At 57.4% G+C, this 54,784-nt stretch carries 67 protein-coding genes, 2 tRNA genes, 1 other RNA gene, 1 pseudogene and 2 riboswitches (2 of these 73 running past the window's edge); of the genes and pseudogenes, 62 read left to right on the top strand and 9 right to left on the bottom strand.

The features are described from left to right. The 4 genes from SELSP_RS07715 to SELSP_RS07700 all read right to left on the bottom strand — a co-directional run. On the bottom strand, positions 1 to 991 hold the 5' portion of the coding sequence (locus tag SELSP_RS07715; protein ID WP_006191639.1) for a threonine/serine exporter family protein. It extends 341 nt beyond the left edge of the window; only the first 991 of its 1,332 coding nucleotides appear in the window; it begins with the start codon at positions 989 to 991; the stop codon falls past the left edge of the window. A 213-nt stretch (positions 992 to 1,204) separates the two neighbouring features. After that, entirely contained in the window at positions 1,205 to 2,965 is a 1,761-nt protein-coding gene (locus tag SELSP_RS07710) for an NADH-dependent [FeFe] hydrogenase, group A6 (protein WP_006191642.1), read from the bottom strand. Continuing rightward, positions 2,965 to 4,215, bottom strand: a complete 1,251-nt coding sequence (locus SELSP_RS07705) for a complex I 51 kDa subunit family protein (protein WP_006191643.1) — start codon at positions 4,213 to 4,215, stop codon at positions 2,965 to 2,967. The genes SELSP_RS07710 and SELSP_RS07705 overlap by 1 nt, the downstream gene beginning before the upstream one ends. A 126-nt stretch (positions 4,216 to 4,341) precedes the next feature. Beyond that, positions 4,342 to 4,833 (bottom strand): NADH-quinone oxidoreductase subunit NuoE family protein, encoded by a 492-nt coding sequence (locus tag SELSP_RS07700; protein WP_006191644.1) that lies wholly within the window; start codon positions 4,831 to 4,833, stop codon positions 4,342 to 4,344. A 155-nt stretch (positions 4,834 to 4,988) separates the two neighbouring features. Between SELSP_RS07700 and SELSP_RS07695 the strand changes: the two genes are divergently transcribed. Then, complete coding sequence (locus SELSP_RS07695; RefSeq protein ID WP_006191647.1) at positions 4,989 to 6,143, top strand: metallophosphoesterase; 1,155 nt, start codon at positions 4,989 to 4,991, stop codon at positions 6,141 to 6,143. Positions 6,144 to 6,207: 64 nt separating this feature from the next. On the opposite strand, the gene SELSP_RS07690 is transcribed toward SELSP_RS07695, so the two are convergent. The 3 genes from SELSP_RS07690 to SELSP_RS07680 are packed head-to-tail and all read right to left on the bottom strand — an operon-like array spanning position 6,208 to position 9,597. Further along, complete coding sequence (locus tag SELSP_RS07690) at positions 6,208 to 7,011, bottom strand: TPM domain-containing protein (protein ID WP_006191648.1); 804 nt, start codon at positions 7,009 to 7,011, stop codon at positions 6,208 to 6,210. Positions 7,012 to 7,023: 12 nt separating this feature from the next. Beyond that, positions 7,024 to 8,136 (bottom strand): hypothetical protein, encoded by a 1,113-nt coding sequence (locus tag SELSP_RS07685; RefSeq protein ID WP_006191650.1) that lies wholly within the window; start codon positions 8,134 to 8,136, stop codon positions 7,024 to 7,026. A 33-nt stretch (positions 8,137 to 8,169) separates the two neighbouring features. Beyond that, positions 8,170 to 9,597 carry an SPFH domain-containing protein gene (locus SELSP_RS07680; RefSeq protein ID WP_006191651.1) on the bottom strand — a complete coding sequence of 476 codons (1,428 nt, stop codon included), beginning with the start codon at positions 9,595 to 9,597 and terminating at the stop codon, positions 8,170 to 8,172. A 244-nt stretch (positions 9,598 to 9,841) separates the two neighbouring features. Here SELSP_RS07680 and SELSP_RS07675 point away from each other — a divergent pair, with 244 nt between their 5' ends. Then, complete coding sequence (locus tag SELSP_RS07675; protein ID WP_006191652.1) at positions 9,842 to 10,126, top strand: glutaredoxin family protein; 285 nt, start codon at positions 9,842 to 9,844, stop codon at positions 10,124 to 10,126. A 121-nt stretch (positions 10,127 to 10,247) separates the two neighbouring features. Here the strand turns inward: SELSP_RS07675 and rpsT are convergent, their stop codons facing one another. After that, positions 10,248 to 10,511 (bottom strand): 30S ribosomal protein S20, encoded by a 264-nt coding sequence (rpsT, locus tag SELSP_RS07670; RefSeq protein WP_013740893.1) that lies wholly within the window; start codon positions 10,509 to 10,511, stop codon positions 10,248 to 10,250. Between the two features lie 148 nt (positions 10,512 to 10,659). On the opposite strand from rpsT, the gene SELSP_RS07665 reads away from it, so the two are divergent. The 7 genes from SELSP_RS07665 to SELSP_RS07635 all read left to right on the top strand — a co-directional run bounded on the left by SELSP_RS07665 (position 10,660) and on the right by SELSP_RS07635 (position 16,428). Beyond that, a complete protein-coding gene (locus SELSP_RS07665; RefSeq protein WP_006191655.1) occupies positions 10,660 to 11,115 on the top strand; it encodes an RpiB/LacA/LacB family sugar-phosphate isomerase in 456 nt (151 codons plus the stop codon). Positions 11,116 to 11,219: 104 nt separating this feature from the next. Next, positions 11,220 to 11,295, top strand: a tRNA-Asn gene (locus SELSP_RS07660). Positions 11,296 to 11,300: 5 nt separating this feature from the next. Next, positions 11,301 to 11,375: transfer RNA gene (locus SELSP_RS07655), tRNA-Glu, on the top strand. Between the two features lie 242 nt (positions 11,376 to 11,617). Further along, a complete protein-coding gene (locus SELSP_RS07650) occupies positions 11,618 to 12,217 on the top strand; it encodes a hypothetical protein (RefSeq protein WP_232362321.1) in 600 nt (199 codons plus the stop codon). Positions 12,218 to 12,414: 197 nt separating this feature from the next. Next, entirely contained in the window at positions 12,415 to 13,527 is a 1,113-nt protein-coding gene (locus SELSP_RS07645; protein WP_155813663.1) for a M48 family metallopeptidase, read from the top strand. 9 nt (positions 13,528 to 13,536) lie between these two features. Further along, a complete protein-coding gene (gene trpB, locus SELSP_RS07640) occupies positions 13,537 to 14,760 on the top strand; it encodes a tryptophan synthase subunit beta (RefSeq protein ID WP_006191665.1) in 1,224 nt (407 codons plus the stop codon). 294 nt (positions 14,761 to 15,054) lie between these two features. Beyond that, positions 15,055 to 16,428 (top strand): DUF389 domain-containing protein, encoded by a 1,374-nt coding sequence (locus tag SELSP_RS07635; protein ID WP_006191670.1) that lies wholly within the window; start codon positions 15,055 to 15,057, stop codon positions 16,426 to 16,428. Positions 16,429 to 16,580: 152 nt separating this feature from the next. Here the strand turns inward: SELSP_RS07635 and SELSP_RS07630 are convergent, their stop codons facing one another. Then, positions 16,581 to 17,117 (bottom strand): OstA-like protein, encoded by a 537-nt coding sequence (locus tag SELSP_RS07630; protein ID WP_009645158.1) that lies wholly within the window; start codon positions 17,115 to 17,117, stop codon positions 16,581 to 16,583. Between the two features lie 185 nt (positions 17,118 to 17,302). On the opposite strand from SELSP_RS07630, the gene SELSP_RS07625 reads away from it, so the two are divergent. The 53 genes and pseudogenes from SELSP_RS07625 to SELSP_RS07370 form a co-directional block, all read left to right on the top strand. Continuing rightward, the gene (locus SELSP_RS07625; protein WP_006191676.1) at positions 17,303 to 18,310 is read left to right on the top strand and encodes a deoxyguanosinetriphosphate triphosphohydrolase; all 1,008 of its coding nucleotides are present in this window, start codon (positions 17,303 to 17,305) and stop codon (positions 18,308 to 18,310) included. A 218-nt stretch (positions 18,311 to 18,528) separates the two neighbouring features. Beyond that, positions 18,529 to 20,313 carry a DNA primase gene (dnaG, locus tag SELSP_RS07620; RefSeq protein WP_006191681.1) on the top strand — a complete coding sequence of 595 codons (1,785 nt, stop codon included), beginning with the start codon at positions 18,529 to 18,531 and terminating at the stop codon, positions 20,311 to 20,313. A 78-nt stretch (positions 20,314 to 20,391) separates the two neighbouring features. Continuing rightward, positions 20,392 to 21,519: an RNA polymerase sigma factor RpoD gene (rpoD, locus tag SELSP_RS07615; RefSeq protein ID WP_006191682.1), complete on the top strand. Its 1,128-nt coding sequence runs from the start codon at positions 20,392 to 20,394 to the stop codon at positions 21,517 to 21,519. Between the two features lie 29 nt (positions 21,520 to 21,548). After that, positions 21,549 to 22,244, top strand: a complete 696-nt coding sequence (locus SELSP_RS07610) for a tRNA (adenine(22)-N(1))-methyltransferase (protein WP_006191683.1) — start codon at positions 21,549 to 21,551, stop codon at positions 22,242 to 22,244. Beyond that, positions 22,238 to 23,029, top strand: coding sequence for a Nif3-like dinuclear metal center hexameric protein (locus SELSP_RS07605; protein WP_006191686.1), 792 nt, complete (start codon positions 22,238 to 22,240; stop codon positions 23,027 to 23,029). Before SELSP_RS07610 ends, SELSP_RS07605 begins: the two co-directional genes overlap by 7 nt. 121 nt (positions 23,030 to 23,150) lie before the next feature. Beyond that, positions 23,151 to 23,509: RNase P RNA component class A (gene rnpB, locus SELSP_RS11755), an RNA gene on the top strand. Between the two features lie 27 nt (positions 23,510 to 23,536). Beyond that, positions 23,537 to 23,706: riboswitch (cyclic di-AMP (ydaO/yuaA leader) on the top strand. An 18-nt stretch (positions 23,707 to 23,724) separates the two neighbouring features. Further along, complete coding sequence (locus tag SELSP_RS07600) at positions 23,725 to 24,375, top strand: C40 family peptidase (RefSeq protein WP_006191688.1); 651 nt, start codon at positions 23,725 to 23,727, stop codon at positions 24,373 to 24,375. A 126-nt stretch (positions 24,376 to 24,501) separates the two neighbouring features. Continuing rightward, positions 24,502 to 24,646, top strand: a riboswitch (FMN riboswitch). Between the two features lie 186 nt (positions 24,647 to 24,832). Beyond that, a complete protein-coding gene (gene ribD, locus SELSP_RS07595) occupies positions 24,833 to 25,936 on the top strand; it encodes a bifunctional diaminohydroxyphosphoribosylaminopyrimidine deaminase/5-amino-6-(5-phosphoribosylamino)uracil reductase RibD (RefSeq protein WP_006191691.1) in 1,104 nt (367 codons plus the stop codon). A gap of 3 nt (positions 25,937 to 25,939) precedes the next feature. Further along, entirely contained in the window at positions 25,940 to 26,593 is a 654-nt protein-coding gene (locus SELSP_RS07590; RefSeq protein ID WP_006191692.1) for a riboflavin synthase, read from the top strand. Between the two features lie 50 nt (positions 26,594 to 26,643). After that, a complete protein-coding gene (locus tag SELSP_RS07585) occupies positions 26,644 to 27,858 on the top strand; it encodes a bifunctional 3,4-dihydroxy-2-butanone-4-phosphate synthase/GTP cyclohydrolase II (RefSeq protein WP_006191693.1) in 1,215 nt (404 codons plus the stop codon). Between the two features lie 36 nt (positions 27,859 to 27,894). After that, positions 27,895 to 28,509: a type 1 glutamine amidotransferase family protein gene (locus SELSP_RS07580; protein ID WP_006191695.1), complete on the top strand. Its 615-nt coding sequence runs from the start codon at positions 27,895 to 27,897 to the stop codon at positions 28,507 to 28,509. A 12-nt stretch (positions 28,510 to 28,521) separates the two neighbouring features. Then, the gene (gene ribH, locus SELSP_RS07575; RefSeq protein WP_006191696.1) at positions 28,522 to 28,989 is read left to right on the top strand and encodes a 6,7-dimethyl-8-ribityllumazine synthase; all 468 of its coding nucleotides are present in this window, start codon (positions 28,522 to 28,524) and stop codon (positions 28,987 to 28,989) included. A 12-nt stretch (positions 28,990 to 29,001) separates the two neighbouring features. Beyond that, positions 29,002 to 29,559, top strand: coding sequence for a phosphodiesterase (gene yfcE, locus SELSP_RS07570; protein WP_006191698.1), 558 nt, complete (start codon positions 29,002 to 29,004; stop codon positions 29,557 to 29,559). Positions 29,560 to 29,579: 20 nt separating this feature from the next. Further along, complete coding sequence (gene cas6, locus SELSP_RS07565) at positions 29,580 to 30,392, top strand: CRISPR-associated endoribonuclease Cas6 (RefSeq protein WP_232362322.1); 813 nt, start codon at positions 29,580 to 29,582, stop codon at positions 30,390 to 30,392. A gap of 137 nt (positions 30,393 to 30,529) precedes the next feature. Beyond that, the gene (locus tag SELSP_RS07560; RefSeq protein WP_013740886.1) at positions 30,530 to 31,387 is read left to right on the top strand and encodes an Rpn family recombination-promoting nuclease/putative transposase; all 858 of its coding nucleotides are present in this window, start codon (positions 30,530 to 30,532) and stop codon (positions 31,385 to 31,387) included. Positions 31,388 to 31,690: 303 nt separating this feature from the next. After that, positions 31,691 to 31,954, top strand: coding sequence for a L7Ae/L30e/S12e/Gadd45 family ribosomal protein (locus tag SELSP_RS07555; protein ID WP_006191705.1), 264 nt, complete (start codon positions 31,691 to 31,693; stop codon positions 31,952 to 31,954). Between the two features lie 94 nt (positions 31,955 to 32,048). Beyond that, a complete protein-coding gene (gene rpsL, locus SELSP_RS07550; RefSeq protein WP_006191709.1) occupies positions 32,049 to 32,426 on the top strand; it encodes a 30S ribosomal protein S12 in 378 nt (125 codons plus the stop codon). A gap of 42 nt (positions 32,427 to 32,468) precedes the next feature. Next, on the top strand, positions 32,469 to 32,939 hold the full coding sequence (gene rpsG, locus SELSP_RS07545) for a 30S ribosomal protein S7 (protein ID WP_006191712.1): 471 nt from the start codon (positions 32,469 to 32,471) through the stop codon (positions 32,937 to 32,939). 39 nt (positions 32,940 to 32,978) lie between these two features. Continuing rightward, entirely contained in the window at positions 32,979 to 35,057 is a 2,079-nt protein-coding gene (gene fusA, locus SELSP_RS07540; RefSeq protein ID WP_013740885.1) for an elongation factor G, read from the top strand. Positions 35,058 to 35,076: 19 nt separating this feature from the next. Then, a complete protein-coding gene (gene tuf / locus SELSP_RS07535) occupies positions 35,077 to 36,264 on the top strand; it encodes an elongation factor Tu (RefSeq protein ID WP_006191715.1) in 1,188 nt (395 codons plus the stop codon). A gap of 214 nt (positions 36,265 to 36,478) precedes the next feature. Next, on the top strand, positions 36,479 to 36,790 hold the full coding sequence (gene rpsJ / locus SELSP_RS07530) for a 30S ribosomal protein S10 (RefSeq protein WP_009645121.1): 312 nt from the start codon (positions 36,479 to 36,481) through the stop codon (positions 36,788 to 36,790). Between the two features lie 15 nt (positions 36,791 to 36,805). Continuing rightward, positions 36,806 to 37,465 (top strand): 50S ribosomal protein L3, encoded by a 660-nt coding sequence (gene rplC / locus SELSP_RS07525; RefSeq protein WP_006191718.1) that lies wholly within the window; start codon positions 36,806 to 36,808, stop codon positions 37,463 to 37,465. Positions 37,466 to 37,488: 23 nt separating this feature from the next. After that, positions 37,489 to 38,112: a 50S ribosomal protein L4 gene (gene rplD / locus SELSP_RS07520; RefSeq protein ID WP_006191719.1), complete on the top strand. Its 624-nt coding sequence runs from the start codon at positions 37,489 to 37,491 to the stop codon at positions 38,110 to 38,112. Continuing rightward, on the top strand, positions 38,112 to 38,393 hold the full coding sequence (gene rplW, locus SELSP_RS07515; RefSeq protein WP_006191720.1) for a 50S ribosomal protein L23: 282 nt from the start codon (positions 38,112 to 38,114) through the stop codon (positions 38,391 to 38,393). The genes rplD and rplW overlap by 1 nt, the downstream gene beginning before the upstream one ends. Positions 38,394 to 38,418: 25 nt before the next feature. After that, positions 38,419 to 39,243, top strand: a complete 825-nt coding sequence (gene rplB / locus SELSP_RS07510) for a 50S ribosomal protein L2 (protein WP_009645099.1) — start codon at positions 38,419 to 38,421, stop codon at positions 39,241 to 39,243. Positions 39,244 to 39,292: 49 nt separating this feature from the next. Continuing rightward, on the top strand, positions 39,293 to 39,574 hold the full coding sequence (gene rpsS / locus SELSP_RS07505; RefSeq protein ID WP_009645084.1) for a 30S ribosomal protein S19: 282 nt from the start codon (positions 39,293 to 39,295) through the stop codon (positions 39,572 to 39,574). 23 nt (positions 39,575 to 39,597) lie between these two features. Beyond that, the gene (rplV, locus tag SELSP_RS07500) at positions 39,598 to 39,930 is read left to right on the top strand and encodes a 50S ribosomal protein L22 (RefSeq protein WP_009645138.1); all 333 of its coding nucleotides are present in this window, start codon (positions 39,598 to 39,600) and stop codon (positions 39,928 to 39,930) included. Positions 39,931 to 39,946: 16 nt separating this feature from the next. Next, on the top strand, positions 39,947 to 40,618 hold the full coding sequence (gene rpsC / locus SELSP_RS07495; protein WP_006191728.1) for a 30S ribosomal protein S3: 672 nt from the start codon (positions 39,947 to 39,949) through the stop codon (positions 40,616 to 40,618). Next, a complete protein-coding gene (gene rplP / locus SELSP_RS07490; RefSeq protein WP_006191729.1) occupies positions 40,618 to 41,067 on the top strand; it encodes a 50S ribosomal protein L16 in 450 nt (149 codons plus the stop codon). The genes rpsC and rplP overlap by 1 nt, the downstream gene beginning before the upstream one ends. Beyond that, positions 41,057 to 41,269, top strand: a complete 213-nt coding sequence (gene rpmC, locus SELSP_RS07485) for a 50S ribosomal protein L29 (RefSeq protein ID WP_006191731.1) — start codon at positions 41,057 to 41,059, stop codon at positions 41,267 to 41,269. Before rplP ends, rpmC begins: the two co-directional genes overlap by 11 nt. 28 nt (positions 41,270 to 41,297) lie before the next feature. Then, positions 41,298 to 41,555 (top strand): 30S ribosomal protein S17, encoded by a 258-nt coding sequence (gene rpsQ / locus SELSP_RS07480; RefSeq protein ID WP_006191734.1) that lies wholly within the window; start codon positions 41,298 to 41,300, stop codon positions 41,553 to 41,555. Between the two features lie 33 nt (positions 41,556 to 41,588). Further along, positions 41,589 to 41,957: a 50S ribosomal protein L14 gene (rplN, locus tag SELSP_RS07475; protein WP_013740884.1), complete on the top strand. Its 369-nt coding sequence runs from the start codon at positions 41,589 to 41,591 to the stop codon at positions 41,955 to 41,957. A 14-nt stretch (positions 41,958 to 41,971) separates the two neighbouring features. Beyond that, positions 41,972 to 42,304 (top strand): 50S ribosomal protein L24, encoded by a 333-nt coding sequence (gene rplX / locus SELSP_RS07470; protein WP_013740883.1) that lies wholly within the window; start codon positions 41,972 to 41,974, stop codon positions 42,302 to 42,304. Between the two features lie 21 nt (positions 42,305 to 42,325). After that, on the top strand, positions 42,326 to 42,865 hold the full coding sequence (gene rplE, locus SELSP_RS07465) for a 50S ribosomal protein L5 (protein ID WP_006191739.1): 540 nt from the start codon (positions 42,326 to 42,328) through the stop codon (positions 42,863 to 42,865). A 17-nt stretch (positions 42,866 to 42,882) separates the two neighbouring features. Next, positions 42,883 to 43,068 (top strand): type Z 30S ribosomal protein S14, encoded by a 186-nt coding sequence (locus tag SELSP_RS07460; protein WP_009645105.1) that lies wholly within the window; start codon positions 42,883 to 42,885, stop codon positions 43,066 to 43,068. An 89-nt stretch (positions 43,069 to 43,157) separates the two neighbouring features. Then, the gene (gene rpsH, locus SELSP_RS07455; RefSeq protein WP_009645148.1) at positions 43,158 to 43,556 is read left to right on the top strand and encodes a 30S ribosomal protein S8; all 399 of its coding nucleotides are present in this window, start codon (positions 43,158 to 43,160) and stop codon (positions 43,554 to 43,556) included. 18 nt (positions 43,557 to 43,574) lie between these two features. Next, a complete protein-coding gene (gene rplF, locus SELSP_RS07450) occupies positions 43,575 to 44,126 on the top strand; it encodes a 50S ribosomal protein L6 (RefSeq protein ID WP_006191748.1) in 552 nt (183 codons plus the stop codon). Between the two features lie 28 nt (positions 44,127 to 44,154). Then, positions 44,155 to 44,514, top strand: coding sequence for a 50S ribosomal protein L18 (gene rplR / locus SELSP_RS07445; RefSeq protein WP_009645159.1), 360 nt, complete (start codon positions 44,155 to 44,157; stop codon positions 44,512 to 44,514). 19 nt (positions 44,515 to 44,533) lie between these two features. Then, the gene (gene rpsE / locus SELSP_RS07440) at positions 44,534 to 45,064 is read left to right on the top strand and encodes a 30S ribosomal protein S5 (RefSeq protein WP_006191759.1); all 531 of its coding nucleotides are present in this window, start codon (positions 44,534 to 44,536) and stop codon (positions 45,062 to 45,064) included. A gap of 12 nt (positions 45,065 to 45,076) precedes the next feature. After that, positions 45,077 to 45,256: a 50S ribosomal protein L30 gene (gene rpmD / locus SELSP_RS07435; protein ID WP_006191760.1), complete on the top strand. Its 180-nt coding sequence runs from the start codon at positions 45,077 to 45,079 to the stop codon at positions 45,254 to 45,256. A 25-nt stretch (positions 45,257 to 45,281) separates the two neighbouring features. Next, positions 45,282 to 45,722 carry a 50S ribosomal protein L15 gene (gene rplO / locus SELSP_RS07430; protein WP_006191762.1) on the top strand — a complete coding sequence of 147 codons (441 nt, stop codon included), beginning with the start codon at positions 45,282 to 45,284 and terminating at the stop codon, positions 45,720 to 45,722. Next, positions 45,723 to 46,979, top strand: coding sequence for a preprotein translocase subunit SecY (gene secY / locus SELSP_RS07425; RefSeq protein WP_006191763.1), 1,257 nt, complete (start codon positions 45,723 to 45,725; stop codon positions 46,977 to 46,979). It abuts the gene before it with no gap. A 13-nt stretch (positions 46,980 to 46,992) separates the two neighbouring features. Then, complete coding sequence (locus SELSP_RS07420; protein WP_006191765.1) at positions 46,993 to 47,637, top strand: adenylate kinase; 645 nt, start codon at positions 46,993 to 46,995, stop codon at positions 47,635 to 47,637. A gap of 173 nt (positions 47,638 to 47,810) precedes the next feature. Further along, positions 47,811 to 48,029 (top strand): translation initiation factor IF-1, encoded by a 219-nt coding sequence (gene infA, locus SELSP_RS07415; protein ID WP_009645081.1) that lies wholly within the window; start codon positions 47,811 to 47,813, stop codon positions 48,027 to 48,029. 44 nt (positions 48,030 to 48,073) lie between these two features. Beyond that, positions 48,074 to 48,187: a 50S ribosomal protein L36 gene (gene rpmJ / locus SELSP_RS07410; RefSeq protein WP_005842139.1), complete on the top strand. Its 114-nt coding sequence runs from the start codon at positions 48,074 to 48,076 to the stop codon at positions 48,185 to 48,187. Between the two features lie 14 nt (positions 48,188 to 48,201). Further along, positions 48,202 to 48,576 (top strand): 30S ribosomal protein S13, encoded by a 375-nt coding sequence (gene rpsM / locus SELSP_RS07405; RefSeq protein ID WP_006191768.1) that lies wholly within the window; start codon positions 48,202 to 48,204, stop codon positions 48,574 to 48,576. A 16-nt stretch (positions 48,577 to 48,592) separates the two neighbouring features. Beyond that, complete coding sequence (gene rpsK, locus SELSP_RS07400) at positions 48,593 to 48,985, top strand: 30S ribosomal protein S11 (protein WP_006191770.1); 393 nt, start codon at positions 48,593 to 48,595, stop codon at positions 48,983 to 48,985. 18 nt (positions 48,986 to 49,003) lie between these two features. Continuing rightward, positions 49,004 to 49,597: a 30S ribosomal protein S4 gene (gene rpsD / locus SELSP_RS07395; protein WP_006191771.1), complete on the top strand. Its 594-nt coding sequence runs from the start codon at positions 49,004 to 49,006 to the stop codon at positions 49,595 to 49,597. Positions 49,598 to 49,660: 63 nt separating this feature from the next. Further along, complete coding sequence (locus tag SELSP_RS07390) at positions 49,661 to 50,620, top strand: DNA-directed RNA polymerase subunit alpha (RefSeq protein WP_006191773.1); 960 nt, start codon at positions 49,661 to 49,663, stop codon at positions 50,618 to 50,620. A gap of 14 nt (positions 50,621 to 50,634) precedes the next feature. Beyond that, on the top strand, positions 50,635 to 50,973 hold the full coding sequence (rplQ, locus tag SELSP_RS07385) for a 50S ribosomal protein L17 (RefSeq protein ID WP_006191774.1): 339 nt from the start codon (positions 50,635 to 50,637) through the stop codon (positions 50,971 to 50,973). A 120-nt stretch (positions 50,974 to 51,093) separates the two neighbouring features. Next, complete coding sequence (locus tag SELSP_RS07380) at positions 51,094 to 51,840, top strand: class I SAM-dependent methyltransferase (protein ID WP_006191779.1); 747 nt, start codon at positions 51,094 to 51,096, stop codon at positions 51,838 to 51,840. Positions 51,841 to 51,889: 49 nt separating this feature from the next. Further along, positions 51,890 to 52,312 (top strand): annotated as a pseudogene (locus SELSP_RS07375) (hypothetical protein); the annotation flags it as partial. 293 nt (positions 52,313 to 52,605) lie between these two features. Beyond that, positions 52,606 to 54,784, top strand: the 5' portion of a protein-coding gene (locus tag SELSP_RS07370; protein ID WP_013740882.1) for an autotransporter outer membrane beta-barrel domain-containing protein. 11,141 nt of this gene lie beyond the right edge of the window; only the first 2,179 of its 13,320 coding nucleotides appear in the window; it begins with the start codon at positions 52,606 to 52,608; the stop codon falls past the right edge of the window.

Here is a 54,784-nt window from a genome sequence, read left to right as displayed (position 1 = left end):
TCGCCTGGCTGAGGCCGAAGTCGAACATGCAGATGTTTCGGAGCAGGACGGCGACGGCGCCGCCGACGGATACCGCCCAGAGGACGCGTTTCGGCACATTGAAGAGCAGCGAGAAGCCGCCTGCCGAGATCGCTGCGGCAATCGGATGGTAGAGGTAGATGTCGCCGGGACTGAGGCTGATCGTCGTGAATTCGGTGATGCGCCCGAGGTGCAGAGCGATCGCCGTGCCGAACGCCATTGAGCCGATGATGAGCACGGTGTGGAAGGCTCGTGTGATGCCCGCCATGATGAAGTTGTTGAGCATGTCGTCTGCCGCATTGATCAGCGGCACGCCGGGCACAATGAAGAGGGCGCAGGCGACGATGGGGTGCATGGGCGTCGCGGAGTGGACGACGCTCTGCGAGAGCGTCGCCAAGGAGGTCGCGACGAAGGCGGCGATGGCGATGCCCGCATAGTTGTTGAAGCCGCGCTTGTTGCAGAGGATGCGTGCGTAGAAGCCGAAGAAGGCGCAGATCGCCGTGACGAAAAAGGCGATGAAGTCGCCGCCGAAGAGCAGACACGAGCCGCCGCAGGCGAAGCTGGAGCCGATGGCGGTCGCAAAGTTCGAGTAGGGATTCTTGCGGCTTTCGAGGGTTTCCAGTTCCTTTTCAAAGCGTTCGAGTGACCAGTTGTCGCGCATGGCGCGCCAAATGATGCGGCTGACAGCGGCGAGGACGGTCATGCTCACGTTGTGCTTGCGGCATTTTGTGAGTTCCGTGTAGGTGCGCTCCTCGTTCTTGACGTTGAGGAGAAGCGACGTATACATGATGTGGCAGCTGACGTTTTCCGCCGGAATGCCCATGTAGGCCGCCGTGCGCATGATGTAGCGCGTCGTTCGGTCGGAGTCGGCGCCGTTCTCCATGAGGAGTCTGCCGACCGTCAAGATCAGGTGCATCTTGTAGGTGATCTTGTAAAATGGATCTTTGAATACTTGATCAAGGGATGATTGCATAGTTTGTTAACCTCTTTGTTTAGGAATCGTTCGTGTGCTTTTTTTGTATGTGGGTATAGCTTATTTCGTCGTTAGCGTTCTAGACGAAATCGTACTTCTATTTTGCCTTAAATCTTATTCAATAGCAAGGAAATATGATATTATTTCTAAAAAAAGGGGACGCAAGCGCCCCCTCATCGTATTCTTGGCAGAAGATTTGCCGCGCTGTCTTCGTTATTTTCCTGCGCCCGTGAAGTCGTAGAGTTTCTCCGCCTTGTGAAAATGGGTGTGCAGCAGTTCGTGCGCTTTGCCTTCCAAGGGTGCGCCGAGGAATTCTTTGTAGATGTGCACAACTTCGGGATTTTCATGCGATTTTCTCACGGGGAGATTCTTGTCGATCTCGTAGAGAGCCTTCATGCGCTCGACACGACGCGCGTTCGTTGTATTGAGCGGTTGTCCGCCGCCGCCTTGGCAGCCGCCGGGGCAGGCCATGACTTCGATGAAATCGTAGGGGCTTTTGCCGGCCTTGAGTTCATCCATGATGTGCTTGGCATTCTTGAGCGTGTGCGCGACGGCGACGCGCACCTTGCGCTCGCCGAGGTCGACGGTCGCTTCCTTGATTCCGTCCATGCCGCGCACGGCGAGAAAGTCGATGGAGGGGAGCGTCTTTCCCGTCGCCTTTTCGTAGACGGTGCGCAGGGCGGCTTCCATGACGCCGCCCGTCGTGCCGAAGATTGCGCCCGCACCCGAGCATGTGCCGAGCGGGCTGTCGAAGTCCTCTTCGGGCAGATCGTGGAAGGTGATGCCGACGTAGTGGATGAGTTTGGCAAGCTCGCGCGTCGTGATGACGATGTCGACGTCCTGATGGCCGTCCCTGCCCATCTCGGGACGCGCGGCTTCGAACTTCTTCGCCGTGCACGGCATGACGGAGACGGTCACGATGTCTTCGACGGGGATGCCCGACTGCTTCGGATAGTAGGTCTTGGCGACAGCGCCGAAGATCTGCATGGGCGACTTCGCTGTCGAGAGGTGGGGCAAGAGGTCGCTGTAGTGTTTTTCGACGTAGTTGACCCAGCCGGGGCTGCACGAGGTCATCATGGGAAGCGTGCCGCCGTTTTCCAGGCGATGAATGAATTCATGCCCTTCTTCCATGATCGTGAGGTCGGCGCCGAAGTTCGTGTCGAAGACGCGGTCGAAGCCGAGGCGCTTCAAGGCGGCGACCATCTGTCCCGTGACGATGGCGCCGGGCGGCAGATGGAATTCGTCGCCCAAGGAGACGCGCACGGCGGGCGCGACCTGCACGATGACGTGCTTCTTCGGGTCTTGCAGGGCGTCGAGGACGCGCTGCGTATCGTCTTTTTCCGTGATCGCTCCCGTCGGACAGACGAGGCTGCACTGGCCGCAGAGGATGCAGTCGGTCGCTTCGAGCGGGCTGTCGTAGGCGGTCGTGACGGTGATCTTGTCGCTTCGTCCAGCGAAATTCAGGGCTTCGATGCCCTGCACATCCTTGCAGGCGCGGATGCAGCGGCCGCATTTGATGCACTTCGTCGGGTCGCGAGCGATGCTCGGGTTGTTCGCCGCATCCTCTTTGCTTTCGACGACGATGGGCAGTCCCGTATGGCCGATGTTGAAGCGGCTGCAAAGCTCCTGCAGGTCACAGCGGTGGTTGCGCGGACAGTTCAGGCAATCCTGGTTGTGGTTGGCGAGGATGAGCTGAAGGATGGCGATCTGCGTGTCGCGCACGATCTGCGTGTCCGTATGGACTTCCATGCCTTCCCAGACCTCGGTCGCGCACGCTGCCATGAGGCGGCGGCTGCCCGTGACCTCGATGGAGCAGATGCGGCAGCGAGCCTTGACGCGCTGATCGGGGTGGTAGCAGAGATGCGGGATGTTGATGTGCACCTTGCGTGCGGCGTCGATGATCTTCGTGCCCTTGGGGACTTCGACGGGGATGTTGTTGATTTTCAGGTGTACGAGTTCTCTTTCTTCTGCCATCAGTGTACGCCTCCGATCCGGAATGTTTCAGGGAAGAGTTTGAAGGCGGCGGAAAGGGCGTTTTCGGCGCTTTCGCCGAGACCGCAGAGGGCGGACATGGGCATGATGCGTGCGATCATCTTCATGTTTTCGAGATCCTTTTCCGTCGCTGTTCCTTGCGCGAACTTTTCCAAGATGAGCTTGATGTGGAGGACGCCCTCGCGGCACGGCGTACACTGGCCGCAGCTCTCGTGCGAGAAGAACGCCTGCGTCATGCGCAGAAAGTCGAGGACGCTCGTGCGCTCGTCGACGACGAGGATCGCGCCCGAGCCTACGGTCACGCCCGCCGCCTTGAGGTCGTCGTAGGTGTAGGGGACGTCGAGGATGGATTCGTCGGCAATTTTGCCCGACGCGCCGCCGAACTGGATGAGGCGGATGCGGCGGCCGCCCTGGATGCCGCCCGCAAGGTCATAGATGATTTCGCGCACGGTCGTACCGAAGGGGATCTCAAAGACGGCAGGACAGTTGACGTTGCCGCCGACGGAGACGAGCTTCGTGCCGAGAGATTCGCCCGAGCCGTAGCTGATGTATTCCTTCTTGTCGTCGAGGAGGAGATGCGGCACGATGGAAAGGCTCTCGACGTTGTTGACGCACGTCGGCAGAGCGAAGAGGCCGCTCTGCTTGATGAAGGGCGGCTTCATGCGCGGCCGGCCCGCCTTGCCCTCGATGGAGCGGATGAGAGCCGTGCCCTCGCCGCAGACATAGGCTCCCGCGCCTGAGCGGAGGTGGATGTGAAAGTCGAAGCCTTCCTTGCCGAGGATGTTCTTGCCGAGGAAGCCGCAGCGCTCCGCTTCTTCGATGGCGTTCTTGAGGCGCGAGCGAAGGTGCGCGTATTCTTCGCGCAGGTAGATGTAGCCGTCCTGTGCGCGGATGCTCCAGGCGCCGATCGTCATGGCCTCGATGAGGTTGAAGGGGTCGTTCGTGATCAGTTCACGATCCTTGAAGGTGCATGGTTCGCCCTCGTCGGCATTGCAGATGATGACCTTGTGCTCGCCCTTGACGGCGCGCGCCTGCGACCACTTGCGTCCCATGGGGTAGGCGGCGCCGCCGCGCCCCTTGATCTGGGCTTCGGAGAGAAGGGAGGCGATGTCCTCGCCATCCATTGTCACGGTCTTTTTGAGGGCGTTGAAGCCGCCAATCGCCAGGTACGATTCGATGGACATGGGATCGTAGCGGTGGAAGTTCTTTGTCATGAAAGAAACCTTGCTCATATAGTCTCCTTTCGTGTGGATGTCGTTTTGTTTCCGGTCCTTTTTGTGCGCCTCGCAGAGAGAAGGCGCGGCTGCAAGAGGTGGAGCGCTCTTGCAGCGCAGGTTCGGTGAAGATGTGCAGGCCGCTTACTGCAGCGTGTGCAAAAGTTCCTCGATCTTCTCGCGGCTGTCAAGATGCCCGTAGACTTCGCCGTTGACGCGCACGGCGGGCGCGATGTCACAAGCGCCGAAGCACGGCGTCTTTTCGAGCGTGAAACGTCCGTCGTAGGTGACTTCGCCGACGTCGATGCCGAGGAGGCTTTTGAGCGCAGAGAAAAGCGTTTCGTTCTCGTTGATGCGACAGACGACAGAGTCGCACACTTGGATGGGGTATTTGGCGCGCGGCACAGGCGACAGGCTTGCGTAGAAGGTCAGACAGTCGTAGATCAAAGAGATCTTCAGCGGCAGTTTCTCCGCCACGTAGTAGGCGGCAGGCTCGGGCACATAGTGGCGCTCGAAGAGGTCCTGCACGTCGAGCAGGATGCCGACGATCTGCGTCGGGTCGTAGGAATGAGCCTCAAGCACGCGGTCGATCTTCTCGCGCGTCGCGAGTTCGAGACTCTTGGGGTCGGCGTTCATGGCAGCATCTCCTTTTCTTGGAAAATATGTTTTCTTTTATCATTATAGAGGAGAACGGAGATTCATTCAAGAGAAAGGGGTACATGAGTATGTTTCTCCGTCCGTTTGTGCTATAATGTCTGCGATATAATCTGTTTGACTTTCGGAGGTGCAGCTTGGTCTCCTTTCTCATCATTTTGATCACCGTTCTTGCAGTGTTCACCGTGGCGGCGCTTTGGGCGCTGCGCTATCTTCTCGCTGGGCGTGCGCTGTTTATTTGCCGCGTGCTGGTCGGCGTCGTGTTCACCATCGCGGCGGCGTCTTTCTTCTCGCGGCGCAATCCGCTCGCAGGGATTCTTTCAGACGGTGCGACGATTTCTCTGGCTTCTGTCTTCTTCCTCTCTTTGATGTTCTTGTTTCTCTTTGTGTTGGCAGCCGTCGTCCTTCGTGCCTTCTATCGCAGGACGCTCGCCGTTCCCGAGGATGCGGGGCGGCGCAGGGTCTTGAAGGCGGCGGGCGCGTATCCTGCGGCGGCGCTCGGTGCGGCGCTCTACGGCAATCTCTACGAGCGGAATGCGACGGTTGAGCGTCGCTACGACATCCCCGTTGCGGCGCCGGCACTCGCGGGCTATACGGTCGCCCAGCTCAGCGACGTGCATCTCGGCATGTTTTTCTCGCTTGAGCGGCTGAAGAGCCTTTTGCAGCAGGTCGCCGACGCTGCTCCCGACGCACTCTTGCTGACGGGCGACATCTTCGACTATCCCGAGTGGACGGCAGAAGCCGTGCACCTGATCGACGGCTTTGCCACTGCCTTTCCCGATGGTATATGGTACTGCCACGGCAATCACGAGCATATACGCGGCATTGCGCTCGTAGAAGAAGCGCTGGCGACGTCGAAGATTCACTTTTTGAAAAACGAGGCGCAGTGCGTGAGGCAGGGAGCGCAGCCGCTCTACTTCGCAGGTGTCGACTACCCGATGTCGGAGTACAGGAAGAGACTCGACGCCGAGGCATTCCAGCGCGAGAAGGCGATGTACGCGAAAGCGGCGCTCGAAGCGATTTCGGCAGATGCCGTGACCGTCCTGCTCGCGCATCATCCCGAGTTCATCGACGATGGCGCTGAGTACGGCGCACGCCTCGTGCTCACGGGGCACACGCACGGCTCGCAGTTCGGCATCTTCGGTCTGCCGCTCTTCCCCGTGTTCAAGTACACGCGCGGCATCGTCGAGAAGGGGAAGACGACGGGCTACGTCCACTCGGGCAACGGCAGTTGGTTTCCGTACCGCCTCGGCTGCCCGCCGGAGATTGCTTTTTTCACTTTGCGTGCTTGACAAGGCGGAAAATGTAAAGATTGTCTGACAGAGAAAAAGCCCGCGCAAGCGGGCTTTTTCTCTGTCAGTATTTCCCCCCGCCGCCGCCGTGGTTTTCGTCGCGGCTGGAGGACGTGTTCTGCTTCTTTGGTTTTTCCTTGCGAGTGACGTTCATGTAGAGGAAGGTATCGCGGTTTTCTGTCAGATGAAGCCCTTCATGGCTCAGGTAGGCATCGGCCTCGGTTGCGGCCATGACGTTGCTCATCGAGCCGATGAGGCTGCTGCGCACGAGGTAGAAGACTCCGCCTGCGAGCACGACGGCAGCGGCGAGTGCGAGCAGGCTGAAGCCTGCTTTGGGATCGAAAGGCTCGCCTTCCTTCTCGTAGTAGGCGAGCATCTCATCGGCCGTGGCCGCGTAGGCCTTGAAGCCTGAAGCGTAGTCATCCTTGGAGAAGGAGGGCAGGAACTTGCCTGAGAGATAGTCCGTGCCGACGCCGTCGGTGATGCGCCCCTTCATCTTTTTGTCCGTTGCGAGGTACCAGTCGCGATCCTTCGGGGCGACGAGGAGCACCATAGCGCCGTTTTCCGCGCTGCCTGCAAGTTTGTCGACGATTTTATTGGCGGCTGAGCCAGCTTTTTCGCCCTTGAGATCCTTGACGGTGCAGGCGGCAATCTTCACCTTGTGCGCCGCTTCGACATCGGCGAGCGCCTTTTCAAGCGACGTCCGGTCGGCGTCGCTCAGAAGTCCGGCCTCGTCCATGACGCGCGCGCTTGCTTGTGCGGCGTCCTTGGAGGCCGCCTCGCTCAAGGTGGGGGAGGCGGCGAGGGCAAGGAGCAGGAAGACGGGGAGGAGGACGGCGCGGAAGAAGTTTCTTTTTTCACGTTTCATGTGCAGTCCTCCCTATATGCTTCCCAAGATGAACTTTGCGATGAAGTAAAGGATCGGCACGCTGATGAGGGAAGCGGCGAGGGGGTAGAGCGTCGCCTTCCTCTTGTCGATGGGCAAGGAGCCGATGACCTTGCCTGTTTGCCCGTTCATCATGAAGGTGTAGGGCCTTCCTTCGTACTTCGTCGTGAGGATCCAGACGGGAACCATGGCATAGCTGACGGCGCCGTCCTCCTTGATGATGCAGGGTTCGCCGTCAAGCGAGCGGCGAGTGTAGCCTTCAACGGTGCTTTCGAGGACGCCTAGGGCGCTTTCTGTAATGCGCTTGTCGGCGCGCGGCGCGGAAGCCTCGGCGTCGACATCGTATTTCTCGGCGAGAAAGCCCGTGAAGTAGGCGGCCGAAAAGGGTACGAGTTCATTGTAGTCGAATGGCTCGATGCTTTCCATATAGGTGTCGTCCATGCGCTCGCTGCCGTCGACAGGGATGCGCTCGAACTTCATCGAACCTGCGCGTTCGCAGCTGTAGACGCTCGTTTCCGTGATGATTTCGTCCGCTGTTTCGTAGACGTTGTCCGTTTCCGCGCGGAAGGAGGCGCTGGCCGTAATGGCGGAGTCGAAGAGCCAGAACGGCACGTACATCGCCTGGATTTCCTTGATGCGGTTGTTCGACTTGAAGGCGTCGGGCAGCAGATAACGATTTTCGTAGAACTTCTTGAGGGCTGCGACGGCTTCGTCCTTCGTCTTCTTGAACGGGATGACGAAGTCGGGACGCAACATGCCGGAGAACTGCTGCGGCAGCATGTTCGGACTGCCGCAGTAGGCACATTCCGTCGCCATCGTGTTGCCGTCGGAGACAAGTTCCGCACCGCATGAGGAGCATGTCTGCAGCTGCATGGCGGAGGCTTCCTGTTCCGCCCACTCAGATCCCGCATTTTCCGTGTTCCAGCGCGAGTCGCGCGCTTCTGCGGCGAGGCGCGCTTTTTCCTGCTCGCGCTCGAAGAGCGCTTCGACAGTCGCGATCTCAAGCTCCGTCGAGCAGTATTCGCAGGTCACATGGTCGTGACCGGGCAGGAAGGAAAGCGGTGCGCCGCAGTTGGGGCATTTGTAGCTTACCGATGTATCGGCCATTTGCTTCACCTCGCTTGCTTGTTGGAATATTTCTTACTGCAAGTCGTTCTCGTCGAAAGCGTCGCCGCACTCGGGGCAGAACTTCGGCGGATTCGTCGGGTCTTTGGGCTGCCAGCCGCACTTGTCGCAGCGATAGAGGGGCGCGCCCGCCGGCTTCGGTTTGCCGCAGTTCGCGCAGAAGCGGCCCTGGTTCGTTGCGCCGCAGCTGCACTGCCAGCCGTCCGCTGTCGGCTGGGGTTTGCCACAGTTCGCGCAGAACTTGCCCGTATTGCCCGCGTGGCCGCAGCTGCAGCTCCAAGCCCCTGCAGGCGCGGGCTGTGGCTTGCCGCATCCCGCGCAGAACTTGCCCGTGTTGCCCGTCTGGCCGCACGCGCAGTTCCAACTGCCGGCTGCTCCCGCCTGTGGCTGCTGCGGCGGCGGCGGAGCGAGCGGGTTGCCCTGCGGCGCCTGTCCGCCCGCAGGGCCGAAAGCGCCCATGGCGCCCATGCCGGCATTCCCTGCCATGCCCATGCCCATGAAGCCGAAGGCGCCGCCCATGCCGGCTTCGTTGCCCGCCGCCGTGCGCATGGCGTCCGCCGTCGCCGTCGCGAGGCGGCCGGCGCGCAGGTTCGGATCGCTCATGATGGCGCTGTCTTGGATCTCCTTGATGCGCTTCTCGTCCTCTTCGTCCGCCTTGACGCTCGAAACGCCGAAGGAAACGATCTCAATGCCGCGCTTCTTGCCCCAGTCCTCGGAAAGCTCGGCGGACAGCTCCGTTTTGATGTCGCGCGTGTAGTTGATGAGCTGCGTGTAGCGGATTCCTTTGGCGGCGATGCGCCCGAAAGCTGGCTGCAGCGCCGTAAGAAGTTCGCTCTTGAGCTGGGAGTCAATTTCGCTTCTCGTGTAGACGTCCTCGACGTTGCCGCAGACGTTCGTGTAGAAGAGAATCGGGTTCGTGATGCGGTAGCTGTATTCGCCGAAGCAGCGGATGTTCACGTTCATCATGTACTGGCCGATCATCGTCTCGAACTGGATGGACTGCGGCGTGCCGTACTTGTTGCCCATGATCTCCTTCGTGTTGAAGTAGTAGATGCGCTGGTCTTTCGGCGCATCGCCGCCGAAGGTGAAGCGCTTGCCGATGTTTTGGAACACTGCCTTGAGATCGCTTGCGAGGTCGCCGCCAAAGATTGTCGGCTCGGTCGAGCTGTCGTAGGTGAATTCGCCGGGCTGTGCGCAGACCTCGACGACCTTGCCCTGCTCGACGATGATCATGCACTGCCCCTCGTTGACGGCGATGATGGAGCCGTTCGAGATGATGTTCTCCTCGCCCGAAGTGTTGGAACTGCGTCCGCGTGCGCTCGTGCGCTTCTGCCCCTTGGCAACGAGCGAATCCTTGTCGAGGCTGTCGCAGTAGAAAAACTCTTTCCACTGATCGGACATGACGCCGCCGGCAGCGCCCATAGCAGCTTGAATCAAACCCATGATGCATCTCCTCCTTCGTATGACTGTACAAATATACAAGTGTATCTATGAAACTAATTCTATTCTGCGAATAAGAAATCCTTGTGGAAAAGTTGGTTTTGCCTGGGTATTTTGGTGGAATTTTCTGACGCTGATTCTTTTTGCAAATGTAGAAAAAATGGATATAATATAGAAGAGACGGCGTGCTTCGTCGTGGAATTTCCTGTTGGAAGGAAAGACTCTTTAAGGGAAGGCGGTCATTCGATTGAAGAAGATTACGGTGCTCTATATGGACGGTTGCCCGTATTGCCGCAACGCGGCGCGGGCGATGGACGAATTGGAAAAGGCGTATTCGGCCTACGAGGCGGTTCCCGTCGAATGGATCGAGGAAACTCGTGAGGGAGAGAAGGCGCAGGCGTTTGCCAAGGAGTATTACTATGTGCCATCGATGTTCGTAGACGGTGCGAAACTCTATGAAGCGAAGCCCGGCGAGAGCTATGAAGAGTGCAAGCGCTGCGTCGAGGCGGTCTTTCAGGCGGCTGTCGATTGACGGGCGGAGATGGGGCAGCGTCCTTTACCAATGTTTCAGGGCATAGAAAAATCCCATCTCCATAAGCAATGCGAAGACGCATTGCTTATGGAGATGGGATTCTATCGTGTCGCTGATGAGTCTACGCCATGGCGTTGACCTTGCGGGCAAGGCGCGACTTCTTGCGGGCAGCGCAGTTCTTGTGGAACACATGGTTCGCTGCAGCCTGATCGATCGTCTTGCAGGCGGCCCTCAGGAAGGACTTCGCTTCATCAGCGTTTCCTGCCTCAACGGCGTCGAGCACGTGGCGGGAAGCCGTACGAACGCGGGACTTTTCCGCAGCGTTCTTGGCGCGGCGCTTCTCATCCTTCTTGACGCTGCGGATGGATGCTTTGATGTTCGGCAAATGTTTCACCTCCCTTGAAGGAAATCATACTGTAGTATATTAGCATGGATGGGGGGAAAATGCAATATTTAATTTCGCGGCAGGGAAATTGGAAATAACTGCGAATGAATAAAAGAGACTCAACAGCCGGATCAAGGGAGGTACTTCGATGAAGAAAACAATCGTCATAGGCGCAGATCATGCGGGCTATCCCATGAAGCAGTTCTTGCTGCAGCAGTTGACGGAAGCGGGCTGCAGTGTTGAGGATGCGGGCACGTATGATGAGGCGTCCTGCAACACGCAGCCCTACGCGCAAAAGGTGGCGGAAGAGGTGGCGAAGGGCGAGGGGAAGTTGGGCATCCTCGTCTGCGGCACGGGCGCGGCGATGTGCATCATGGCGAACAAGGTCAAGGGAGCGCGTGCCGTCGTCGTGCACGACCTGTTTACGGCGCGCATGACCCGCACGCACAATGACGCCAACATCCTCTGCATGGGGCAGCGCGTCATAGCGAACTACATGGCATGGGAGATTGCAAAGACGTGGCTCTCCTATGAGCCGCTTGGAGGCAAGTATGCTGAGCGGCGCGAAACCATCGCGAGGTATGAGGAGGAGCATATGAAGTGACGAAGGTCTTGTGCGCACGGGCGGAAAAAAAGTAAAAATAATGCTTGCGCGCCCCTTCATAATCGTGTATAATATCCCTTGCTGGTGCATGAGCACCGCGTGATTCCTCGATAGCTCAGTAGGTAGAGCGCCTGACTGTTAATCAGGTTGTCGCAGGTTCGATCCCTGCTCGAGGAGCCATTCTCGGCGCGTTGGTCAAGTGGTTAAGACACCGCCCTTTCACGGCGGCTTCACGGGTTCGAATCCCGTACGCGTCACCATAAGGCAGGAACAGCACCGTCCGGTCGGGCGGTGCTTTTTTGTGTGCATCCTTGGATGGTTGTTGAAAAAGATAGAGAAAATCATGCGTTAATTTTAATGAAGGGGAGGCTCTCCTTTCCGGAAGGATTTTTCCTTTCTGCGACGAAGTGTTTCAGCGAACAAAAAAGATTTGACATTTTCTGAGAGAAATTCGTGAGGAGGGTGAGGAGCTGCTATGCTCGTCGGTGGTGTTGTTTGTTCCATGGCGTTTTATTGTCAGCGCTGCGGCAAGATTCATGTACACGATGTGCCGTATTTTCTTGGCGTGAAGCGCTTCTCTCTTCGCTGTGCAGGCTGCGGGCATGAGCAGGCGCTGTTGGTGCGTGGAGACAAGGGGCGCTTTGAAATCCATGTGCCGTGCGTCGCCTGCGGCAAGGAGCATGTGATTGCCTGCAGTCTCGCGCAGATCAGGCGCATGGATCTTGAGAAGGTCTATTGCAGTCAAGATCGCTTCGAACTGGGCTACATTGGAAAGCGCCGCCGCATCGAGGAGCTTTTGGCGTTCAATCAGGCGGAGTTTGACAGGATTCATCCCGCTGACGGCGCAAATTTCATCGGCAAGCAGCAGCTTCTTCTTGAGGCGGTCAACCGTGTGCATGAGTTCGTCGCTGCTGGTGATGTCATCTGCCCGTGCGGCAGTCATGATTTCATCGCGCAGGTCGACGGTGCGTCCGTATTTCTAGCGTGTAGGAATTGCGGCAGCAGCGCCGTCATTCCTGCCGAGAGCGCGGCTGACCTTCGGCGTCTCCTGTGCGGTTCATCGATTCGCTTCTTGGCGCCGACGGCGCACAACAAGCGATAGGGAATCGGAGACCTCGCAGAGACGAAAGGTATGTTCGTGAAAATAGAGACTTGCGGCGCAATCTTTGTAAAAAGATGGCCGCAGGTCTTGTTTTTTTGCCGAAAAAGGATTTTCATCGAATATCGTCGAAAAAATGTATAGAGTAAACTATTGTTTATGGGTTTATGCGTAGCCGCTTCTTGATGAAAGCAAGGGAGATGATGAAAATGAATACTTGGAAGAAACGTGTGGCTGCGGGACTCGCAGCGGGTATGCTTGCTTTTGGAGGAAGCTTCGCCCTGCAGCCTGCTCCTGTGGCGGATGCGGGCTGGGGAGATCTCATCGGCACGGTCATAGGCGGCTTCCAGGCAAAGGCTGAGGCAGAGAATCAAATCAAGGAACTCGACCAGACGGAGGAGGGGCGGCAGGCGCTTTTCGCCTCGTACCAAGAAGAATTTGGCGTGGAAGAAAACTCCCCGTGGGAGGGAGTTTGCAGCCGTGCGATCGAACGCGTTTCGGCGGGCATCGCCAAGAGCGATCCTTCCGTCCGTGACAAGCCGTTCCTTTGGTTCATCAATCAGGACGATACCTTCAATGCCTTTTGCTCGCTCGGCCATGTGATGTCGATCAATCGCGGGCTTTTCTATTATCTGCAGAATGAGGATGAGATTGCCGTCGTCCTGGGGCATGAGATGGGGCATGGCATGAAGAACCATGTGGCGGATGGCTGGCGCAAGAAGATCGACGTGGCGATCGGTGCGCAGGTTCTTGCCGATATGACGAATGCGTCGGAGCTTAGAAACGTCGTGCTCAATACGGTTGTCACGCAGATCAACCAGGTGTCGATCGGCCGTGCACACGAATGGGAAGCGGACGGACTTGCACTCAAGTACATCACGGACGCGGGGTACAATCCCGGTGCTGCAGCCGCCGTCTGGCAGCGCTTCATGGAGCAGATGGGCGACAATCGGCAGAATTTCGTCAGCGAGATGTTCGATCCGTCCGATCATCCGACGAATAAGGAGCGCCGTGACAAGTACATGCAGAGCGTCAAGGAGTACAGCGGCGGACATGTCGAGGTCAAGGACGGCGTCGTTTATGTCAAGGGCAAACAATTCGTCGTTCCCGCTGAGACCGACAATATGTCGAGCGCCGAGCGCGCCTACTTCGTGCAGGGCAACTTGGCGGCGGCATACCACAACGGGCACAGCAAGGAGAGTGCCTATGCGGATGGCAACGTCGTCATGCTTGGCGCACAGCCGGTCATGACCTGCCTTAGAGGCGACGACTCCGCAGCGGCGCTCGCCGAGAAATTGAATCAAGTAAAGTGAGGAAGATGTATGGATTTCAAGCGTTATCTCAAGGAATATCCGAACAAGGAGGGGCGTTTCGGCAAATTCGGCGGCGCTTACCTGCCGGAAGAACTCGTGCCTGCTTTTGCAGAAATCAACGAGGCGTATCTGACGATTTGCCATTCCTCGCAGTTCATCAATGAGCTGCGGCGCATACGCCGCGAGTTTCAAGGACGGCCGACGCCTGTCTACCACTGCGAGCGCCTTTCGCGCAAGATCGGCAACTGCCAGATTTATTTGAAGCGTGAGGATTTGAATCACTCGGGTGCGCACAAGCTCAATCATTGCATGGGAGAGGGGCTTCTGGCGAAGTTCATGGGCAAGAAGCGCATCATTGCTGAGACGGGCGCGGGACAGCACGGCGTGGCGCTCGCGACGGCGGCGGCCTTCTTCGGGCTCGACTGCACGATCTACATGGGTGAGGTCGACATCAAGAAGCAGGCGCCGAATGTGGCGCGCATGAAGGTGCTCGGCGCGAAGGTCGTGCCCGTTTCGCGCGGTGCGAAGACGCTCAAGGAAGCTGTCGATGCGGCTTTTGAGGATTATCTGGCGAACTACAAGGAGACGATCTACTGCATCGGCTCTGCTGTCGGACCGCATCCGTTCCCCATGATGGTGCGCGATTTCCAGACGGTCGTAGGCATCGAGGCGCGCGAACAATTCAAGGATATGATGGGGTTCCTGCCCGATGTTGTGACGGCGTGCGTAGGCGGCGGCAGCAATGCCATCGGCATGTTCGTGCCGTTCCTCGACGATCCTGTGGAGATCGTCGGCATCGAGCCTCTGGGGCTTGGCAAGAAGCTCGGCGATCATGCGGCATCCATGTCGTATGGCGAAGAGGGCGTCATGCACGGCTTTGACAGCATCATGCTCAAGGACGCGGCGGGCGAGCCGGCTCCTGTGTATTCGGTAGCAAGCGGACTCGACTACCCATCCGTCGGCCCCGAGCACGCCTTTTTGCGCGAGATTGGGCGCGTCAAGTACGATACGGCGACGGACGAGGAGGCGATCGGCGCCTTCTTCAAACTTTCGCGCTACGAGGGAATCATCCCCGCGCTCGAAAGCTCTCATGCGGTCGCCTACGCCATGCGCCGCGCCAAGGAGATGGATACGGGCTCGATCCTCGTCAATCTCAGCGGCAGGGGCGACAAGGATCTCGACTACGTCATTGAGAAGTACGGTACGGGCGAGAAGTATCTGGAATTTGCTTGAACGCTTGGATGAAGGAACATTAAGAGGCCTTTGGGAATTACCCACAGGACTCGCATGCAAAAAGGAGCTGCTTTACGGCAACTCCTTTTGCATGCGGGTCCTGTGTATGCTCTTATAGTATATTTCTTTCTATACACATGCTTTTCTGCTGGAAAAGTTAGATTGTACGACTTCTTACCGGGCTGACGGTTTTTGAGCTGGGAGGTTCGATATGATGGTGAAGGGCTCGAAAATATTCATGAAACATGGTATGCTTCTATATAATGAAAGTATCCCGATGCCCAGACGAAGGAGATGGTTTGTTTGGTTTGGAATAAGCTGAAAGATTTTTTTGATTTGCATGGCGACATCGCGTCGATACGGGAAATTACAGATCGGATTAACGCCCGCGTGCGATTTCGGGGGACGAATCTCTCTGTACTGATGTTGGCCATCTTTATCGCCTCCATCGGACTCAACATGGACAGCACGGCGGTCGTCATCGGCGCGATGCTGATCTCTCCGCTGATGGGGTCGATCTTGGGTATCGGCTATGGCCTTGCCCGGTATGACAGCACATATATCCGCTCTAGTGCAGGCAGTCTGTTGGCCCAAGTGCTCATTTCGGTTGCCACATCGGCACTTTATTTTTCCCTTACGCCCATAGCTACACCTTCGTCGGAACTGCTTGCACGGACATCACCGACCATCTGGGATGTTTTGATCGCTGTTTTCGGTGGACTGGCAGGCATCATCGGTATAACACGTAAAGAAGGTGGAAATGTCATCCCCGGCGTTGCGATTGCGACGGCTCTCATGCCTCCTCTCTGTACCGCAGGATATGGCATTGCTACGGGTGTGACTGCATATACCGTAGGTGCGTTATATCTTTTCTTCATCAATAGTTTCTTTATCTGTTTGACCGCATTCAGTGTCCTGAAAATCATTGACATTCCATCCAAGATCGAGCGGGACTCCGTGGAATTTTCAAGACAGAAACGCTACCTGCTGACATTTGCCATACTTGTCACATTGCCCAGTTGTTTCTTTGCGTATCAGAGCGTGCAGGAAAATCTGGAGCGCGAGCAGGCGAAGATTTATATCGAGGAGAATTTCAAAGTGCCGCCTCATCTGGCGATCTCCTATACCTTGGATAGTGAGAAGAAAATATTGACGGTATTTACGATTGCCGGAATATCGGAGGATGATTTGACGGTATTGACGGAGAAACTGCATGAAAAGGCACATCTCAGACCTTTTCGTCTGGAGGTTTTTTCTGCGGAAACGGTGGAAGAGCGGGAAAAGATGGAGGCGATGATCGATCAGAGACTCAGCGAGGTTGAAAAAAGAGCCATTCCTTCCGTACAGGAACAACAGACAGTGACCGCACTCAAATCTGCTCGAGAGGAAAGTGAAAAGCAGGGCACTTATATATTGGACTGGAATCGTGAGGCACGCATCGTGTTCCCGGAAATCTCCCGCATCGCCGTTGGGAGTGTGCGCGGCCCTGCTGCGACTGCAGATCCATCGGATTCTCTGAGTGAAATGCCGATTGCTTTTATATACTTGAAGGCCAATATGGACGAAGCGTTGCGTGCTCGTTTGACCGAATGGATTTCCACTAAGGCGCAGCGCCGTGTACAGGTGCAGTTCTTCCCCGAATCCACACAGGCAGAGGGAAAAATGTAACGATATTGCCGAGTCAATGTTCAACGAGTCGTTGGGCAGACGCCAAAAAAGCCCGCCCAGTCCCCGTGAGTAAGAGGAATGGGTGGGCTTCAGTTTGTGAAATCTCGTGTTCGTTTCGACGGTGCGGTGTGAAGAAGGTCGTGTACTGCAGCTTAGAGCAGCTCGTCCTTGGCGACGTCGTAGAAGGCGTGCTCCGCCTTGATCTCGCGCTTGCCTTGGCGAATCCTCACGTTGTCGTCGAACTGTGCGACCTGAGTGTCCCAGTTGAAGAGGCCGCTGTCCGACTGAATCGTGACCTTGGGGCGCTCAAGGAAGACGTTGCCTTCGACGACAGCCTCGTGCGTCTTGCCGATGACATGAGCCTTGTCGCCCGTGAGTTTCAAGCCGTCCTGTGAGACGCTGACATTGCCCTCGCACCAGACCTCGAAATCGGGGGAGTTGACGCCGCTCTGGGCATCGAAAGCGCCGTTTTTCAGGTACTTGAGCGCCGTCGCAAGGTCGACCTCAGCATGGTCGGCCTGGAAGGTGCAGCCGTTGGCGACGATGCGGATGTTGCCGTCGAAGACGCAGCGTCCCGAGGAGAAGTCGAGACGGTAGGAATCAAAGGAGAAGTTCGGTGCGGCAAGAGCCGTTGCGCTCAGGGTGAGCAGAACGAACATCATGAGAACCGAAACAAGGTTTTTTTTCATAAAGACGCTTCCTTTCATTGGCGGGAAAAGTGTTTCCATGTGGATTCTTTTCCTATCATACAGCATGAGGGCAGGTTTTTCCAGCGAATTTTCCTTAAAGGATAGGTTTCAGCAGGATAAAGCGGTGCTCTTGCCGTATTATTCCATCATATAATGGAAGACAAGCAGGAAGAGGAGGCGGACAGATGACGATACGGGAAAAACGTGAGGCGTTGGAGTATGAGATGCTTTCCCCCCTTGCGGCGAAGAGTAGGGAGAGTCGGCGGCGAGCACCGATTGCCCCGTGCCCTTTCCGCACGGACTTTCAGCGCGATCGCGACCGCATCTTGCACTCGAAGGCGTTCCGGCGTCTGAAGCGCAAGACGCAGGTTTACATCGTCTCGGGCGATCACTACCGTACGCGCATGACGCACAGTTTGGAAGTGTCGCAGATCGCCCGCACGATCGCGCGAGGACTTTGCCTCAACGAAGATTTGACGGAGGCGATTGCGCTCGGTCACGACGTCGGTCATACGCCTTTTGGTCATGCGGGCGAGGCGGCGATGGCGGAGATCATCGGACACTTCGCGCACAACGAGCAGAGTCTGCGCGTCGTCGAGTATTTGGAGCGCGATGGCGCGGGTCTTAATTTGACCTTTGAGGTCAAGGACGGCATCGTCAACCACACGGGAAAGCACTTGCCGAAGACACTTGAAGGGCGCATTGTGCGCATTGCTGACCGCATCGCCTACCTTTGCCACGATTACGACGACAGTCTGCGCGCGGGTATGCTTGAGGCGGGCGATCTGCCGACGCTCGTTTACGCGAAGCTCGGGCATACGACGTCGGAAATGATCACGGGCATGGTCTCCGACCTCATCGTGCATTCGGCGAAGCAGGGAGACATCACGCTTTCGCCTGCCATGCAGGAGGTCATGGACGCTTTTCGTGCCTTCATGTTCGAGCATATCTACCATTCGGAGCGGCTGGCGCGTGAGAGGAAACAGGCAGTGTTCGTGCTGCGCGAGCTTTACGCGCACTACATGGAGAATTTCGAGGAACTGCCCGAGGAGTTTCGCCGCTATGAAACGCGCTGGGGCAGACAGCAGACCGTCGTCGACTATGTGGCAGGTCTCAGCGACAACTATGCCGTGCATACGTTCGCACGCATCTTCATGCCGCCCGTTGGTTTTTCTGTGCCGGGCGATGCGTGATTTTTTGGTCGAAACTTTTGCGGATTTTTGCGCTTGTGCCGCTGCCGCTGCGTTCGGCAAATTTTTTTGGCGCACGGAAAAAAAGAGGATATTTTCAATTTATAGGGAATATAAAATTTAGTGGAATTTGAATGGATGTTCCGCATGATTCGTTCGTTTCAAGACGGTAGAAAAATCACAGAAAATCAAGGAGAGGGAGCAGCGAAGGGTGAAAAAGCATGAGGAATGAGGCGATGGACGCCTTTGTCGAGCGCGTACGTGCAGATTCCGACATCGTTGCCGTCGTTTCCTCCTATGTCGCGTTAAAGAAAAAAGGAAATCGTTATTGGGGCTGCTGCCCGTTTCACCACGAGAACACACCGTCTTTTTCGGTGGTTCCCGAGCAGGGATTTTTTTATTGTTTCGGCTGTCACGTCGGAGGGAACGTATTCAAGTTCCTCTCGCTTATCGAGAACATCCCCTATTTCGAGGCAATCAAACTGCAGGCGGAAAAGCTCAATATTCCTTTGCCCGAGAGAGAGAGAAGCGCAGCGGAAATCGCGCGTGACAAGAAGGCGGAGGAACTTCGCCGCGTGCATGAGATGGCGCAGACCTTTTTTCACAACTGTCTGACCAAGACGCATTACGGCGAGGCGGCGAAGGCCTACCTCGCGGGGCGCGGCATCGGCGAGAGCGTCATCGAGGCTTTCGGCATCGGCTATGCGCCGCCCGCGTGGGACAAGCTCGCCGTCGCCTTCGAGAAGCGCGGCGTGCCTGCTGCGCTCCTTGAAGAGAGCGGCTTGGCGGCGAAGCGGCAGAAGGGCGCGGGTCATTACGACCGCTTTCGCAATCGCGTGATCATCCCGATCCGCGACGCGCGAGGGCGCGTGGTGGCGTTCGGCGGACGCATCTTGGGAGACGGCGAGCCGAAATATCTGAATTCGCCCGAGACGCTGATCTTCAACAAGCGACGTCTGCTCTTCGGTCTCGATCGCGCGCATCGCGCCATTGCGCGCGCGGGATTCGCCGTCGTCGTCGAGGGCTATATGGATGCGATTTCCGTCGCGGCTGCGGGCATAGAGAACGTCGTTGCCTCTCTTGGCACGGCGTTTGCCGCGGAGCAGGCGAAGCTCCTGTTGCGCTATGCGCCTGAGGTGCGCTTCTGCTATGACAGCGATGCTGCGGGACAGGAGGCGACGCTTCGCGCGCTTTCCGTCGCGCGCGCGGCGGGGGCGACGGTCAAGGTGCTGCGCGTGCCCGACGGCAAAGATCCCGACGAATACATCCGAAAACATGGCGAGGCGGCTTTCCGAAAACTCGTCGAAGCGGCGCTTCCCTTCATCGAGTACCGCATGGTGCGCGTATTGGAGACGGCGGACAAGGAGAGCCTGCAGGGCAGGCTCGATACACTCGCGGCGCTTCTGCCCGTGCTCGCCGAGGTGAAAAGCCCTGCGGAACTTGATGGCTATATCGTGCGCACGGCGCGTGAACTGACGCTCGACGAAGGGCTCATACGCGCCGAGCTTGGCCGGGCGGCAGGATCTTCTGCGCCGCCCGCTGCCGTGCGAGAGACGACGCGGCGCGCCTTCAAAAAGGCGGACGATATCCTGCAGCGTGCAGGGCGAATCGTGCTTCGGACAGCGTGGCACGATCCGGCTGTCACGGAGCATATTGCCTCTCTCGTGCCGTTCGAGGCTTTTTCGACAGAGGAACAGGCGAAGGCGCTCGCGTGGCTCTATGGACTTCATCTTGCGGGCGAGAGGCCGACGGATGCGCGTGCGCAGGCGGAGCTTTCCGAGGCGGTCGCGACGGAGATCAGTCGATCGCTTGCCGAGGACACGGGGACGATGGACGCGCTGGAGGCTTACGATGACTCCATGCGACGCTTGCGCAGGGCGTATCTTGCGCAGCTCTTTGAGGAGCATACGCGGCGCGCTGATCGATGGGAAAAGGAAAATGATGCGCGGTTCTTGCAGGAATTAGCGCAGATTCAGCGAATAAAGAACGAAATGGAAGGGCTATGAGCAAAACAAAGGCATTTTCCCAAGCGGGCGTCCTTGCCCGACATGACGAAATGAGCAGCAGAAAGGAGGCGCGATTCCATGGCTGAGAAAGCGAACAAGGCGGCTCTCGACGTGGACAAGAAGCCGACGCAGAGCTCTGCCATCGTGTCGAGCCTTCTCACAAAAGGGCGGGGCAACGGCGGCGTGCTGACCTACGGCGAGCTGATGACAGCATTGCAGGAGCAGGAACTCACGCCGGATGAAATCGACGACCTTTACGAGACGTTCAGCAACAAGGGCATCGAAATTGTAGATGATTCGAACCGTGCACAAGCGGAGATGGACGAGGACAAGGCTGAGGAAGAGGTGGATATCGATCTCAGCATTCCCGAGGGAATCAGTATCGATGATCCCGTGCGCATGTATCTCAAGGAAATTGGTCGTGTGCCTCTCCTTTCCGCAGATGAGGAAATCGCCCTTGCCAAGCGCATGGAAGCGGGCGATGAGGAAGCGCAGAAGGAATTGGCAGAGGCGAATCTTCGTCTCGTCGTGAGCATTGCCAAGCGCTATGTCGGCCGGGGCATGCTGTTCCTCGATCTCATACAGGAGGGCAATCTCGGCCTCATCAAGGCGGTCGAGAAGTTCGACTACAACAAGGGATACAAGTTCAGTACCTATGCGACGTGGTGGATTCGGCAGGCGATCACGCGCGCCATCGCCGATCAGGCGCGTACGATCCGCATCCCCGTGCACATGGTCGAGACGATCAACAAGCTCATTCGCGTTTCGCGTCAACTCTTGCAGCAGCTTGGCCGGGAGCCGTCGCCCGAAGAAATCGCCGAGGCGATGGAAATCAGCGTGGAGCGCGTGCGCGAGATCATGAAGATTGCGCAGGAGCCGGTTTCCTTGGAAACGCCGATCGGCGAGGAAGAGGACTCTCACCTCGGCGACTTCATCGAGGATCAGGACGCGCCCGCGCCGGCGGAGGCCGCATCCTTCATGCTCCTCAAAGAACAGCTCGAAGAAGTCCTCGACACCTTGACGGAGCGCGAGGAGCGCGTCCTGCGCCTGCGCTTCGGTCTGGACGACGGCAGGGCGCGCACGCTTGAAGAGGTCGGACAGAACTTCGGCGTGACGCGCGAGCGTATCCGTCAGATCGAGGCGAAGGCTCTTCGAAAGCTGCGTCATCCGAGCCGCAGCCGCAAGCTGAAGGACTTTCTCGATTGATTGGATGTTGAAAAAGATGAAAAGGGGCGGTGACGGTGCAGGGACTCGACGAGCGTCTTGCGGCCGTCGCCGCCTTCGTGCCTTTGGGTGCGCGTCTTGCCGACATCGGCACCGATCATGCGAAACTGCCGCTCGCCCTCGCCGCTGCGGGAAAGATTGCACACGCGATCGCCGTCGACGTGAACGAGGGACCTTTTGAGGCGGCGCGGCGAGCCGTGCAGGCGGCAGGGCTGGCGCAGACGGTCGAGGTGCGCCTCGGTGACGGCCTTGCGGCGCTTGCGCCCGGCGAGGTCGACAGCGTCGCCGTCGCGGGCATGGGAGGCTCGCTGATCTCGCGCATCCTCACGGACGGCGCTGCTGTGCTGCAGGCGGTGGAAACCCTCGTCCTGCAGCCGCAGAGCGATGTGGCGGAGCTTCGCGCCTGGATCTATGACAACGGCTGGCACATCGCGGAGGAAAGCCTTGCGCGTGCGGGCGGCAGGCTCTATGAGATCCTTCTGGCAAGGCGAGGGAAAAAGGAGAAGCCCGAGCCGATCCTCTTGGAGATCGGCCCTTGCCTTTGGCAGAAGAAGCCGCCGCGCTTGAAAGAACATATCGAGCAGCTGCTTTTTCGTGTGCGCCGTGCGAGAGAAGGCATGGAAAAGAGCGCGCGTGCAAAGGAAGGGGCGGCGTATCGCGCGCTCGGAGAAAAGGCCGCCGCATTGGAGGAGAAGCTTATATGGTAAAGTTGCAGGACGTCATGCAGGCGATGGAGCGCATCGCGCCGCGCCGCTTGGCAGAGGAGTGGGACAACCCCGGCCTCCTCGTCGGCTCGCCGCACGATGAAGTGAGGAAGATACTCGTCGCACTCGATGTGCGCGAGGAAACGGTGGAACGTGCAATCGAGGATGGCTGCGATCTGATCGTCGCGCACCATCCTCTTATTTTTCGTGGCTTAAAGGCGGTGCGCACGGACGATGCGACCGGGCGCAAGATCGCGCGTCTGATCAAGGCGGGCATCGCCGTCTTTGCTGCGCACACGAACCTCGACAGTGCGGCGGGCGGCGTCAATGATGTGCTCGCTGAAAGGCTGGGGTTGAAGAGCGTTGTGCCGCTTGCCGAAAGCGCGGCGGACGGCGAGCCGGGTCTTGGGCGCATCGGCTCGCTCGATGCGGAATTCTCCCTGGATGATTTTGCCGCATGCGTCAAGGAGAAATTGGGGCTTTCATCTATGCGCATCGTGCGTGCAGGCGATCGCAGGATTTCCCGTGTCGCCCTCTGCGGCGGCAGCGGTGCGGAGTTCGTCGGCAGGGCGGCAGCCAAGGGCGCTGACGTCTATGTGACGGGCGACGTCAAGTATCACGATGCTGAACGCGCCATAGGTCTTGGGATTCATGTCCTTGATGCCGGGCACTTCGCGACGGAGCAGCCGATCGTTGCCCGTCTTGCTGAACGGTTGGAGAAGGAACTTGGCGATGGCGTGGAAGTTGTAGCTGAAACAAAATCTAGTGATTTCTTTCAGAACCTATAACTATATGTACGATAGATGCGAGATATAGAATTAATGTTCTCTTATAATAATTGTTTGCATGTGCCTCAAATCGTTTGACAAATCCTTAGACAACTGGTATAATGGTCACGTTGTGAGTTTGCTGAGCATCTGGGCAATCGCGGGCATTTCGCCTGAGGAAAGTCCGGGCTTCAGAGGGCAGCGTGCTGGATAACGTCCAGCGGGGGCAACCCTAGGGAAAGTGCCATAGAGACTTAGACCGCCGCATGGCATAAGCCGTGTTGGCAAGGGTGGAAAGGTGCGGTAAGAGCGCACCAGCAGTCAGGTGACTGGCTGGCTAGGCAAACCCCACGCGAAGCAAGACCGAATAGGGAAGGGATGAGGCGGCCCGCCGACCTTCCGGGTAGCGTCGCTTGAGCCGTCCGGCAACGGGCGGTCCAGATAAATGATTGCCACTGCCGTAAGGCAGCACAGAACCCGGCTTATAGGACGCCCAGCGAGCAAAACAACGAGGAGCTAATACGCATCAGCGAAGAAAAGCCGAATCCAGCTCAGGAGCGGGGGAACCATAGTTTTTGGGGTGAATGATGAGGCGGCAGAAGGACGGCAGGGATAAGGCTGCTTTCCGGCCGCGTCAAAAAGGGTGTTCTCTTCCCTAACCCGGCAGCTAACCTCGTAGGCGAAATCAGAGAGGGAGTGTCTATTTGAGTAGAGTAATGCGTATTTTCGTGCTGACCATGGTTTTGATGTGTGGGGTGTCTGTTGCGGGGGCTTCGGCTTTCCGGATCGGAGACCAGGGAAGCGATGTAGCGGAGATTCAGGGACGGTTGGCCAGCCTTGGATATGACGTGGCGGCGGACGGCGATTTCGGCCCCGCAACGGCAGAGGCGGTCAAGGCTTTCCAGAGTGCGCACGGCCTTGAGGCGGACGGCCTCGTCGGTTCGGCGACGTACTCGGCACTTCTCGGCAAGGGTATGCCGGAAGTGAGCCGCGGCTCGAACTATATTTCGCGCCGCATCATCTCGGATTCGATGCAGTATCTCGGTGTGCCGTATGTATTCGGCGGCACGACGCCGAGCGGTTTTGACTGCTCGGGCTATGTGCGTTATGTGTTCGCCAACGCCGGCGTCTATCTGCCGCGCATGGCGGATGAGCAGTTCGAGGTGGGTACTCCCGTTTCGACCGACGAGCTTATCCCCGGCGATCTCGTGTTCTTCACGACGTACACTTATGGTGCATCGCATGTCGGCATCTATCTCGGTGACGGCAACTTCATCAACGCATCGTCGAGCCGTGGCGTGGCGATTGATTCGCTTTACAGCTCGTACTGGGGGTCCTGCTACATCGGGGCTCGCAGGGTAATGTAATCTTTTTTGGGGAGGCTGCAAGCCTCCTTCTTTTTTTGTGCGCATATAGCATATATAGGATGTCCTGCATCGCAGCCTATGAACTTGACAAATATCCTAGTCTTATGGTATCCTTTCTAGCAGAAGAGCAGTCTTTGGGGCGGGGTGGAAGTCCCCACCGGCGGTGAAGGAAGCGCTTGCGTTGTTCGTGCTTCCTGCAGCCCGCGAGCCTTTGGGCAGATTCGGTGTGATTCCGAAGCCGACAGTATAGTCTGGATGGGAAAAGACGTGCAAGTTGCGTTACGGAGACTGTGAAAAGAGTGTTCTTTTTGCGGTCTTTTTTTGTGCGAAAACTACACGCACAAACGTCCACTTTGTGGACATTGTGCGTCGCCCTTACAGAAGCCTAGCCAATCGGTCTGCGCCTTTGGCTTGACCTCTTGGGGCTTCATGGTAAAAACAGGAAGGAGGCGGAGAGATGCAGCAGGACGAGGACTTCATGCGCGAGGCGCTCCTGCTCGCTGCGAATGCGCGTGGCCGCACCGCGCCGAATCCGCTTGTCGGTGCCGTCATCGTACGCGAGGGGCGCATCGTCGGCGCGGGCTGGCATCGCAAGGCGGGCACGCCGCACGCCGAGGTGCATGCGCTCGCCATGGCGGGTGATCTCGCGCACGGTGCGACTGTTTATGTGACGCTGGAGCCGTGCTCGCACCACGGGCGCACGGGGCCATGCGCCGAAGCGCTCGTCAAGGCGGGCGTCAAGCGCGTCGTCACCGCGATGCTCGACCCGAATCCGCTCGTTGCAGGCAAGGGCAAGGCGATGCTCGAAGCGGCGGGCGTCGAGGTGACGGTCGGCGTGCTCGCTGAAGAGGCGCGGCGACTCAATGAAGCATATCTCAAATGGGTGACAGAGAAACTGCCGTTTGTCACGCTCAAGACGGCGATGACGCTCGACGGCAAGATCGCGACGGCGGCGGGGAAATCGCAATGGATCACGGGCGAAGCGGCGCGGCGGCGCGTGCATGAGATGCGCGACGTGGCGGACGCCATCGTCGTCGGCATCGGCACGGTGCTCGCCGACGATCCATCGCTGACGACGCGGTTGGTGGACGGTACGGGCAGGAATCCCGTGCGCGTCATCGTCGACAGCCGCGCGCGCACGCCGCTCGCGGCGACGGTCGTACAGGACGGTGCGGCGAAGACACTCGTCGCCGTGACATGCGCCGCGCCTGAGGAGCGCTGTGCAGCTTTGGAAGCGGCGGGCGTCGAGGTCGTGCGTGCGGGCGAGGGCGAGCGCGTCGACCTCGCGACGCTGATGCGCCTGCTCGCGGCGCGCGACATGACCTCCGTCTTTGTCGAGGGCGGCGGCACGCTGAACTTCTCGCTCTTGGCGGCGGGGCTGGTAGACAAGATTCATGCCTTCATCGCACCGAAGATCGTGGGCGGCAAGGCGGCTCTGACGCCCGTCGAGGGGGCGGGATTCGCCGAGCTTGCCGATGCCGCAGTTCTGACAAGATTGACGGCGGAGCAGGTCGGAGCGGACATCCTCCTCACGGGCTATGTGGCGAAGGAGGCGAGGTAGCCTTTGTTTACAGGAATTATTGAAGAGGTCGGCGCATTGGAGCGCCTTGCGGGCGGTGAGATCGCCATACGCGCTGAAAAGGTGCTCGAAGACGTCGCGCTCGGCGACAGCATCGCGGTCAACGGCATCTGCCTGACGGTCACGCACTTCGATGCGGCGCACTTCACGGCAGACGTCATGCCCGAGACGGTCCGACGCACGTCGCTTGCAGAGCTGAAGCGCGGCAGCCGCGTAAACTTGGAACGCGCCCTGACGCTTCGAAGCCGCCTTGGCGGTCACATCGTCAGCGGCCATATCGACGGTGTGGGCACGATCGCCGCCATGCAGGAGGAGGGAAACGCCATCCTCTTGACGGTGCGTGCAAGTGCCGACGTCCTGCGCTATGTTGTGGAGAAAGGCTCGGTCGCGCTCGACGGCATCAGCCTCACGGTTGCGTGCGTGAGTGCGGCGGACTTTACGGTCAGCTTGATTCCGCATACGCGTGAGATCACGAATCTGCGCGAAAAGCGCATGGGCAGCCGGTTGAATATCGAGACGGACATCCTCGGCAAGTACGTGGAGAAACTTTTTCCGGGAGCGCGCACAAGGGGAGATAGCGACGCGCCGAGGAGCGCGGGCAAAATAACGATGGATTTCCTGCGACAGCAGGGATTTTAAGGGAGTGTCGGATGTATCCGTACTTCCCAGAGATAAGGAGATGCAGCAATATGTCAGATTTTGCAACGGTGGAGCAGGCAATCGAGGATATCAAGTACGGCAGGATGGTCGTCGTCGTGGATGACGAAGATCGCGAGAACGAGGGCGATCTCATCATCGCGGCAGCGACGGTCAAGCCCGAGGACATCAATTTCATGGCGAAGTACGCGAAGGGGCTGATCTGCACGCCGATCGACGGCAAGCGCCTCGACGAGCTGAATATCGGGCAGATGGTCGCGAACAATACGGACAATCACGAAACGGCGTTCACGGTTTCCATCGACGCCTATCATACGGAAACGGGCATTTCAGCGTTTGAGCGCTGCCAGACGATCAAGCTCCTGCTCGATCCGAAAGCGAAGCCTTCGTCCTTCCGCCGTCCCGGTCATGTGTTCCCTCTGCGCTCCGTCGAGGGCGGCGTGCTGCGGCGCACGGGCCACACGGAGGCGACGACGGATCTCGCACGCTTGGCGGGATTCTATCCCGCGGGACTTTGTTGTGAGATCATGGCGGACGACGGGCACATGATGCGCACGCCAGAGCTGAAAGAATTTGCAAAAAAGCACGGACTCAACATCATCACGGTCAAGTCGCTCATCGAGTACCGCAAGCGCACGGAGAGCTTCGTCAAGCAAGTTGCCGACGTCGACTTCCCGAGCCGCTACGGTCATTTCCGTATCAAGGCGTATGAGAGTGCGCTCGACGGCAAGTGCCACATCGCCGTCGTCAAGGGCGATGTGGCGGGCAAGAAGAACGTGCTCGTGCGCGTCCACTCCGAATGCCTGACGGGCGACGCGCTCGGCTCGCTGCGCTGCGACTGCGGCGACCAGCTTGCCATCGCCTTGAAGAACATCGAGAAGGAAGGCGAAGGCGTCGTGCTCTACATGCGCCAGGAGGGGCGCGGCATCGGCCTCGCAAACAAGATGCGCGCTTACGAACTGCAGGATAAGGGGGCAGACACGGTCGAGGCGAACGTCGAGCTGGGATTCGCGCCCGACCTCCGCGACTACGGCATCGGCGCACAGATCCTCTCCGACCTCGGCCTCACGAGCATCCGCCTCATGACGAACAATCCCGCCAAGCGCGCGGGACTTGAGGGCTACAACCTCGAAATCGTCGAACGCGTGCCGCTCGTCGTCAAGGCGAATAAGTTCGACAAGCGCTACTTGAGCGTCAAGAAAGTCAAGATGGGGCACCTTTTGAACGATGAAGATCTGGGGAAATGATAATGACTTCGTGGTTTGAAGCATGGGAGAAAAATAATGGAAACAATTCTATTGGTGCTTCTTGAAGAATATGCTGATTGGGAAGCTGCGTATATCTCGTCGGGGGTTCACCTGCTTGGTCAAGGAAAATTTGAAATCAAGACGGTTTCGCTTTCGGCACAAAGTGTGCGCTCCATCGGTGGACTTCAGACGATACCGGACTATACGATAGATACTGTGCCAGACGATTATGCGGCATTGCTTTTAATTGGAGGAATGCGGTGGCGTGAAGAACGCGCACGGAAACTGTTTCCTCTGGTAACGCATTGTTCGCAAAATGGCAGATTGTTAGGCGGTATTTGTGATGCAGTAGGATTTTTAGCTGTGGCGGGTGCTTTGAATGCTGTGAAGCACACGGGAAACAGTTTGTCTGAGCTGCAGTGGGGAGATTCGCAGTATAAAGGTGCGGCGCATTTTCAGCCCAAACAGGCGGTTTGTGACAAGAATACGGTTACAGCCAATGGTTCTGCACCGTTGGAATTTGCCCGAGAAGTCTTGCTCGCATTGCATGTTGCGGATGAGGCTCTGATCGAGGACTGGTATGCTTTACATAAATTAGGGTACTATAATACGGCTATGCATAATCGTTTTGTAACGATGATGCAGAATTAAGGGGAGATAATCATGGCAAAGACGATCGAAGGCTTCATTACAGGCAAGGGACTTCATATCGGCATCGTGGCGGCTCGCTTCAATGAGTTCATCACGAGCAAGCTCTTGGGCGGTGCGCTCGATGCGCTGCATCGTCATGAGACGAAGGAAGATGACATCGACGTCGCATGGGTGCCGGGCGCGTTCGAAATTCCGATTGTTGCCAAGAAGATGGCCGAGAGCGGCAAATACGATGCCGTGATTTGCCTTGGTGCGGTCATTCGCGGTGCGACGACGCATTACGACTACGTCTGCAGCGAGGTGTCGAAAGGCGTCGCGCAGGTCGGGCTTTCGACGGGCGTGCCGACGCTCTTCGGCGTTCTGACGACGGAGAACATCGAGCAGGCGATCGAGCGTGCGGGCACGAAGGCGGGCAACAAGGGTGCGGACTGCGCCATGGCGGCGATGGAACTCGCAAGCCTGCTGAAGAAGATCGGCTGAGGGGGCGAGGTCATGAAAATCGGCATCATCAGCGACACGCACGGCTGTGAGAAGCGTTGGGAACTTGCCTATGAAAAGCACTTTTCCGACGCCGACCTCATCATCCACGCAGGCGACGTGCTCTATCACGGCCCGCGCAATCCGATGCTCGAAGATTACAACCCCGCCGGGCTCGCCGATAAGATCAACGAGAGCGTGCCGCCCGTCCTTATCTGCCGCGGCAACTGCGACTCCGAGGTCGATCAGCTCGTGCTCAAGACGCCGATCCAAGCGCCCTACGCCTACGCTTTTGCGGGCGGCAAGCGCATTGTCGCGACGCACGGGCATCTCATCGAGAGTGACGCCGCCAAGGACGAGGCGGCACGCACGATGCGCGCCGACGTCTTCATCACGGGGCACATCCACACGAACGTCCTCGAAAAACGCGGCGCGACCGTGTTCGTCAATCCCGGCTCGCCGTCTCTGTCGAAGCGAGAGGACGGCAGGGCGACCATCGCTTTGATGACGGATGAAAAGATTGCGATCCTCGACCTCGATACGGACGAGGTGCTGATGGAATTGAAATTTTGAAAGATGCGGCGCAGGAGGGAATGAGGCAAATGATCGGCGCTGTCGTCTATCGGCTGCGGGCGGAAGATACTGCCCGTGTGCCGGTTTTTCACGGGCGCTGGCTGCATGGGCTGTTCTTCAAGATCATGGAAGAGTATTCGGCGGAGCTTTCCGCCTATGTCCATGAGGCGCTTAACGTAAAGCCGTTCACCGTGTCGCTCCTCAAACAGCGGCAGGGAAAAGATGAGGGCGGCTATCGTGCGGTCGCCAGGGGCGAGAGCCTGAGCTGGCGCGTCACGGCGCTTCGGGAGGACGTATTGCGGGCGGCGCTCCATGTTCGCACGGGCGAGGTTCTGCAAGCGGGGAATTTGCCGCTTCGCGTCGAGGAAGTCAAGGTAGACGGCACGGAGGATTCGGGCGTCGTCGATGAGATGGAGCTTGTCGGCGCGGCGCTTGGCGCAGGACGCATCGCGGAGATCCGTTTGCGCTTCCTCTCGCCCGTCGCCTTTCGCCGCGACGACAAGGACTATCCGACGCCCGATCCCGTCTTCATCTTCTCGTCGCTTTCCGACAAATGGCAGCAAGCCGCCATGCCCGTGGAGATGGATCGCGCCTGGATTCGCGAGGCGGCGGCGAGGGCGCTTCTGGCAGAATGGCACGGCAGCTCGCGCCGCGTCTACTTCGGCGGCGACCGCGGCATGCTCGCGTTTTCGGGCAGGTTCAGCTACGATGTCACGGCTCTTGATGAGGAAGAGCAGCACGCACTCCTTCTCCTCGCCCAATTCGCCAACTTCTCCGGCGTCGGCAGACTTACGGGACAAGGCTTCGGCGAGACTAGGGTCGCGTATCGGTGAAGAATGAGTCTGTTGCGTACGGTTGATGCAGCAAGATTCGTATTGGCGCACAAAAACGTTCGTGAATGGGCGTTTTTGTGCGATTTTTCTTGCCTTGTATCGCAAAAATTCGTACAATGAAGAAAAGAGGTGGCAATATGGATGGCTACAAGATCAAACCGTGGGAAGAATTGACGATTCGCGACGATTACATGTTCAAACTCGTCATGAAGAGCAGGCGCATTTGCAAAAAGATGCTTGAAGGCACGCTTCGCATAAGGATTGCGAAGATTCGGTATTTGGAAACGGAAAAGTCCATAGCGGCCCCTTATCGAAGCAAGGGAATACGATTGGATGTCTATGTCAAGGATGAGAAGGATACCGTATATAACATCGAGATGCAAGTTCGTCGGCTTGAGGGCGATGCGCTTTTCAAGAGGGTGCGGTATTATCAGTCCATGATGGATGCTGATTTGCTTGCAGCAGGAGCAGATTACGATGAGCTGAACAAGACGATCATCATCTTCATTTGCCCATTTGATCCCTTTGGTGAAGGTCGTTATATCTATACGTTTGAAAACCTTTGCATGGAGAATAAGGAGCTAGAATTACGGGATGGAGCGACAAAAATATTTCTCAATACGAAAGGGACGATTGGTGACATCACAGATACAATCAAGGCGTTTTTACGGTATGTTGATGGTGTAGTTACGGACAACAGCCTTGTGCAGGAAATTGAAGAAGAAATTCGGAAAGTCAAACTTGAGGAAGGAGAGAGGGTGAATTACATGACGTTTGCGATGAAGATGATGGAAGAACGCAAGGAAGGTCGTGCGGAAGGTCGTCGTGAAGGTCGTCGTGAAGGTCGCAAGGAAGGACAGCGGGATGAGCGCGTGGCGATTCTTCGCCGACTGGTCATGCAATCGCAGATTCCTGTCGAACAGGCTCTTGAGATGATCGGCATACCGCAGGCGGAGCAGCCGTCGTATAAGAAGATGCTGCAGGCGACGCTGTAAGAGCAGCAGCGAAGGGGGGACACTTCCCGTGAGTGATCCTCCTTCGCGTTTATGGAGGAAGCTGCATACCCAAATGTTCACACTATACCGCTTGCGGTATTTTTCGCCGCTTTTTTCAAACGGCGGTTTTTTATGCCATAATGAAGCTATCACGAAGATGTTCCCCTTTCTTATATGCGACACACGAGGAGCGGTGTACATAAAAATGCCGATAAAATAAAGTGTTGACATAGTTTTTTCCTTTTGCTAATATATATAGGTGCCTGACACTGAGCAGGAATCGTGCGTTGGGAGGGAAGCTGCATGACGTTGGAATCGCTGAGGGACGCGGAACGGGTCATCGGGGTCAAGCAGGTCACGAAGGCCGTGCAGAAGCGCCGTACGGATGCCGTTTTTTTGGCGGACGATGCGGATGAACGCGTGACGCAGCCACTCTTCGATCTCGCGAGCGAGATTGGCGTGCAAGTCGTGCATGTTCCCACGATGCAGGAGCTTGGAAAGGCTTGCTCCATCGAGGTCGGCGCCGCTGCGGCAGCCGTACTCAAGAGCGATGCCTCAGGTCGGTAAATGCTTCGCCTGCCGCAAGGCGAGCGGCTCAAAGAGCTGCGGCGGAGTAATTATAAATAATAAATTCTCAATATGAAGGAAGGAGGTGCATCAAATGCCTACAATCAATCAGCTGGTTCGCAAGAGCCGCAAGAGCATGCAGGAGAAATCGAATGCACCGGCACTGAAGAATTGCCCGCAGAAGCGCGGCGTCTGCACGAGGGTTTACACGACGACCCCGAAGAAGCCGAACTCGGCTCTCCGCAAGGTCGCCCGTGTTCGCTTGACGAACAGCATCGAGGTGACGGCATACATTCCCGGTATTGGCCATAATCTGCAGGAGCATAGCGTTGTCTTGATCCGCGGCGGCCGCGTCAAGGATCTGCCTGGTGTTCGCTACCACATCATCCGTGGTTCGCTGGATACGGCAGGTGTTCAGGATCGCGGTCAGGCGAGGTCGAAGTACGGCGCGAAGCGCGCGAAGAAGAAGTGAGACGCTTTTTCTGAGAAGAGATTATAGCCAGGAGGGGTAAGTATGCCAAGAAAAGGTGCCGTACCCAGACGTGACGTGTTGCCGGATCCGGTATACAAGTCCAAGACGGTTACAAAGTTTATCAATAAGGTGATGCTCTCGGGCAAGAAGAGTGTTGCCGAGCGCGTCGTTTACGATGCGTTTGAGACGATCCGCGCCAAGACGGGCAAGGATCCTCTGGAGGTCTTCGAGACGGCTCTGAAGAATGTCATGCCGGTTCTCGAGGTGCGCGCTCGCCGCGTCGGCGGTGCGAACTATCAGGTTCCGGTCGAGGTTCGTCCCGACCGCCGCATGACGCTCGGCATTCGCTGGCTTGTGAACTACGCAAGACTGCGCGGCGAGAAGACCATGGATGAGAGGCTTTCGGGCGAGCTCATGGACGCAGCGAACAATACGGGCGCGGCGATCAAGAAAAAAGAAGATACGCATAAGATGGCTGAGGCTAATAAGGCATTCGCTCATTATCGTTGGTAATCCCAAGCAGTATCTCAACTAGTTAAGGAGCGATAATAAGTGGCAAGAGAGTTTTCTCTGGAAAAAACTCGCAATATCGGCATCATGGCTCACATCGATGCCGGCAAGACAACGACGACAGAGCGTATCCTCTTTTATACGGGCATCACCCACAAGATCGGTGAGGTTCACGATGGCGCTGCCACGATGGACTGGATGGCACAGGAGCAGGAGCGCGGCATTACGATTACGTCGGCTGCGACGACCTGCCATTGGAAGAATCATCGCATCAACATCATTGATACGCCCGGTCACGTTGACTTCACGGTCGAGGTGGAGCGCTCGCTGCGCGTTCTTGACGGCGCTGTCGCCGTCCTGACGGCCAGAGGCGGCGTCGAGCCTCAGACAGAGACGGTCTGGCGCCAGGCGGAGAAGTATAATGTCCCACGCATGGCTTATGTCAACAAGATGGACATCACGGGCGCGGATTTCTTCAACGTCATCAAGATGATGCAGGAGCGCCTGCAGGCGAATCCGGTGGCAATTCAGCTGCCGATCGGCTCGGAGGATACGTTCTCCGGCATTGTCGATCTCATCAAGATGGAAGCGATCATCTATGAGGACGACCTCGGAAAGGTCGCTGACGAGGTGGCGATTCCCGATGATATGAAGGATATTGCCGACGAGTACCGCGACAAGCTCCTCGAAGCCGTCGCCGAAGAGGATGACGACCTCGTGGAGAAGTACCTCGGCGGCGAGGAGATCTCGGAGGATGAGATTCGTAAGGCCATCCGCAAGGCGACGATCGCCTGCAAGATGACGCCGGTGACATGCGGCTCTTCGTACCGCAACCGCGGCGTGCAGCCGATGCTCGACGCAATCGTCGACTTCATGCCTGCGCCGATCGACATCCCCGCGATCAAGGGTGTCAACCCCGATACGGGAGAAGAGGATCATCGCGATTCGACGGACGACGGCCCCTTTGCGGCGCTCGCGTTCAAGATCATGGCCGATCCTTACGTCGGCAAGCTCGCGTTCTTCCGCGTCTACTCGGGCACGCTTTCTTCCGGCTCGTATGTCTTCAACTCGACGAAGGGCAAGAAGGAGCGCATCGGCCGCATCCTGCAGATGCACGCGAACCACCGTGCCGAGCTGGATACGGTCTACAGCGGCGACATCGCTGCCGCCGTCGGCTTGAAGGATACGACGACGGGCGACACGCTGTGCGACGATTCGAAGCCGATCATTCTTGAGTCGATGGAGTTCCCTGACCCGGTCATCTCGGTCGCGGTCGAGCCGAAGACGAAGAACGATCAGGAGAAGATGGGCATCGCCCTGCAGAAGTTGGCGGAAGAAGATCCGACGTTCCGTGTACGCACGGATCAGGAGACGGGTCAGACGATCATCTCGGGCATGGGCGAGCTTCATTTGGAAATCATCGTCGACCGCATGCTGCGCGAGTTCAAGGTCGACTGCAATGTCGGCAATCCGCAGGTTGCGTACCGCGAGACGATCCGCAAGCCTGCGAAGGCAGAGGGCAAGTTCGTCCGCCAGTCGGGTGGTCATGGCCAGTACGGTCATTGCTGGCTCGAGCTCACGCCGCAGGAGCCGGGCGAAGGCTTCACGTTCGAGAACAAGATCGTCGGCGGCGTCATTCCGAAGGAGTTCATCAACCCCATCGAGAACGGCGTGCGCGAAGCTATGGACAACGGCGTCATCGCGGGCTATCCGATGGTCGACGTCAAGGTCACGGTCTACGACGGCTCGTACCACGAAGTCGACTCTTCGGAAATGGCGTTCAAGATCGCCGGCTCGATGGCGTTCAGAAACGGCGCTGAGAAGGCGAATCCGGTGCTCCTTGAGCCTTATGTGAAGGTCGAGGTCATTGTGCCGGAAGAGTATATGGGCGATGTCATGGGCGACATCAATTCGCGCCGCGGCCGCATCGAAGGCATGGAAGCGCGAAACGGTGCCCAGGTCATCAATGCGTTCGTTCCGCTGTCCGAGATGTTCGGATATTCGACGGATCTGCGCTCCAAGACACAGGGTCGAGGGAACTACTCCATGGAAGTTTCTTACTATGATGAAGTTCCTAAGAATATAGCCGAGGCTATCATCGCCAAGAACAAGGGCGAGTAACGAGGGAGGAAAAAACAACATGGCAAAGCAGAAGTTTGAGAGAAACAAGCCGCATGTCAACATCGGTACGATCGGCCACGTCGATCACGGCAAGACGACGCTGACGGCAGCCATCACGAAGGTTCTGTCCAAGAAGGGCATGGCGCAGTTCGAGGACTACGCGGACATCGACAAGGCTCCGGAGGAGAGAGAGCGCGGCATCACGATCAACACGGCGCACGTCGAGTACGAGACGGAGAAGCGTCACTACGCGCACGTTGATTGCCCGGGCCACGCCGACTACGTCAAGAACATGATCACGGGCGCTGCTCAGATGGACGGCGCGATCCTCGTTGTCAGCGCTGCCGACGGCCCGATGCCGCAGACGCGCGAGCACATTCTCTTGGCTCGCCAGGTCGGTGTTCCGGCGATCGTTGTCTTCCTCAACAAGGTTGACCAGGTTGACGATCCTGAGCTTCTTGAGCTCGTCGAAATGGAAGTCCGCGACCTCCTCACGGCTTACGAGTTCCCCGGCGACGATATCCCGGTCATTGCAGGTTCTGCTCTCAAGGCTCTTGAAGATGACGCGGAGCAGGAGAAGAAGATTCTTGAGCTCATGGATGCTGTCGATGAGTACATTCCGACGCCGACACGCGATACGGAGAAGCCCTTCCTCATGCCGGTTGAGGACGTCTTCACGATCACGGGCCGCGGCACGGTCGCAACGGGCCGCGTCGAGCGCGGTGAGCTGAAGCTCAACGATACGGTCGAGATCGTCGGTCTCGAAGATGAGACGAAGTCGACGGTTGTCACGGGCATCGAGATGTTCCGCAAGATGCTCGACACGGCTGTCGCCGGCGACAACATCGGCGCTCTCCTGCGCGGTGTCGATCGCAAGGACATCGTCCGTGGCCAGGTTCTCGCGAAGCCCGGCTCGATTAACCCGCACACGAAGTTCAAGGCTCAGGTCTACGTCCTCAAGAAGGAAGAGGGCGGCCGTCATACGCCGTTCTTCACGAACTATCGTCCGCAGTTCTACTTCCGCACGACGGACGTCACGGGTGTTGTCCGCCTGCCCGAGGGCACGGAGATGGTCATGCCCGGCGATAACGTCGAGATGGAAGTTGAGCTCATCACGCCGATCGCCATTGAGAAGGGTCTGCGCTTCGCTATCCGCGAGGGCGGCCATACGGTTGGCGCCGGCCGCGTGACGGAGATCGAAGGTTAAGACGCTAATTCCATAAAGGCTTTTGTAAGGGCTGCGGTCTCGCAGCCCTTTATAAAGGCCTTGTGTATTTATCTCATTTCCGGAATCACTGACAAGTTCAGCGCTTCCTTATTGCTCCCATGCGATGACGCGGCAGATGGCTCGGCAGAGCCGAGGGAACTGCTGCGGAGAAATGTTTGGGCCATGGAGTCCGGACGACAAGGAGGAAAAAACATTGTCGAAACAGCAGAAAATCCGTATTCGTTTGAAGGCCTACGATCACAAGGCTCTCGACCAGAGCGCGGTTAAGATTGTCGATACCGCGAAGAGGACGGGCGCTCGTGTGTCGGGTCCGATTCCGCTCCCCACGGAGAAGAACATCTACACGATCCTGCGTTCCCCGCACGTCAACAAGGATTCGCGCGAGCAGTTCGAGATGCGCACGCACAAGCGCCTCATCGACATCCTCGATCCTTCCAACAAGACGGTGGACGCACTGATGCGCCTTGACCTGCCGGCCGGGGTGGACATCGAGATCAAGCTGTAAGGGGAGGTGGAATTTATGTCGAAAGCTATTTTGGGAAGAAAACTTGGCATGACGCAGATCTTTACGGAAGAGGGCACTGTCGTCCCTGTCACGGTCGTCGAGTCGGGCAACAATGTTGTCATCATGAACAAGACCGTGGAGAACGACGGCTACAACGCTGTCCAGATCGGCTTCGGCGAAGTCAAGGAGAAGAGGGTCACGAAGCCTCTGAAAGGTCACTTCGCCAAGGCGGGAGTCGCGCCTGTGCGCTTCATCCGCGAGATGCGTCTTACTGATGCTTCGGAATATAACGTCGGTGATACCATCGGCGTTGACATATTTGCTGCCGGCGACCTCGTCGATGTGACGGGCACCTCGAAGGGCAAGGGCTTCGCCGGTACGATCAAGCGCCACAACTTCGCGCGCGGCCCCATGGGTCACGGCTCGAAGTCGCACCGTGAACCCGGTTCGACGGGCGCGATGATCAGCGGTCATGGCGGCCGCGTCTTGAAGGGAAAGAAGCTTCCTGGCCAGATGGGTCATGCGAGGGTCACGGTGCAGCGTCTTTCCGTCGTCCGTGTGGACGCGGAGCGCAACCTCATCCTCATCAAGGGCGCAATCCCGGGCCCGAAGAAGGGTCTTGTCGTGGTTCGCGCCACGGTCAAGCCGGACAAGCCGAAAAAGGCGGAAAAATAATCTGGAAGGAGGATTGCTAACTTATGCCAAAAGTAGCAGTTTATAATAGCGCAAACCAGCAGGTTGGCGATATCGAATTGAATGACAGCGTCTTCGGCGTGGAGATGAATGCCGGCCTCGTGCATCAGGCCGTCGTCATGCAGCTCGCATCGCGCCGTCTCGGCACGCATGCGACGAAGACGCGCGGCCTCGTGAGGGGCGGCGGCAGAAAGCCGTGGAGACAGAAGGGCACGGGTCGTGCAAGAAGCGGCTCGACGCGCTCCCCGCTGTGGGTCGGCGGCGGCACGGTCTTCGGCCCGCAGCCGCGCTCGTATGCCTTCCGCATGCCGAAGAAGCAGCGCCGCCTCGCGATCAAGTGCGCGCTCTCGGACAAGGTGGCGAGCGGTGATTTCATCGTCCTCGACGACCTTCAGTTCGATGCCCCGAAGACGAAGAGCGTCGTCAAGATGCTCGGCGATTTCGGCGTCGATGCGAAGAGCCTCATCATCACGCTCGATGAGAACGAAAACGTCGAGCTTTCTTCGCGCAATATCCCCGGCGTCAAGGCGATCAATACGATGGGCCTCAACGTCTACGACATCCTGAACCACACGAAGCTCTTCATCACGAAGGCTGCGATAGAAAAAATCGAGGAGGTGCTCGCATAATGGACGCACGCGATATCCTCATCCGCCCGCTGATCACGGAGAAAAGCACCCAGCTCATGGAGGAAGGCAAGTATGTCTTCGTCGTCGCCAAGAAAGCGAACAAGATCGAGATCGCCAAGGCGGTCGCACAGGTCTTCAATGTGAAGGTCGCAAACGTGAACACGGTCAACGTCAGCGGCAAGGTGAAGCGCATGGGTCGCTTCGTCGGCAAGCGCTCGGACTACAAGAAGGCGATTGTGAAGCTCGCTCCAGGCGAGACGATCGAGTTCTTCCAGGCATAAAATCGAGCAAAGGAGGTAAAAAGAAGTGGCAATCAAAAGTTTCAAACCTTATTCCGCAGGCCGCAGGTTCATGACGGTCGCGTCGTTTGACGAAATCACGACGGACAAGCCGGAGAAATCCCTCGTCGAGAGCCTCAAGAGCCATGGCGGACGCAATCAGCAGGGCCGCATGACGGTTCGCCATCAGGGCGGCGGTCACAAGCGCCGCTACCGTATCATCGACTTCAAGCGCACGAAGGACGGCATCCCCGCCCGCGTCGCGACGATCGAGTACGATCCGAACCGCAGCGCTCGCATCGCCCTCCTGAACTACGCGGATGGCGAGAAGCGCTACATCCTCGCACCGAACGGCCTCAAGGTCGGCGACAAGGTGGAGTCGGGCGCAGAGGCTGACATCAAGGTCGGCAACGCGCTTCCCATCAAGAACATTCCCGTCGGCACGATGATTCACAACATCGAGCTGAAGATCGGCAAGGGCGCACAGCTCGCAAGAAGCGCCGGCAGCGCCGTGCAGCTCATGGCGAAGGAGAACGACTACGCGCTCCTGCGTCTTCCCTCGGGCGAGCTTCGCAAGGTGCACATCAACTGCCGCGCGACGATCGGCCAGGTCGGCAACCTCGAGCATGAGAACATCACGATCGGCAAGGCAGGGCGCAATCGCTGGCTCGGCAAGCGTCCGGAGAATCGCGGCGTAGCGATGAACCCGAACGACCATCCGCATGGCGGCGGCGAAGGGCGCAGCCCGGTCGGCCGCAAGCATCCGGTCACGAAGTGGGGCAAGTGCGCGATGGGCGCCAAGACGCGCCGCAAGAAGGCGTCGGACAAGCTCATCGTGCGTGGCCGCAAGTAATTCGTGGAGGAAGGCAGCTCAGGCTGCCTGAGCGGAAGGAGGATATATTTTGTCGAGATCAGTCAAGAAGGGACCTTTCGTACAAGAAAGTCTCGTGAAGAAAATTGACGCGCTCAATGCGGCGAACGACAAGAAGGTCGTGAAGACGTGGTCGAGGAGTTCCACGATCCTGCCGGATTTCGTGGGTCACACGATCGCCGTGCACGACGGCCGCAAGCACGTTCCTGTATATGTGACGGAAGACATGGTCGGACATAAGCTCGGAGAGTTCGCTCCGACGCGCACGTTCAAGGGCCATGCCGGCGAAGAGCGCAAGACTTCGCTGAGATAAGAGCGAAAGGAGGCATTTCCCCTTTGGAAGCAAAAGCTACAGCCAAGTATGTACGGATTGCGCCGCGCAAGGTGCGTGTCGTCATGGATCTCATCCGTGGCAAGAACATCGCCGAAGCTTTCGCAATCTTGAAGTTCACGCCGAAAATCGGTGCGGACGTCATAGAGAAGGTATTGAAATCCGCCGTTTCCAATGCCGAGAACAACTTCGACATGAATGTCGACAAGCTCTACATCAAGACGGCTTATGTCGATCAGGGCCCGACACTCAAGCGCATCCACCCGCGTTCGCGTGGGCAGGCGTTCAAGATTTTGAAGCGCACGTCCCACGTCACTGTCGCCGTGGAAGAAAGATGAGGAGGAGGGAAAAGGTTTGGGTCAGAAAGTAAATCCGAACGGCATCCGCATCGGCATCGTCAAGGATTGGGATGCAAAATGGTACGCAGATAAAGACTTTGCGGACAACCTGCATGAAGATATCAAGATCCGCAAGTATTTGAAAGACAGCCTCGGCGCTGCCGGCGTCTCGAAGATCGAGACGGAGCGCTCGAAGAACCGCCTGAAGCTCACGATCCATACGGCGAAGCCCGGCATGGTCATCGGCCGCGGTGGTTCGGGCATTGAGCAGATCAAGGAAGGCCTCAAGGGCAAGACGGAAAAGACGGTCGACATCAACATCTCCGAGATTCGTCAGCCCGACCTCGACGCGACGCTCGTCGCCGAGAACATCGCGCAGCAGCTTGAGCGCCGCATCGCCTTCCGCCGCGCCATGAAGCAGTCGGTCGGTCGCACGATGCGCCTCGGCGCCAAGGGCATCAAGGTCAAGGTTTCGGGTCGCTTGGGCGGCGCGGAAATCGCCCGAAGCGAGGCATATCGCGAGGGCAGCATTCCGCTGCACACGCTGCGCGCCGACATCGACTACGGCACGGCGGAAGCCCGCACGACGTACGGACGCATCGGCGTCAAGGTCTGGATCTTCAAGGGCGAAATCCTTCCAGAGAAGAAGCAGTCCAAGAGGGCTGCCGCTGAAGGGAGCGAAGCTTAATGTTATTACCGAAGAGAGTCAAATACCGCAAGCAGTTCCGTGGCCGCATGAAGGGCAAGGCACATCGCGGCAACACGGTCAGCCACGGTGAGTTCGGCCTTGTGGCGCTGGAGCCGGCATGGATCACGAACCGTCAGATCGAAGCCGCCCGTATCGCCATGACGCGTTACATCAAGCGCGGCGGTAAGGTCTGGATTAAGATCTTCCCCGACAAGCCGGTCACGGCGAAGCCGGCCGAGACCCGCATGGGCAGCGGCAAGGGCTCGCCTGAGTACTGGGTGTGCGTCGTCAAGCCCGGTCGTGTACTCTTCGAGATGAACGGCGTGTCGAAGGAAGTTGCCATGGAGGCCATGCGCCTTGCAGGCCACAAGCTGCCGATCCGCACGAAATTCGTCACGCGCGAGGAGTCACTGAAAGCAGCAGAGGGCGGTGAAGTAAATGAAGGTTAATGAGATACGCGACTTGAATGCCGGGGAGCTTGTTGAAAAGCTCGCTTCGCTCAAACAGGAGCTGTTTAACCTCCGTTTCCAGCACGCTACCGGCCAGCTGGAGAATCCGATGCGTATCAAGGAAGTCAAGAAGTCGATCGCGCGCGTCAAGACGGTGCAGCGCGAACTTGAGAATCAGGACGTTTGCTTGGCGAAGAATTGATTGATATGCAGAGGAAGGAGGCTCTTTGATGAGCGAGAGAAATGAACGCAAGACGAGAGTCGGCAAGGTCGTAAGCGACAAGATGGACAAGACCGTCGTCGTCGCCGTTGTCGACATTGAGCAGCACAAGCTCTATAAGAAGGCCGTCAAGAAGACGGTGAAGTTCCAGGCGCACGACGAGAACAACGAGGCGCATGTCGGCGATACGGTGGCTCTGATGGAGACCCGCCCGCTCTCGAAGCACAAGCGCTGGAGAGTCGTGAAAATCGTCGAGAGGGCGAAATAATTTCGCCACTATCTCGAAAGGGAGGTTCATACATTGATTCAACAGCAGACCATGCTGAATGTTGGCGACAATACGGGCGCAAAAGAGATCATGTGCATCCGCGTGCTCGGCGGCTCGTACCGCAAGTATGCCAACATCGGTGATGTTATCGTGGCTGCCGTCAAGGCAGCAGCCCCCGGCGGCACGGTCAAGAAGGGCGATGTCGTCAAGGCTGTCGTCGTCCGAAGCGTCAAGGGCATCCGTCGTCCGGACGGCTCTTTCATCCGCTTCGACGAGAACGCCGCCGTGCTCATCAAGGAAGACAAGACGCCGAGAGGAACCCGTATTTTTGGCCCCGTGGCCAGGGAGCTGCGCGAGAAGGATTTCATGAAGATCGTTTCCTTGGCTCCTGAAGTTCTTTGATAGGAGGCGCTATTTTGTCACAGGTGAAACTGCACGTAAAGAAAGGCGACACGGTCGTCGTCCTCGCAGGCAAGGACAAGGGCAAAGAGGGCAAGATCGTCGAGGCTCTGCCGAAGAAGGGCAAGGTCGTCGTCGAGGGCGTGAACAAGGTGAAGCGCCATACGAAGCCGAGCCAGAAGTACCCGCAGGGCGGCATCATCCAGAAGGAAGCCCCTCTGAACGCCTGCAAGGTCATGCTCGTATGCCCGGCTTGCAAGAAGGCCGCGCGCACGGGCAAGAAGGAAGTCAACGGCAAGATGGTTCGCGCCTGCAAGAAGTGCGGCGAAGTCATCGACCAGACGAAATAATCGAGGAAGGAGGAGCACGGTTTGGAAAGATTACAGGAAAAGTACAAGAACGAAGTTGTGCCTGAGCTCACGAAGAAGTTCGGCTACAAGAACATCATGCAGCTTCCGAAGATCGAGAAGGTCATCATCAACATGGGCGTCGGCGAAGCCGTCGGCAATCCCAAGGCTCTCGACTCCGCCGTCAATGATCTGACGATCATTGCGGGGCAGAAGCCCATCCTGACGCGCGCGAAGAAGTCGCTTGCCGCCTGGAAGCTCAGGGAAGGCATGCCGATCGGCACGAAGGTCACGCTGCGCGGCACGCGCATGTACCAGTTCCTCGACAAGTTCATCAACGTCGCCCTGCCGCGCGTCCGCGACTTCCGCGGCGTGAGCAGCACGGCTTTTGACGGCCGCGGCAATTATGCGGTCGGTCTCAAGGAGCAGCTCATCTTCCCCGAGATCGAGTACGACAAGATTGACAAGCTGCGCGGCATGAACATCGTCATCGTCACGACAGCGGAAAAAGACGAAGAGGCGCGCGAGCTCTTGAAGCTCCTAGGCATGCCCTTCAAGGCTTAAAGAAGGAGGTATGAACTGTGGCTAAGAAATCGATGATCGAAAAGTGGAGCCAGCAGCCGAAGTTCAAGGTGCGCCAGCACAACCGCTGCAAGATCTGCGGCCGTCCGCATGGCTACATGAGGAAGTTCGACATGTGCCGCATCTGCTTCCGCGAGCAGAGCTACAACGGCGCCATTCCCGGCGTGACGAAAGCCAGCTGGTAAAAATTCGCTTTTGAGCGAAAGGAAAGGAAGCTGCCGCAGTCTTTGTGCGCTGCTTCCTCGAAACGTATGAAAGGGAGGATATCGGTTCCATGGTAATGACTGATCCTATTGCAGATATGCTGACGCGCGTTCGCAACGCGAACTCCGTCTACCACTCCAAGGTGGAGATTCCCGCCTCCAAGATCAAGAAGGCAATCGCCGAGGTCTTGAAGGAAGAGGGCTTCATCAAGGATTACACCTTCACGGCAGACTCGAAGCAGGGCATGCTGACGGTTTTCCTCAAGTACGGCCCCGCACGTGAGAAGGTCATCACGGGCATCAAGCGCATCTCGAAGCCTGGTCTTCGCGCTTATGCGAAGCACGATGAGCTGCCGCGCGTCCTCGGCGGACTCGGCATCGCCATCATCTCCACGTCGAAGGGGATCATGAGCGACAAGGAAGCCCGCAAGGCCGGCCTTGGCGGCGAAGTCGTCGCCTATGTCTGGTAAACGTCTGGAGGTGAAAAGATGTCGAGAATTGGCAGAGCACCGATTGAGATTCCCGCTGGCGTAACCGTCAAGATCGAGGAAGTCAACAAGGTGACAGTAAAGGGTCCGAAGGGCGAGCTTTTCCGCGAGCTTCATCCGGACATGAAGATCGCGGTCGAGGGCAATGTCCTCACGGTCACGCGTCCGTCGGACGACAAGGAGCACCGCTCCCTGCACGGCCTCACGCGTACGCTCATCAACAACATGGTGGTCGGCGTGACGGAAGGCTTCAAGAAGACGCTCGAAATCAACGGCGTCGGCTATCGTGCCGCGAAGCAGGGCAAGAATCTGAACCTTTCCTTGGGTTTTTCCCATCCCGTCATTGTCGAGCCGCCCGCAGGCATCACGCTTGACGCGCCCAGCGCGACGAGCATCGTCGTTTCGGGCATCGACAAAGAAGCTGTCGGCGCCATCGCTGCAAAGATCCGCAGCTATCGCCTGCCTGAACCGTACAAGGGCAAGGGCATCAAGTACGAGGGCGAGCACATCCGCCGCAAGGTCGGTAAGGCCGGCGCCAAGGCGAAGAAATAAGGCAGCTTAAAGGAAAGGAGTGACCATAGTGCTGATCAAGGCAGACAAGAACAAGGCAAGGCAGAAGCGCCACCTGCGCGTCCGTAACCACGTTTCGGGCACGGCAGAGCGTCCGCGCCTCAACGTATACAGAAGCCTCGCGAACATCTACGCGCAGGTGATCGACGACGAGAAGGGTGTGACGCTCGTCTCGGCGAGTTCGAAGGACAAGGGATTCTCGAACTACGGCGGCAACATCGAGGCCGCGAAGGCTGTCGGCGCCGCTGTCGCAAAACGCGCACTTGAAAAGGGCATCACCGAGGTTGTCTTTGACCGCGGGGGCTACATCTACCACGGTCGCGTCGCGGCGCTCGCGGAAGCAGCGCGCGAGGCAGGCCTCAAATTCTGACTTGCAAGGAGGTAAATGAATGGCTAGAATGGACAGGAACCATGACAGGGACCGGGACAGAAACAACGAGACTCCTGAATTTGAGGAGAAGGTCGTTTACATCAACCGCGTTGCCAAAGTCGTCAAGGGCGGCCGCCGTTTCTCCTTCAGCGCCCTCGTAGTCGTGGGCAACAAGAAGGGCAAGGTTGGCGCAGGCCTCGGCAAGGCGAGCGAAGTGCCCGAGGCAATACGAAAGGGCATCGAGGACGCGAAGAAGAACCTCATCGAGGTTTCCTTGAAGGATACGACGATTCCGCACGAGATGATCGGCATCTTCGGTGCAGGCCGCGTGCTCTTGAAGCCCGCCGCCAAAGGTACCGGCGTCATCGCGGGCGGCCCTGCGCGCGCCGTCTTGGAGCTTGCGGGCATTCGCGACATCCTCACGAAGTCTCTTGGCTCGTCGAATCCGAACAACATGGTTCGCGCCACGGTCAAGGGTCTCGAGCAGCTCAAGCGTGCTGAAGCGGTCGCTGAACTGCGCGGCAAGACGGTGCAGGAACTCTTAGGTTAAGGAGGAAGTTCGATGGCAAAGGTCAAAATCACTCTTACGAGAAGCCTCATCGGTCGTCCCGAGACGCAGAGAGCCACCGTTCGTTCGCTCGGACTTCGCAAGCTCAACTCGTCGGTGGAGCGTGAGATGAACGACGCATTGAAGGGACAGATCCACAAGGTCGAACATCTCGTGAAGGTCGAGAACATATAAGAAAGAACAAGGAGGTGCAAGCAGTATGAAGTTACATGAATTGTCCCCGGCGCCCGGCTCCAAAAAGACGCGCAACCGCGTGGGGCGCGGCATCGGCAGCGGAAACGGCAAGACCGCAGGCCGCGGGCACAAGGGTCAGAATTCGAGGAGCGGCGGCGGCGTCCGCACGGGCTTCGAAGGCGGCCAGATGCCGATCTACCGCAGGCTTCCGAAGCGCGGCTTCAATAATGTGTTCCGCAAGATTTATGCGGAGGTCAACATCGAAACCTTGAACCGCTTTGAGGACGGCGCTGTCGTCGATCCCGTCGCACTCGTCGAAGTGGGCATCCTGAAGAACGTCCGTGACGGCATCCGCATTCTCGGCAAGGGCGAACTCACGAAGAAGCTCACGGTTCGCGCCAACGGCTTCACGAAGTCGGCGGAAGAAAAGATCAAGGCGGCAGGCGGACAAGTCGAGGTGATCTGATTGTTTTCAGCCCTTGCGAACATCTACAAGATTCCGGAGCTAAGACAGAAGGTCATCTTCACGCTCATCATGTTCGCCGTGTTCCGGCTCGGTACGCACATTCCTGTGCCGGGCGTCGATCCGTCGGCCATTGAGCAGCTGTTTGCCACGGGCAACCTGTTCGGCCTCTTGGATCTCTTTTCCGGCGGTGCATTCAGCAAGTTTTCCATCTTTGCGATGAGCATCACGCCGTACATCAACGCGTCGATCATCATGCAGCTTCTCACGGTTGTCATTCCGACTTTGGAGCAATGGTCCAAAGAAGGGCAGGAAGGGCACAAGAAAACGACGAAGGTCACACGCTACCTGACTGTAGCGCTCGCCTTTTTCCAGGCTGTCGGCATGTCGATCGGTCTGAAGCAGGCGATCTTGAATCCCAGTCCCGTCTCCATCCTGATCATCGCGATCACCTTGACGGGAGGCACGATATTCCTCATGTGGATCGGCGAGCAGATCACGGCGAACGGCGTCGGAAACGGCATATCACTCATCATCTTTGCCGGTATCGTCGCAGCATTGCCGAAGAATCTCGGCACGATCTACAGTTATTTGCAGGCGGGGACGATCAGCTATTTCAACGCATTCGTCTTTGCCGTCATCGCTCTCTTGATGATCGTGTTCGTCATCTACATCCAAGAGGGCAACCGCAGAGTCCCGATTTCCTACGCGAAACGGGTCGTCGGAAAAAAGACGTATGGCGGAAGTTCCAGCCATATCCCGCTGAAGGTCAATCATGCGGGCGTCATCCCAATCATCTTTGCGTCATCCGTGCTGATGTTTCCAGTAACCGTCGCCCAGTTTATTGAAGTTCCCTGGGTGACCACACTCGCCGGTTATTTTGCGTGGGGCACACCGCTGCAGACCAGCATCTACGCGCTGCTCATCATCTTCTTCACGTACTTTTATACCGCGGTTACTGTAAAGATATCGGATATGGCAGAGAACCTGAAAAAATACGGTGGCTTCATCCCGGGCATACGTCCGGGCAAGCCGACGGAAGAATATCTCGATACTGTCATGACGCGCATCACGCTGGCAGGCGCGTTCTTCCTGGCATTCATCGCAGTGCTGCCGAACCTCGTCGCGGGCGCGACCCACATCGAGGGTGTGTACTTCGGCGGCACGGCACTGCTCATCGTCGTCGGGGTTGCGCTGAACACGATGAAGCAGATCGAATCCATGGTGGTCATGCGCCATTACCAAGGTTTCATGAAATAGGAGGAGTCCTTTGATGCATATCCTGTTAATGGGTCCGCCGGGCGCCGGCAAAGGCACGCAGGCGGCCAATCTCGTGAAAGAGTTCGGCATTCCGCACATCTCGACGGGCGACATGTTCCGCGCCGCCGTGAAGGAAGGGACGGAGCTTGGGCTGCAGGCGAAGGCCTGCATGGACGCCGGCAAGCTCGTGCCGGACGAGGTCACGATCGGCATCGTAAAGGAGCGGCTCGCGAAGCCCGACTGCAAGAAGGGCTTCATCCTCGACGGTTTTCCGCGCACGGCAGAGCAGGCGGACGCCCTTACGGGCATCCTCAAAGAGCTGGGGCTATCCCTCACCGCAGCCCTCAACATCACGGTGCCGGCGGCGGACCTCATCGAGCGCGCCGTCGGACGCCGCATCTGCAAATCCTGCGGCGCGACCTACCATGTGAAGTTTAACCCGTCCAAGAAGGCGGGGGTTTGCGACACATGCGCGGGCGACCTCTACCAGCGTGCAGACGACAGCGAGGAGACGATGAAGAATCGCCTCTCCGTTTACGAGGCGCAGACGAAGCCCTTGATCGCCTACTACGAGAAGGCAGGCGTCTACAAGGAGATCGACGGCAGGCAGCCCATTGACGATGTCAAGGCCGCCATGATCGCCGCCTTGAAAGGCTGAAGCTGCGTGTCCGAGAGCCACCGAACGATAAAGACGCGAGAGCGTCACGGCGGGCGCGGGTTTGGCGTCCGAGAAAATACGATGTTGGGCATGGGCAATTCCCGATGCGGAACGCTCCTTTCACGGAAGATGGACAGCTTTCGCCCAACCCAATTTCAGAGAGGGAGAAGCTCATGTCAAAACAAGATGTAATCGAAGTTGAGGGCAAAGTGCTGGAAGCGCTGCCCAACGCGATGTTTCAAGTCGAGCTGGAAAACGGTCACGTCGTCCTGGCGCACGTCTCGGGGAAGATCCGTATGAATTTCATCCGCATCCTTCCCGGCGACAAGGTCACGATTGAGCTTACGCCTTACGACCTGACGCGCGGCCGCATCACCTATCGTTTCAAGTAGACGCGGCCGCTATTCGGCAGGCAGCGCAGAAGGAGGCAAAGTCAATGAAAGTCAAGCCGTCCGTCAAACGGATTTGCGAAAAATGCAAGATCATCAAGCGCAAGGGACGCGTCATGGTCATTTGCGAAAACCCGAAGCATAAGCAGAGACAAGGTTAAGGAGGTGCTTTTCTATGGCACGTATCGCCGGTGTGGATTTACCGCGTGACAAGAGAATCGAGATTGCTTTGACATATATCTATGGGATCGGCCTGACGACCTCCCAGAAGCTCCTGAAGCTGGCAGGCGTCAACCCCGACACGCGCACGCGCGACCTGACGGAAGATGAAGTCGTGAAACTGCGCGACGTCATCGACAAGGAAGCGATCGTCGAGGGCGATCTTCGCCGTGAGCGTCAGATGGCGATCAAGCGTCTCGTCGATATCGGCTGCTACCGCGGTCGTCGTCACCGCCTGGGACTTCCCGTGCGCGGACAGAACACGAAGAACAATGCCCGCACGCGCAAAGGCCCGAGAAAGGCCATCGCAGGCAAGAAGAAGGACAAATAAAAGGGAGGGTCATTGAGTGGCAGTAAAGAAAACGACGCGGACGAAGAAAAAAGACCGCAAGAACATTGAATATGGCGTTGCGCATATCAGCTCCACCTTCAACAACACGATCGTCACGCTGACGGACAAGAGCGGCAATGCCCTCTCGTGGGCGAGCGCGGGCGGCCTCGGCTTCCGCGGCTCCAGAAAGAGCACGCCGTTCGCTGCACAGATGGCGGCGGAAGTCGCGGCGAAGGCCGCGATGGAGCACGGCTTGAAGCAGGTCGAGGTCTATGTCAAGGGCCCCGGCGCCGGCCGTGAAGCCGCGATCCGCTCCCTGCAGGCGACGGGCCTTGAAGTCAACATGATCAAGGACGTCACCCCGATTCCGCACAACGGCTGCCGTCCGCCGAAGCGCAGAAGAGTTTGATGGAGGTGCAGAAGAAATATGGCTATTGATAGATCCGCAACCCTCAAGCGCTGCCGTTCGCTCGGCATTGAGCCGGGCATGGTCGGCATCAGCCGCCAGTCCAAGCGTCAGCCGCGCCGCCAGGCCCGCAAGGTCAGCGAGTATGGCATGCAGCTCAAGGAAAAGCAGAAGGCGAAGTTCATCTACGGTGTTCTTGAGAAGCAGTTCCGCAAGTACTATGAGAAGGCGAAGACGATGCCGGGCGTCACGGGTGAGAACCTCCTCGGTCTCCTGGAGCGCCGCATCGACAACGTCGTATACCGCCTCGGTCTCGCGCAGACGCGCCGTCAGGCTCGTCAGCTCGTGACGCACGGTCACATCCGTGTCAACGGCAAGCGCCTCGACATTCCGTCCGCGCTCGTTCGTGCCGAAGATGAGATCACGATCGACGAGAAGAGCCGCTCGAATGCGTTCTTCAAGGCGCTCGCCGAGAACTACAAGCCTCTGAACCTTCCCGCATGGCTCGCTGCCGACGGCGCGAAGCTCAGCGGCACGGTCACGCGCTATCCGAGCCGCGATGAGATCGACGTCCCCGTCAACGAGCAGGCGATCGTCGAGCTGTACTCCAGATAATCTCTTGCCGGTACTTATCAATATGATCGACTGCATGAGAACAATGGAGGAGGGTTATCCCAGATGATCGAGATCGAAAAGCCAAAGATCGAGATAGTGGAAATCAGCGAAGATAATCGTTATGGGAAGTTCGTCTGCGAGCCTTTGGAGCGTGGCTACGGCACGACCCTCGGCAACAGCTTGCGGCGCATCCTCTTGTCATCCCTGCCGGGCGCTGCGATCACCTCGATCCGCATCGACGGCGTACTGCACGAGTTCTCCACCATTCCGGGCGTCCGCGATGATGTGACGAACATCGTGCTGAACCTCAAGTCGCTCTGCTTCAAGATGTACAGCGAAGAGCCGCGCGTTCTTCGCCTCGACGTCAAGGGCGAGAAGGAAATCACGGCGGCGGACATCATTACCGATCCCGACGTCGAGATCTTGAACCCCGATCTTCACATCGCGACGCTCAACGAGGACGGAGAGCTGCACATGGAAATGATTGTCGAGCGCGGCAAAGGCTATGTGGCAGCGGAGAAGAACAAGAAGCCCGATCATGTCATCGGCGTCATTCCGATCGACTCCATCTTTTCCCCGATCCAGCGCGTCAACTACACCGTGCAGGATACGCGCGTGGGCAACGTCACCGACTATGACAAGCTCATCCTCGACGTGTGGACGGATGGATCTATCCGCCCCGAAGAGGGCGTGAGCCGCGCGGCGAGCATCCTCATCTCGCACTTCAAGCTCTTCCAAAACATGGCGGGCATTCCAGAGATTGAGGAAGAGGAGGAGATTGCTCCTCCCGAGCCTGAGGAGCCGGATGCTTCCAAGGTTCTTGAGACGACGATTGACGATCTCGACCTCTCCGTGCGTTCCTTCAACTGCCTGAAGCGCGCGAACATCAACACGGTCGCAGATCTTGTCTCGAAGACGGAAGAAGACATGATGAAGGTCAGGAACCTCGGCAGGAAATCCTTGGAAGAAGTCAAGAAGAAGCTTGAAGAGTACGACTTGACATTGAAGAAAGAAGAAGAATAAGAGAGGGATAAACCATGAGCTATAGAAAATTAGGGCGTAATTCGAGTGCCCGCAAGGCACTCTTCCGCAGCATCTTGGCCTCCTTCTTCAAGCATGAGCGCATCGAGACGACGGAAGCGAAGGCGAAGGAAGTCCGTAGCCTTGCGGAAAAGCTCATCACGCTGGCAAAGCGTGGCGACCTTGCCGCTCGTCGTCAGGCGATTGCCGATATTGGCGATGAAGAAGCAGTCCGTAAGCTTTTCAGCGATATCGCTGCAAAGTACACGGAGCGTCCGGGCGGCTACACGCGCATCCTGAAGCTCGGCCCCCGTCGCGGTGATGCCGCGCCGATGGCGCTGTTGGAGCTTGTTTAAGAAAGCCGAAGAAAAGCAGGGATATGGAGAAGCGCCGCAAGGCGGCTTCTTCGTCTCCCTGCTTTTTTATGCGTGCACGGTGACCAATCAACGAGGAATTCTAGGAGCAGGAGAATATAGATGAAAACGCAGGAAATGCTGCAGAAGGAAGAAGCGCTGGAAAGGCGCATAGAAAGCTACTGGGACGCGAGGAGCCCGAAGTTCTCCGCCGTGCGGCGAAGGGAACTCGAAGGCTCCGACGCTGCACGTTGGCAAAAGTTCATAGCGTCTCATTTGCCCGAGAAAAAACCGCTGCGCATCCTCGACGTCGGCACGGGTGCAGGCTTCTTTGCTGTGCTGCTCACGCGCATGGGACACGAGGTCACGGGCATCGACATGTCGGCGGGCATGATCGATGAGGCACAGAAGAACCTCGCGGCGTTCGGTTGCTGGGCCGATCTTCGGAAGATGAATGCGCAGCAGCTCGACTTTTCCGACGAATCCTTCGATGTCGTCATCAGCCGCAATCTCACATGGACGCTGCCCGATGCGATGCAGGCGTATCGCGAGTGGCGTCGCGTGCTCAGGGCGGGCGGCATGCTCCTGAACTTCGATTCGGATTACGGAGAGACGACATTTTCGGCAGCAGATGCCCAGGATTCTGTACACACGGGCATCTGCGAGGCGCTTCTCATTGAATGCAACAAGATCAAAGACGAGCTTCGCGTCAGCACGCATCGCCGTCCCCTTTGGGATGCAGCTCTCCTCGAAAAACTCGGTTTTTCCGTGCAATACGACGCTGACATCGCGCCCCTTGTGCATGGCGACGAAAGCCTTCGCTACGATGACGTGCCGCTCTTCGGCATCTATGCGAAAAAGGTGCGGTGAGCGACGCAGGGGGGAGAGAGGCGGCTCATTTCCTTGTCGCGCAGGAGACTTCATAGATGGATCGCATATCCGCTATGTTAACAGCGCGATGGTGGATGAGGATACTCCGCTGGGTAGACTGATGCACGATTTCCGCTGTACGCGACCGGAAGATATGTACTATGATGTGCTGGCAGAACGAGTGAGGTATTTCAAAGAAACAGAGGAAGGGGCGAGTGCTATGTGTGAAGCGATGGAGAAACTCGCGAGGGATTTCGCAGGAGAACTTGCAAAAGAAGCTGAGGCACGCGGCATGGCACGCGGCATGGAGTACGGCATGGAGTGCGGCATGGAGCGTGGTTGAGAAGAGCGAAACATTGCGGTCGTCCTCGGGATTTGATGCGAGAAGCTGCCGCTGGAAATGATCGCGCGTGTGTCAGACATCTCCATGGACAAGATCCGGGAGATCGGCAGACTGCACAGTCTGCTTTGAAAAAGACATGGGGCACGCAGATGATGCAGTCAAAGATTACACAAATTTTCTTAATGTGAGTGAACTACACGCGCAAACGTCCACTTTGTGGACATTATGCGTCGCCCTTACAGAAGCCTAGCCAATCGGTCTGCGCCTGCGTCTTGACCTCTTGGGGCTTCATGGTAAAATTGGGAGAATAGTTTTAAGGGGCGCTGTTGATACAGCGCTTCTTTTTTTGTATAGATCCACATATCTTCATGAAAAATAATTGACTGTTAAATTTTAATGAGATATAATGGGACTATAAATCTATGAGTACCGAACACCTGAGCTTCATGGGAAAGGGAGAGAAAGTCATGTTCAAGAAAGGGAATTCAAAACGCTGGAAAGCGCTTTCGCTGGCGGTTGCTTTGTATGTAGGGGGGGGACAAATGTCTTTTGAGCATGTTGATGCTGCGGATGTGACGGGCGGGGATGTGACGTATCATACGGGGGACACGCTACCTGTTGATCCGATTGCGGGCGGAGCCATCACTCCTTCTTCCACGGATCCTGGAAATGTATATAGTAATAAACTGACGATTACTGGACTTAATATCAATGGACGTCGCCTATACGGTGGTTATACATCAGGACTTGGATTAGTTACAGGCAACGAAGTCATCCTGAAGGATACGGTGTCAAGTTCGACTCATGCGACTATTTATGGCGGATGGTCGGAAAAGAACAATGCGACGGGCAATACGGTCACGTTGACCGGAGCGGCTGGTGGAAATACGAACTATTATCTGAGCGTTTACGGAGGCGATGGAAACGGCAGCGGTAAGGATTATGTGACCGGGAATCTCCTGCAGGTGAAAGGCAAGGGGAATGAGGTCTATAATGTCGGAAACTTTGAAAAGATGAAGTTCGTCCTTGATTCTACCGTTGCAGCAGGAAATACAATGCTTCGCGGTATCAATACCGTCCAAGCATTTGATTGGGGCAAGGTCAGCGTGGACAATGCCTCGACATGGGGAACCGGCAGTACGGGATCAAAACGCATCGTTCTTTATACGGGTTCCACACTCACCCTGAACAATTATGGAACATCATCCTCCAATGGAGTGAGCGGCAACTTCGAATATGGCATTACGACGAATACAAGTACACCTGGGGCGGTTGGAACTGTTAGTGCCTCGGAAATCTACTTTGATCGAAACCAGTTTCAAAATGCAAAGGTGACGTATAATGTGTCGTCGCCAACGCTGCCACCGGCAGGCGGTTTATATGGGGGTGCGATTTACGCTGGGACATCCACTCTTGGCAATACGACGAAAAAGAACACCCTTACGGTGGATGGACGCGATATCAATGGGCGCAGACTGTATGGCGGTTATACGCAGTCGACGAGCGGCGATTCGACGGGAAACGAAGTCATTCTGAAGGATACGGTGTCAAGTTCGACTCATGCGACTATTTATGGTGGATGGTCGGAAAAGAACAATGCGACGGGCAATACGGTCACGTTGACCGGAGCGGCTGGTGGAAATACGAACTATTATCTGAGCGTTTACGGAGGCGGCGGAAACGGCAGCGGCAAGAATCATGTGACGGGAAATCTCCTGCAGGTGAAGGGCAAGGGGAATGAGGTCTATAATGTCGGAAACTTTGAAAAGATGAAGTTTGTCCTTGATACTGCCGTTGCAGCAGGAGATACGATGCTTCGCGGTATCAATGCCGTTCAAGCATTTGATTGGGACAAGATCAGCGTGGGCGATGCCTCGACATGGGGAAATAGTGGTGCGGCATCCAAGCGGGTCATTCTGTATGATGGTTCGACCATCACCTTGAATAACTATGGGCCATCCACTTCTAATGGGATAAGTGCGGATGGCAACTCCGAATATGGCGTCACAACGAATACAGGTACTCCGGGAGCAGTGGGGACGTCTGTTACTGCCACGCAAATCTACTTTGACCGCAACAAATTTCAAAATGCAAAAGTGACGTATGATACAGATTCGTCATCGCCAGCATTGCCGCCGGCAAGCGGTTTGTATGGGGGCGCGATTTACGCTGGGACATCCACGCTTGGCAATACGACGAAAAAGAACACCCTTACGGTGGATGGACGAAATATCAATGGGCGCACGCTGTATGGCGGTTATACGCAGTCGACGAGCGGCGATTCGACGGGCAACGAAGTCATCCTGAAGGATACGGTGGCGAATTCTTCTCAGACGTATGTTTATGGCGGATGGTCGGAAAAGAACAATGCGACAGGCAATACGGTCACTCTAACTGGAGCGGCTGGTGGAAGTTCAAATTATTATCTGAATGTTTACGGAGGCGGCGGAAACGGCAGCGGCAAGAATCATGTGACGGGAAATCTCCTGCAGGTGAAGGGCAAGGGGAATGAGGTCTATAATGTCGGAAACTTTGAAAAGATGAAGTTCGTCCTTGATACTACCCTTGCAGCAGGAGATACGATGCTTCGCGGTATCAATG

Origin of the sequence: Selenomonas sputigena ATCC 35185, from assembly GCF_000208405.1 — a bacterium.
Lineage (GTDB): Bacteria > Bacillota > Negativicutes > Selenomonadales > Selenomonadaceae > Selenomonas > Selenomonas sputigena.
The sequence above is the reverse complement of the archived record's forward strand: the minus strand, read 5'-3'. Positions and strand labels throughout refer to the sequence as shown.

Coding starts and splice junctions, on each gene's coding strand:
- rplW (WP_006191720.1), top strand. CDS start 38,112: ATGGACGCACGCGATATCCTCATCCGCCCGCTGATCACGGAGAAAAGC.
- SELSP_RS07585 (WP_006191693.1), top strand. CDS start 26,644: ATGTCAGATTTTGCAACGGTGGAGCAGGCAATCGAGGATATCAAGTAC.
- yfcE (WP_006191698.1), top strand. CDS start 29,002: ATGAAAATCGGCATCATCAGCGACACGCACGGCTGTGAGAAGCGTTGG.
- SELSP_RS07380 (WP_006191779.1), top strand. CDS start 51,094: ATGAAAACGCAGGAAATGCTGCAGAAGGAAGAAGCGCTGGAAAGGCGC.
- tuf (WP_006191715.1), top strand. CDS start 35,077: ATGGCAAAGCAGAAGTTTGAGAGAAACAAGCCGCATGTCAACATCGGT.
- rplO (WP_006191762.1), top strand. CDS start 45,282: ATGAAGTTACATGAATTGTCCCCGGCGCCCGGCTCCAAAAAGACGCGC.
- rpsL (WP_006191709.1), top strand. CDS start 32,049: ATGCCTACAATCAATCAGCTGGTTCGCAAGAGCCGCAAGAGCATGCAG.
- SELSP_RS07600 (WP_006191688.1), top strand. CDS start 23,725: ATGCGTATTTTCGTGCTGACCATGGTTTTGATGTGTGGGGTGTCTGTT.
- rpsQ (WP_006191734.1), top strand. CDS start 41,298: ATGAGCGAGAGAAATGAACGCAAGACGAGAGTCGGCAAGGTCGTAAGC.
- SELSP_RS07645 (WP_155813663.1), top strand. CDS start 12,415: ATGATGAAAATGAATACTTGGAAGAAACGTGTGGCTGCGGGACTCGCA.
- rpoD (WP_006191682.1), top strand. CDS start 20,392: ATGGCTGAGAAAGCGAACAAGGCGGCTCTCGACGTGGACAAGAAGCCG.
- rpsE (WP_006191759.1), top strand. CDS start 44,534: ATGGCTAGAATGGACAGGAACCATGACAGGGACCGGGACAGAAACAAC.
- rpsM (WP_006191768.1), top strand. CDS start 48,202: ATGGCACGTATCGCCGGTGTGGATTTACCGCGTGACAAGAGAATCGAG.
- rplD (WP_006191719.1), top strand. CDS start 37,489: ATGCCAAAAGTAGCAGTTTATAATAGCGCAAACCAGCAGGTTGGCGAT.
- SELSP_RS07605 (WP_006191686.1), top strand. CDS start 22,238: ATGGTAAAGTTGCAGGACGTCATGCAGGCGATGGAGCGCATCGCGCCG.
- rplQ (WP_006191774.1), top strand. CDS start 50,635: ATGAGCTATAGAAAATTAGGGCGTAATTCGAGTGCCCGCAAGGCACTC.
- SELSP_RS07680 (WP_006191651.1), bottom strand. CDS start 9,597: ATGGGTTTGATTCAAGCTGCTATGGGCGCTGCCGGCGGCGTCATGTCC.
- SELSP_RS07685 (WP_006191650.1), bottom strand. CDS start 8,136: ATGGCCGATACATCGGTAAGCTACAAATGCCCCAACTGCGGCGCACCG.
- SELSP_RS07580 (WP_006191695.1), top strand. CDS start 27,895: ATGGAAACAATTCTATTGGTGCTTCTTGAAGAATATGCTGATTGGGAA.
- ribD (WP_006191691.1), top strand. CDS start 24,833: ATGCAGCAGGACGAGGACTTCATGCGCGAGGCGCTCCTGCTCGCTGCG.
- trpB (WP_006191665.1), top strand. CDS start 13,537: ATGGATTTCAAGCGTTATCTCAAGGAATATCCGAACAAGGAGGGGCGT.
- SELSP_RS07690 (WP_006191648.1), bottom strand. CDS start 7,011: ATGAAACGTGAAAAAAGAAACTTCTTCCGCGCCGTCCTCCTCCCCGTC.
- SELSP_RS07705 (WP_006191643.1), bottom strand. CDS start 4,215: ATGAGCAAGGTTTCTTTCATGACAAAGAACTTCCACCGCTACGATCCC.
- SELSP_RS07560 (WP_013740886.1), top strand. CDS start 30,530: ATGGATGGCTACAAGATCAAACCGTGGGAAGAATTGACGATTCGCGAC.
- SELSP_RS07420 (WP_006191765.1), top strand. CDS start 46,993: ATGCATATCCTGTTAATGGGTCCGCCGGGCGCCGGCAAAGGCACGCAG.
- cas6 (WP_232362322.1), top strand. CDS start 29,580: ATGAGGCAAATGATCGGCGCTGTCGTCTATCGGCTGCGGGCGGAAGAT.
- rpsD (WP_006191771.1), top strand. CDS start 49,004: ATGGCTATTGATAGATCCGCAACCCTCAAGCGCTGCCGTTCGCTCGGC.
- ribH (WP_006191696.1), top strand. CDS start 28,522: ATGGCAAAGACGATCGAAGGCTTCATTACAGGCAAGGGACTTCATATC.
- rpsG (WP_006191712.1), top strand. CDS start 32,469: ATGCCAAGAAAAGGTGCCGTACCCAGACGTGACGTGTTGCCGGATCCG.
- rplF (WP_006191748.1), top strand. CDS start 43,575: ATGTCGAGAATTGGCAGAGCACCGATTGAGATTCCCGCTGGCGTAACC.
- rpsH (WP_009645148.1), top strand. CDS start 43,158: ATGGTAATGACTGATCCTATTGCAGATATGCTGACGCGCGTTCGCAAC.
- SELSP_RS07700 (WP_006191644.1), bottom strand. CDS start 4,833: ATGAACGCCGACCCCAAGAGTCTCGAACTCGCGACGCGCGAGAAGATC.
- dnaG (WP_006191681.1), top strand. CDS start 18,529: ATGAGGAATGAGGCGATGGACGCCTTTGTCGAGCGCGTACGTGCAGAT.
- SELSP_RS07630 (WP_009645158.1), bottom strand. CDS start 17,117: ATGAAAAAAAACCTTGTTTCGGTTCTCATGATGTTCGTTCTGCTCACC.
- SELSP_RS07390 (WP_006191773.1), top strand. CDS start 49,661: ATGATCGAGATCGAAAAGCCAAAGATCGAGATAGTGGAAATCAGCGAA.
- rpmD (WP_006191760.1), top strand. CDS start 45,077: ATGGCAAAGGTCAAAATCACTCTTACGAGAAGCCTCATCGGTCGTCCC.
- SELSP_RS07625 (WP_006191676.1), top strand. CDS start 17,303: ATGACGATACGGGAAAAACGTGAGGCGTTGGAGTATGAGATGCTTTCC.
- rpmC (WP_006191731.1), top strand. CDS start 41,057: ATGAAGGTTAATGAGATACGCGACTTGAATGCCGGGGAGCTTGTTGAA.
- rplC (WP_006191718.1), top strand. CDS start 36,806: ATGTCGAAAGCTATTTTGGGAAGAAAACTTGGCATGACGCAGATCTTT.
- rplP (WP_006191729.1), top strand. CDS start 40,618: ATGTTATTACCGAAGAGAGTCAAATACCGCAAGCAGTTCCGTGGCCGC.
- rpmJ (WP_005842139.1), top strand. CDS start 48,074: ATGAAAGTCAAGCCGTCCGTCAAACGGATTTGCGAAAAATGCAAGATC.
- infA (WP_009645081.1), top strand. CDS start 47,811: ATGTCAAAACAAGATGTAATCGAAGTTGAGGGCAAAGTGCTGGAAGCG.
- SELSP_RS07665 (WP_006191655.1), top strand. CDS start 10,660: ATGAAGAAAACAATCGTCATAGGCGCAGATCATGCGGGCTATCCCATG.
- SELSP_RS07635 (WP_006191670.1), top strand. CDS start 15,055: ATGGTTTGTTTGGTTTGGAATAAGCTGAAAGATTTTTTTGATTTGCAT.
- SELSP_RS07555 (WP_006191705.1), top strand. CDS start 31,691: ATGACGTTGGAATCGCTGAGGGACGCGGAACGGGTCATCGGGGTCAAG.
- SELSP_RS07650 (WP_232362321.1), top strand. CDS start 11,618: ATGGCGTTTTATTGTCAGCGCTGCGGCAAGATTCATGTACACGATGTG.
- SELSP_RS07710 (WP_006191642.1), bottom strand. CDS start 2,965: ATGGCAGAAGAAAGAGAACTCGTACACCTGAAAATCAACAACATCCCC.